This window comes from Streptomyces sp. NPDC048507 (assembly GCF_043199995.1).
Lineage (GTDB): Bacteria > Actinomycetota > Actinomycetes > Streptomycetales > Streptomycetaceae > Streptomyces.
This window is the reverse complement of sequence record NZ_JBICWZ010000006.1, coordinates 168,015-223,760: the sequence shown is the minus strand read 5'-3', so window position 1 is coordinate 223,760 and position 55,746 is coordinate 168,015. Positions and strand designations below refer to the sequence as shown.

The window sequence follows — 55,746 nt, the reverse complement described above, 5'->3', positions numbered from 1 at the left end:
TGGCTGCAGAGGTTGAGGCTCCTGGCCTGCGGGGAAGGGAGCGTTAGACCGGAGAGCCACCAGGTGAGCGGGAGGCATGCGCACATGGGCATGAGCGTGACCATTTCGGCGGCGGCCGCCGAAGACGCCGAGCAGATTTTCAAGCTGCAGTACCTGGCGTTCCAGCGGGAGGCGGAGCTGTACGGCAACTACCTCATCCAGCCGCTCACCCAGTCCCTGGACTCCCTCAAGGCGGAGCTGGCCTCGGACACCGTGCTGGTGGCCCGGCTGGGCGACGAGGTGGTCGGTGCGGTCCGCGGCGCCGCCGGCCAGGACGGCACGGCGAACATCGCCAAGCTGTGCGTGCACCCGCGCCTCCAGGGCCACGGACTGGGCGCCCGGCTGCTGCGCGCGGTCGAGGGAGCCCTCGCGGGCCACGCGGGCACGACCCGGTTCCGCCTGCACACCGGCGTCAAGAGCGAGTCGAACCTGCGCCTGTACCGCAAGGCCGGCTACGCGCAGGTCGGCAACCGCACCGCCTCCGACGGCGTGCACCTGGTGATCCTGGAGAAGGAGGCCGCGCGGCCGGCCGACTTCGCCGTCAGCGCCTGAGACCCCGGCCGCGTCACCACCGCCCACTGCGGCGGGGACGCGGCCGGTCGTCGTCCGTCCGCGTCCGTCCGCGCTAGCGCTTGCGGCGGAGCCAGAGCATGCCCGTCACCGGGAGGATCACCGGGATGAACAGGTAGCCCATCCCGAAGTCCGACCACACGGTCGCGTCGGGGAAGGAATCGGGCCGCACCAGCGTCCAGGTCCCGACGGCCAGCACCCCCGCCAGCTCGGCCGCGCAGCACACCAGCGCCGCCTTGCGGGCCCGCTCCCCGCCGCGCACCAGCGAGTACGTGATGAAGGCGTAGACCAGGGCCGCCGCTCCGGACAGCGCGTACGCCAGCGGGGCCCGGCCGAATTCGGTGGAGATCTGGTAGGCCGAACGCGATACGGCGCCGACCACCATCACCCCGTAGAGCCAGACCAGCAGCAGCCCCGGCCCGGAGACCAGCCGCCCCCGCCCGGCGGCGCCGGTCCCCGTCTCGGTATCGGTCGTCGTGTCAGGCACCGGTGGATCCCCAGATGTCGTAGAGCCGTACTTCGAGGACGGCGAGGACGACCGCGCCCGCGGCCACCGTCACCGAACCCCACTTGGTCCGTTCGCTGAGCGAGAGCATTCCGGCGGCCGGGACCGCCGCGAAGGCGCCCATCAGATAGGCCACGAAGAGCACCGTGCCCTGCTCCGGCTTCTCGCCCCGGGCCAGCTGCACCAGTCCGACCACCAGCTGGACCAGGACCAGTACGGTCACCACGGCCATGCCGATGAAGTGCCAGTCCTTGGTCGGCTGGTCCCGCCAGGCGGCGTGGCCGCACCAGACGGCGAGGGGGAGGGCGGCGGCACCGATGGCGACCGTCAGGGCGTCGAGCATGCAGCGAGGGTATTACGGGCCGAAAGACCCGATGCGCTCACCCCTCGCCCCGGGCTTTCCTGGAAGGTATGAAGCTGCACGCTGAAGCCCTGCTGTTCGACAACGACGGAACGCTCGTCTCCTCCATGGAATCGGTGCACCGCTGCTGGACCCGCTGGGCCCGGGAGCAAGGGATCTCCGACGAGGACTTCGCCCGGGTCGAGCTGCACGGCCGCCCCGCCGCCGAGATCATCGCCGAACTGCTCCCCGCCGGGCGGCGCCGGGAGGCCCTGGCCCGCATCCAGGAGCTGGAGGTCGAGGACGTGCCCGGCGGCGTCGTCCTGCTCCCCGGCACCAAGGAGCTGCTGAACGCGCTCCCGGCCGGCCGCTGGGCCGTGGTCACCTCCGCCACCCGCCCGCTGGCCGAGGCCAGGCTGCGGGAGGTGGGCATCGACTGCCCCGAGCTGGTGGCCGCCGACGACATCACCCGCGGCAAGCCCGACCCGGAGCCCTTCCTGCTCGCCGCCCGGCGCCTGGGCGTCGACCCGGCCCGCTGCGTGGTCTTCGAGGACGCCCCCGCGGGCCTGGCGGCGGGCCGGGCGGCCGGGATGGTGACCGTGGCCTTGACCACAACGCACCCGGCCGCCGAACTCGACGCCGACGTGGTGGTCAGGGACCTCTCGGCCGTGTCCGCACTGGCCGGGGAGGCCGGAGTGACGCTTGAGACGAACGGCTGACGCTGACCGTTGTTGTCCGTATTGCGGCCGGAATCCGTCCGCTATACGGACACCATGGATCGGTGAGTCATCAGGTCTGCTTTACTTGGGCCCATGACCACGACGAGCAGCCGCACCCTTGCGACCGAGGCGACGATGACGCCCGGTGCTCGTTGTATGTGTCGAATGCGCGCCTTCTGAGGGCCCCCCACCTGCAGTCTCGCGCCCCGAAGCGAGACCGGCCGAGCCGCTCCGCAGCAGCCGTCACCCGCTGACCGCCCTACGGACCGCTCCTGCCCCGCGCACGCGTCGACACCCTTCGCCTCCGGCGGTTCGGCCCGTATCGCGTCCCCAGATGTTTGCCCCGTGCACGGCACCCGCACGCCGTGCACTCGACAGCGACGGAATTCCTGTGATCACCACATCGGGCCTCACGAAGGTCTACCAGTCCCGTGGCCGTGAGGTCACCGCCCTGGACGGCGTCGACCTGCACGTCCGCGAGGGCGATGTCTACGGAGTCATCGGACAGAGCGGCGCCGGCAAGTCCTCCCTCATCCGCTGCGTGAACCTCCTGGAGCGCCCCACCACCGGCACGGTCACCGTCGACGGCGTCGACCTCACCGCGCTGGCCGGCCGCGGCCGCCGCGCCGGCAAGGACCTCCGCGAGGCCCGCAGCCGCATCGGCATGGTGTTCCAGCACTTCAACCTGCTGTCCTCGCGCACCGTCCAGGCCAACATCGAGCTGCCCCTGGAGATCCTCGGCGTCTCCGGCCGCGAGCGCTCCCGCAAGGCCCTGGAACTCCTCGACCTCGTCGGCCTCGCCGACAAGGCCAAGGCCTACCCCAGCCAGCTCTCCGGCGGCCAGAAGCAGCGCGTCGGCATCGCCCGCGCCCTGGCCGGCGACCCCAAGGTGCTCCTGTCCGACGAGGCCACCAGCGCCCTGGACCCCGAGACCACCCGCTCGATCCTCCAGCTGCTGCGCGACCTCAACCAGCAGCTCGGCCTGACCGTCCTGCTCATCACGCACGAGATGGACGTGGTCAAGGCCGTCTGCGACTCCGCCGCGCTGATGAAGCGGGGCAAGGTCATCGAGTCCGGCACCGTCGCCGAGCTGCTCGCCACACCCGGCTCCGAGCTCGCCGCCGAACTCTTCCCGGTCAGCGGCGCCCCCACCGGCCCCGACCGCACCGTCGTCGACGTCACCTTCCACGGCGAGGCCGCCACCCAGCCGGTCATCTCGCAGCTGTCGCGCACGTACAACATCGACATCTCGATCCTGGGCGCCGCGATGGACACCGTCGCCGGCCGCCAGATCGGCCGGATGCGCATCGAACTGCCCGGCCGCTACGAGGACAACGTGGTGCCCGTCGGCTTCCTGCGCGAGCAGGGCCTCCAGGTGGACGTCGTCGAGGAAGAGGACGCCGACGGCGCGATCGAGAACGAACTGGCCGCACTGGTCGAGGATGGTGCCAAGTGACCTGGTCCGAGATGCAGCCCCTGCTCACCCAGGGCACCTACGACACCCTCTACATGGTGCTCTGGTCCACCCTGGTCACCGTCCTCGGCGGGCTGCCCATCGGCATCCTGCTCGTCCTCACCGACAAGGGCGGCCTGCTCCAGAACCAGCCGGTCAACAAGGTCCTCGGCGTGATCGTGAACATCGGCCGCTCGCTGCCGTTCATCATCCTGCTGATCTTCCTGATCCCGGTCACCACCTCCGTCGTCGGCACCTTCATCGGCCCCACCGCCATGATCGTCCCGCTCGCGATCGGCGCCGTCCCCTTCTTCGCCCGGCTCGTCGAGACGGCCGTGCGCGAGGTCGACCACGGCCTGATCGAAGCCGTCGAGTCCATGGGCGGCGGCATCCCGACCCTCGTCGGCAAGGTCCTGCTCCCGCAGGCCCTGCCCTCCCTGGTCGCCGCCGTCACCACCACCGTGATCACCCTGGTCGGCTACTCCGCCATGGCCGGCGCGGTCGGCGGCGAAGGCCTCGGATCCAAGGCCATCACGTACGGCTTCCAGCGCTTCGAGACCGGCTTCATGGTCGCCACCGTCCTCGTGCTGGTCGCCCTCGTCACGGTGATCCAGCTCATCGGTGACGGCGTGGTACGCGTCCTCGCCCGCCGCGGCCGGACAGCCTGAACCTCCCCCACAGAAAAGCCCGCACTTGTCGTGCCTGGGCCTCCACCAGCGGGTCCCCCCGGACCCGTACCGCAAGAAAGGCACTCTTCGTGCGCAAGAACATCAAGCTCACCGCCTTCGCCGCCGCCTCCGCCGCGCTCGCCCTCGGCCTCACGGCCTGCGGCAGCTCCTCGGACCCGTCGACGGCCAAGGCCGACGGCGGCAAGACCGACGAGAGTAAGCCGCTGGTCATCGCGGCCTCGCCGACCCCGCACGCCGACATCCTGAAGTTCGTCAAGGACAACCTCGCCGCCAAGGCCGGCCTCAAGCTGGAGGTGAAGGAGTTCACGGACTACGTCCTGCCCAACACCGCCACCCAGCAGGGCCAGGTCGACGGCAACTACTTCCAGCACAAGCCCTACCTCGACGACTTCAACAAGAAGAACCACACCACGATCGTCCCCGTGGTGAACGTCCACCTGGAGCCCCTCGGCCTGTACTCCAAGAAGGTCAAGGCCCTCACGGACCTCAAGGCCGGCCAGACCGTCGCCGTCCCCAACGACACCACCAACGAGGGCCGCGCGCTCCAGCTGCTCGCCGCGAACAACCTGATCACCCTCAAGGACGGCGTCGGCACCAACGCCAAGCTCTCCGACATCACCGACAAGAAGGGCCTGGAGTTCAAGGAGCTGGAGGCCGCCACGGTCCCGCGCGCCCTGAACGACGTGGACGCCGCCGTCATCAACGGCAACTACGCCATCGAGGCCAACCTCACGCCGGCCAAGGACGCCCTGATCCTGGAGAAGGCCGAGGGCAACCCGTACGCCAACTTCCTCGCGGTCAAGGACGGCAACCAGAACGACCCGCGCATCCAGAAGCTTGCGGGGCTCCTGAACTCCGACGAGGTCAAGAAGTTCATCCAGGACAAGTACCAGGGCTCGGTCATCCCCGCCTTCGGCGCCCCGGCCGCCTCCTGACCCCCGCCCCGGCGACCTCCGCCGGCGCCCGCGCCCGACGGCCCTCCCCCTGACGGGAACCGCCCGGTGGACGCCGCGCTCCCGGCCCCGCACCGCCCCCGGGCGGTGCGGGGCCGCGGCCGCACGCCGCCCCGCCCGCCCGCGGGCGGCCCGGCCCTGCACATCCCCCGGCCGATGCTGCATGCTGTGGCCTACGACATGCTGTGGCCTACGACCCGCACGAATCGGTCCCGCCCCACGGTCGCCCCACGGTCCCAGGCATGGAGCTGCGCATGACTACCACCTTCCCGGACGTCACCATCAGCACGGACCGGCTGGTGCTGCGCGCCTTCGAGGAAGAGGACGTCACCGCCCTCGCCGAGATGATGAACGACGAACAGGTCACCGCCTGGACCTCGGCCCCCCACCCCTACACCCACACCGACGCCCACGCCTGGGCCACCCGCCAGTCCCACGCCGAACGCACCGGCGGCCGCGGCATCGTCTTCGCCGTCACCGAGTTCCTCACCCAGCGCCTCGTCGGCGTCGTCCACCTCCGCAACACCGACTGGCGCATCCGCGCCACCGAAGTCGGCTACGTCACCGCCCCCTGGGCCCGCGGCGAGGGCTACGCCAGCGAATCCGTCCTCGCCGTCGCCCAATGGCTCTTCCGCGACCGGGGCTTCGCCCGCTTCGAACTGCGCACCGCCGCCGACAACACCGCCTCCCAGCAGGTCGCGCAGAAGATCGGCTGCATCAGCGAAGGCGTCCTGCGCAACGCCGGGATAGTACGGACCCAGGCGGCGGACGGAAGCTGGACCGACACCCCCACCGACGTCATCGTCTGGGGCCTGGTCCCCGAGGACCTGGACGACGAGGACACCGACGACTACGGATACGACGGCCACAGCGGCTACGGCTACGGCCCCGGCCGCGGACTCCCGGGCCACGACGCCGGATACGCCTCCGCCCGCCAGGGCGACTCGACCGGCAGCGCCATCGGCGCCCACTGGAACTGACCTGCGACCCGGTAGTCTCACCGTGCCCGACCCCGACGAAGCTGCGCCCGCCCCCACCCCAGGAGACTGACGACGATGGCCGACCGGGTCACGGTGATCGGCTGGGACGGCTCTCCCCTCACGGCGGCCGCCCGGTCCGCGCTCGGCGCCGCCACCCTCGTGGCCGGCGCCGCCCACCACCTCGCGCTCCCCGAAATCCCGCCCGGCGCCGAACGCGTCCGCCTCGGCAGCCTCGGCCTCGCCGCCCGCCGCATCGCCGGCCACCGCGGCACCGCCGTCGTCCTCGCGGACGGCGACCCCGGCTTCTTCGGCGTCGTGCGCACCCTGCGCGCCCCGGAGCACGGCCTGGAGGTCGAGGTGGTCCCCGCCGTCTCCGCCGTGGCCGCCGCCTTCGCCCGCGCCGGGATGCCCTGGGACGACGCCCAGGTCGTCGTCGCCCACCCCCGCACCCTGCGCCGCGCAGTGAACGTCTGCCGCGCCCACAGCAAGGTCGCCGTCCTCACCTCGCCCGGCGCCGGCCCCGCCGAACTCGCCCTGCTGCTCGACGGAGTCCACCGCACCTTCGTCATCTGCGAGGAACTCGGCACCGACCGCGAACGCGTCACCGTCCTCACCTCCGACAAGGCCGCCGACCACAGCTGGCGCGATCCCAACGTGGTCATCGTCATCGGCGGCGGCGGCCAGGTCGAAGCCACCGCCGAACCGGGCTGGCTGCTCGGCCAGGGCCCGCTGCCCCCCGCCCCCCGCGGCTGGGCCCGGCCGCGCCCCGGCGCCGCCGGACCGGTGGGGGAGGGGGAGTCGGCGCCGCTGCGCGCCGCCCAGCTCGCCCGCCTCGGGCCCCGTACCGGCGACCTCGTCTGGGACATCGGCGCCGGCTCCGGAGCCCTCGCCGTGGACGCCGCGGCCTTCGGCGCCGCCGTCATCGCCGTGGACGCCGACCCCCGCGCCTGCGAAGACGTCGCGGCCGCCGCCCGGGGGCGCGGGCTCCAGCTCCAAGTCGTCCACGGACGCGCCCCGCACGTACTCGAGAACCTCCCCGAGCCCGACGTCGTACGCGTGGGCGGGGGCGGCGCCGAGGTCGTCGCCGCCGTCGCCGACCGGCGCCCCGAACGGATCGTCAGCCACGCCTCCACGCGCGACGAGGCCGAGGCCATCGGACGGACCCTCACCGAACACGGGTACGCCGTCGAATGCGCCCTGCTCCAGTCCGTGGGCCTCGACACCCGGACCTGGACCGAACAGGAGCGTTCCGTCGTGTTCCTCCTGGCAGCGCAACGCCCCGCGAGCCGCTAGCGCGGAGCCCGGGGTAGGCTGGCCGATCGTCGTACTGCCCGCAGGACGCGCGACGTGGCGCAGTCCACAGCGGACCGTACCGATTTCTGGCCGACACGACGGCCGACGAGCGCGACAATGCTCAGGAGTTGTTGTGCGGGCGCACGCCGGGCGTCGTGACCGCACGGCGGCCCCGCACGGCGAACTCCGCACGCAGGACCGCGGACGGCGGGCCTGCGGGCGACCGGGCGATCGAAGAGGCAACACCGATGGGCGAGGGGTACGCATGACTGACACCGGCCAGGTTCCGGGCGAGGGCCACCCGGACGAAGCGGGCATGGTGGATCAGCAGCAGGGCATCCCCGCTCCGGTCCAGCCCCTGCCGCCGCTGCCCCCCCAGCCGCCGACGGGCTACGCCTTCCAGGACCTCGTGGACGACCCCGCCGAGGCCGAGGACGAGGAACTGCTGCTGATGCCGAGCGGCCAGGGCTCCTGGAGCGACCCCCAGGTGGTCCCGCCCGTGCCGGCCTTCCCGTCCGACTTCCCCGCCGGCCCGGGCCCCGAAACCGGTTACCCGCACTACCCGCAGCCGCCCGCGGCCGGGTTCCCGGCCCCCGGGCACCCCGGCTTCCCGGAGCAGGGCTACGCGGAGGGCGGCTACCCCGCCCCCCAGCAGCCCGGCACGGCCGCCCAGCCCGGCTTCCCCGACCCGTCGTACCCGGACCCCTCGTACCCCGAGGCCGCCTACCCCGGCGCCGGCTACCCCGACGCCCAGGCCGAGCCCGCGGCGTACAGCGCCGGCGCGCACGAGACCGGCGGACGCGACAGCGGCGCCCTCGACCTCGGCGGCCTCGTGGTCCCGCCGGCCGCCGCGCAGGCACCGCCCGCGGCTCCCGTGACCCCCTCCCGGCGCCCGCTGCACATGGGCCCGCCCGTGCCCGAGGCCACTGGCGTCGTACGCTCCCTCGCGGACCGGGGCCCCGCCGCGGCGCCGGCCGCTCCCGCTCCCGTCGCCGTTCACGCGGCGCCCGTCGCGGCTCCGGCGCCCGAGCCGGTACCGGTGGTCACCGCCGAGCCGGTTGCCGAGCCGGTGACCGGCCCGGAGCCGCTGCCCGGCCCCGCCGCCGAGCCGGTGGCCGAGCCCGTCGCCGTCGCCGCGGTGCCCGTGGCGCAGGGGCAGACCCCGGTGCCGGTCCGCCACGCGGGCCCGCCGACCGTCGGTCCCGAGTACCTGGACGTCCCGCAGCCCGAAGCCCCCGCCGCGCTGTCCGCCGAGATCCCGCCGCAGCCGGGCACGCCGTGGGCCGCCGAGCCGGTCGCGGACGCCGCTGCCCCGGAGCCGGTGACCCCGGAGGCCGTCCGGGCCCCCGAGCCCGCCGCCGAGGCCGCTCCCGAGCCGGCCGGGTCCGGCCCCGCCGCGCAGCCGCAGGCCCCCGGGACCCCGGACGCCGTGGAGGCCCCGGCCGTGCCCGAGGCCCGGGAGGACGAAGCCCCCGCCGAGCCGGAGCCGGCCGCGGTGGAGCCGGCCGGGGCCGTGGAGCCCGTGGCCGCGGAGCCCGCCCTCGCGCAGGCCCCGGTCGCACCCGAGGAAACGATGGTGCGGTCCGCCGTCGAGCCCGCCGAGCCCGTCGCGGCGGAGCCCGTCGAGGTACCGGCCGAGGACGGCCCGGAGGCCGCCGCCGAGCCGCTCGCGGCCGTTCCGGCGGAGCCCGCCGAAGCCGCCGAAGCCGCCGAGCCCGTCGACCCGGCCGGGCCCGCGCGGTCCGCCGAAGCCCCCGTGGCCCAGGAGCTCCCGGAGGCCCCGGCCGCCCCGGAGCTCCCGGAGACCCCTGAGGCCCCCGACGCCCCGCAGGCCCCCGAGGACGCGGCCGCCGCCCAGGAGCCCGCACCGGGCGCCCCCGAGCCCGTCCCGGCCCCCGAGCCCGTCCCGGCCCCCGAGCCCGTCCCGGCCGGCGACCCCGCCCCCGCGTACGACGACGCCGAGCGCGAGGCCGTGCTGCGCGTCATGCGCGAGCGCCGCGACATCCGCAAGGGCTTCCGCACCGACCCCATCCCGCACGAGGTGCTGCTCCGCGTCCTGGAGGCCGCCCACACGGCGCCCAGCGTCGGCCACTCGCAGCCCTGGGACTTCGTCGTCATCCGCTCCGCCGAAACCCGCCGGACGATGCACGAGCTCGCCGAACACCAGCGCGAGGCCTACGCCAAGTCGCTGCCCAAGGGCCGGGCCAAGCAGTTCAAGGAACTCAAGATCGAGGCCATCCTCGACACCCCGGTGAACATCGTCGTCACCGCCGACCCCACCCGCGGCGGCCGCCACACCCTCGGCCGGCACACCCAGCCGCAGATGGCCCCGTACTCCTCCGCCCTCGCCGTCGAGAACCTCTGGCTCGCCGCGCGCGCCGAAGGACTCGGCGTCGGCTGGGTCAGCTTCTTCGACGAGCGCGAGATGGTCCGCGCCCTCGGCCTCCCGGAGCACCTGGAGGTCGTCGCGTACCTGTGCGTCGGCTACGTCGACGAGTTCCCCGAGGAGCCCGAGCTCGCGCAGGCCGGCTGGTCCCAGCGGCGCCCCCTGTCCTGGGTCGTGCACGAGGAGACGTACGGGCGCCGCGCGCTGCCGGGCGAGGAGCCGCACGACCTGCTCTCCGAGACGGTCGCCAGCATCCGCCCGCTCGACGCCAAGGCGCTCGGCGAGGCCTGGGAGCGGCAGAAGCGCATGACCAAGCCCGCCGGGGCCCTGGGCATGCTCGAAATCCTCTCGGCCCAGCTCAGCGGTCTCTCCCGGGTCTGCCCCCCGCCGATCCCGGAGCCGGCCGCCGTCGCGATCTTCGCCGGTGACCACGGCGTCCACGCCCAGGGCGTCACGCCGTGGCCGCAGGAGGTCACCCTGCAGATGGTGGCGAACTTCCTCGGCGGCGGCGCGGTCTGCAACGCCTTCGCCAACCAGGTCGGCGCCGAGGTCTGCGTCATCGACGTCGGCGTCGCGGGCGAGCTGCCCGCCACCCCGGGCCTGCTGCCCCGCAAGGTGCGTCCCGGCACCGCCGACCTCTCCGCCGGCCCGGCCATGACCCGCGAGGAAGCCGTCGCGGCCATCGAGGTCGGCATCGAGACCGCCCGCGACCTCGTCGCGGCGGGCAACAAGGCCCTGCTGACCGGCGAGATGGGCATCGCGAACACCACCGTGTCCGCCGCCCTCATCTCGGTGTTCACCGGGGTCGACCCGGCCGAGGTCACCGGCCGCGGCACCGGCATCAACGACGAGACCCACGCCCGCAAGGTCGAGGTCGTCCGGCGAGCCCTGGAGCTCCACCAGCCGGACCCGGCCGACCCGGTCGGCGTCCTGGCGGCCATCGGCGGCCTGGAGCACGCGGCGATCGTCGGCCTGCTGCTGGGCGCCGCCTCGCTCCGTACGCCGGTCATCCTGGACGGCGTCAGCGCCGGCGCGGCCGCCCTGGTGGCCCGCGCCATCGCCCCCGAGGCCCTGTCGGCCTGCATCGCCGGCCACCGCAGCGCGGAGCCGGGCCACGTCGCCGCCCTCAACAAGCTCGGCCTGCGCCCGCTGATCGACCTGGACCTGCGCCTCGGCGAGGGCACCGGCGCCCTGCTGGCCCTGCCCCTGGTCCAGAGCGCGGCCCGCGCCATGCACGAGGTCGCCACCTTCGACTCGGCGGGCGTGACGGAGAAGTAGCCCCGGACGACGGCGGGACCGGTGCCACCGGTCCCGCCGGGCGGTGCCCGCACCCCGGGCCCCGCCGGGAACGCAGCCCCAGCGGGTCGTATCGTGGACCCGGACAGCGGAAAACCGCACGTCACCCCAGCCGCTCCGACGTAGCAGCGGCCTCGTCGATCCCCGCCGCATCAGGAGCCGCAACCGCCATGGCAAACCCGGCACACCCCGCCTACCCCGTAGGACTCCGCCTGGCCGGGCGCCGCGTCGTCGTCATCGGCGGCGGCCAGGTCGCCCAGCGCCGCCTTCCCGCGCTCATCGCGGCCGGCGCCGACGTCCTGCTGATCTCCCCCTCCGCCACCCCCTCCGTGGACGCCATGGCCGAGACCGGCGAGATCCGCTGGGAACGCCGCCGCTACCAGGACGGCGACCTCGCCGGAGCCTGGTACGCCCTGATCGCCACCCAGAACCGCGAGGACAACGAGCGGATCTCCGCCGAGGCCGAGCGCGAGCGCGTCTGGTGCGTGCGCGCCGACGACGCCTCCGCCGCCACCGCCTGGACCCCGGCCACCGGCCGCGTCGAGGGCGTCACCGTCGCCGTGCTGACCGGCAACGACCCCCGCCGCTCGGCCGCCGTCCGCGACGCCGTCGTCGAGGGCCTGCGCGACGGCACCCTCACCGCCCCCGCCCACCGCCACAAGGGCGGCCCGGGCGTCGCCCTCGTCGGCGGCGGCCCCGGCGACCCCGACCTGATCACGGTCCGCGGCCGGCGCCTGCTCGCCGAGGCCGACGTCGTCATCGCCGACCGGCTCGGCCCCCGCGACCTCCTGGACGAGCTGCCGCCGCACGTCGAGGTCATCGACGCCGCGAAGATCCCGTACGGCCGGTTCATGGCCCAGGAGGCCATCAACAACGCGCTGATCGAGCACGCCAAGGCGGGCAAGGCCGTCGTCCGCCTCAAGGGCGGCGACCCGTACGTCTTCGGCCGCGGCATGGAGGAGCTCCAGGCCCTCGCCGAGGCCGGCATCCCGTGCACCGTCGTGCCCGGCATCTCCAGCTCCATCTCCGTGCCCGGCGCGGCCGGCATCCCCGTCACCCACCGCGGGGTGGCGCACGAGTTCACCGTGGTCAGCGGTCACGTCGGCCCCGACGACCCGCGCTCCCTCGTGGACTGGGCCTCCCTCGCCAAGCTCACCGGCACCCTGGTGGTCCTGATGGGCGTCGACAAGATCGGCCTGATCGCCGAGGCCCTGGTGCGCCACGGCCGCGCCGCCGACACGCCGGTGGCGGTCGTCCAGGAGGGCACCACCGCGGCCCAGCGCCGGGTGGACGCCACCTTGGCCACGGTCGGCGAGACCGTGCGCGCCGAAGGGGTCCGCCCGCCGGCGGTCATCGTCATCGGCGAGGTCGTCGGCGTGCACGCCCCGGGCACCGCGGGCACCCCGCCCACCACCAGCGCCTGACAGGCCGTTGGCACCGCACCCAGGACAAGGCAGTATCACCCTGTGGCTGATCTCATCACCATCGAAGACCCCGACGACCCGCGCCTCGGCGACTACACGGGCCTGACCGACGTCGAACTCCGGCGCCGTCGCGAGCCCGCCGAAGGCCTCTTCATCGCCGAGGGCGAGAAGGTCATCAGACGCGCCAAGGACGCCGGGTACGAGATGCGCTCGATGCTGCTCTCCGCCAAGTGGGTCGACGTCATGCGCGACGTCATCGACGAGCTCCCGGCGCCCGTCTACGCCGTCAGCCCGGACCTCGCCGAACGCGTCACCGGCTACCACGTGCACCGCGGCGCCCTCGCCTCGATGCAGCGCAAGCCCCTGCCGACGGCCCGCGAACTGCTGGCCTCGGCGCGCCGGGTGGCCGTCATGGAGGCGGTCAACGACCACACCAACATCGGCGCCATCTTCCGCAGCGCCGCCGCCCTCGGGATGGACGCCGTCCTGCTGTCGCCCGATTGCGCGGACCCGCTCTACCGCCGCTCGGTGAAGGTCTCCATGGGCGCGGTGTTCTCCGTCCCCTACGCCCGCCTCGACGCCTGGCCCAAGGGCCTGGACTCGGTACGGGAGGCGGGCTTCAAGCTGCTCGCCCTCACCCCGCACGAGAAGGCCACGCCCATCGAACGGGCCGTCGCGCAGACCCAGGACCGGGTCGCGCTGATGCTCGGGGCCGAGGGCGAGGGCCTGACGACCCAGGCCCTGGTCGCCGCCGACGAATGGGTGCGCATCCCCATGGCGCACGGCGTGGACTCGCTCAACGTGGGTGCGGCCGCCGCCGTCGCCTTCTACGCGGTGGCCGGCAGCCGCAGCTGACGGCCCCGGGCTCCGGCGGGCAGGGCTCCTAGAGCTTCTGCGCCAGGGCGATGCCCAGCGCCACCAGGAGCGTCACCACGACGAACACGATCAGCCGCTGGCGCAGCAGCTTCGGGTCCGGCCGCGAGGGCCGGCGCCCCGTCCCGGTCGTACGCGGTCCGGGGCGGCCGCCGCCGCCCGTACGGCCCGCCGTGGAGCCGGGATTGCGCGGGGACGAGGGCCGCGAGGACGGCCCCCCCTGCGCAGCCCGCTCCCGGGGCGCGGGAGCGGCGCCGCCCCCGGTACGGCGTTCCGCGCCGGGCTCGGTGTAGAGGGCGGTCTGGTCGGCGGGGCGTCCCACGGGGCGGTCGCCGCGGACCCGCTGCGCGGGCGGCCGGCCGTCGCCCAGCCCGTGCGCCTCCCGGGCGGCGATCTCCTTCAGCCGCATCGACAGCTGGAGGGTGGTGGGCCGCTCCTCGGGGTCCTTGGCCAGGCAGGCCCGCACCAGCGGCGCCAGCGCGTCGGGCACCCCCACCAGGTGGGGCTCCTCGTGCACCACGCGGTACAGCATGACCTCGGAACTGCCGTGCCCGAAGGGCGAATCGGCGGTCGCCGCGTAGGCCAGGGTCGCGCCGAGCGCGAAGACGTCGGTCGCGGGGGTGACGGTCGCGCCGCGCACCTGTTCGGGCGCGAGGAAGCCGGGGGAGCCGACGGCGGTGCCCACGTGGGTCAGGGTGCTCGCCCCGGTCGCCCAGGCGATGCCGAAGTCGATGATCCGCGGACCCTTGGGGGAGAGCAGGATGTTCGAGGGCTTCAGGTCCCGGTGGACCACCCCCGCCTCGTGCACCGCGACCAGCCCCTCGGACAGCGCGGCTCCGATCGCGGCGATCTGGGCGGCCGTCAGGGGGCCCTCCTCGGCCACCTTGTCGTGCAGGGAGGGCCCGGGCACGTACTGGGTGGCGAACCAGGGGCGCTCGGCCTCCAGGTCGGCGGCCACCAGCCGGGCGGTGCAGCCGCCGCGGATCCGCCGCGCGGCGGACACCTCGCGGGCGAAGCGGGAGCGGAACTCCTGGTCCTCGGCCAGGTCCGGCCGGATCACCTTCAGGGCGACGCGCTGGCCGCGGCGGTCCGAGCCCAGGTAGACCACGCCCATCCCGCCGGCGCCGAGCCGCCGGTGCAGTCTGAACGAGCCGACGACACGCGGGTCCTCGCGCCGGAGCCGCATCATCGCCATGTCCACCCCGCTGACCGGTCGTCCTGTTGACCTGGCACAGCTTACGGACCATCCGGCACGAGCGCTCAGAGGCCGCGCCCTCGCCGGGGGATTCGATCGTCAGTGCGGGGCAGGCCACTTGGGGGTGTGCGGACCGGATCCCCCGGCCACGTCCCACCGGCCGCCCCGAAGCCCAAACGGCTCTCGGGGCAAGGGGATTGGCGCCACAGCGGGCCCCGGACGCAGACGCGGGGGAGGCCCGGCGGCGGCTGTGACCACGGGAGCCCGCCCACACCCCGTACGAAGACACGCGTGTGCGGGGAGTGACGGAAGTGAGCGATGTCACTACCCTCCGGTCATCCCCTCCGGGAAGACCCCCAGGGCGGGGCGGCGATCTCCACCCAGGGGAGTACTCCGCGGAGCCCCCTCTCATCCTCCCGTAGGCCCGTCAAGGGGTACGAGGGCATGAGGCCAGGGGCCCTGCGGCGGCCTAGTGTTGAAGACAAGCGGCGGGTGGCGCACTCGTCCCCCGAGGTCACGAGCCCGCCGCTGCCAAACGACAGGGAGAGGACCATGGCGGACATCGCACGGCAGGGACGCAAGGCATTCGCGTTCCACAGCCATGAGTCCGGTACGCGCCACCCGCTGGTGGCCGCGGCCATGGTCCTGCCCCTGGCCGCCCTCCTGCTCTTCCTCTTCGGAGGCTTCGACCAGGTGGTGGCACAGGCGTCGTCCGTGGGTGTGGTGCTGGGGCGCTGAGCGGCGCCCCGGGCCCGGGAGAGCGGCCCGGGCCGGGACATCGGCCCGTCGGACCCCGTGGGGACGGGGGCTCGACGACGGACGGCAGGTGAAGGGTGCTGCCCGTACGACTGGGGAGTCGCACGGGCAGCACCCTTTTCTTTCGCCGGCCCGCCGGGCGTCGTAGCCTCGTCCCGGACGACGGGAGACCCCATGGCGCACGAGCACCCCCCTTCCACGGCCCCGCCCCGGCCGTCGCACGGCCCCACCGGCACCTCGCCGACGCACGCCCCGGCCCCCGCCCGCGGACCCGCGCCCGGGCCCGCGTTCACCCCCGCGGCGGTACCGGGCGCCGCGGCCCCGTGCGCATCCGTGGCCCCGGGCGCCGCGTGAGCGCCCTCCCGCTGCCCGCCCCGCTGCCCGCCGCCCTCGCCGCCTGGGCGCGCGACGGCGGCCCCGGGCGGTCGTACGAGCTGCTCGCGGACCGGCCCGACGGGACCGTCGTCCGCTGCGGGAACACCGTCGCCAAGGCGCACGCCCCCGGCAGCGACCCGGAGGCCCTCGCGGCCCGCATCCGCGTCGCCGGGTCCCGCGCGCTCGCCGGGGTGCTGCTGCCCCCGCTGCGCACCGGGGCCGTCCACGGCCGTCCCGTCTCCCTGTGGCCCTACGGCGCCCCCGTGGACCCCGAGCGCCCCCAGGAGGCCCCCTGGGGGGAGGCCGCCCGGCTGCTGGCGGCGCTGCACCGCACCCCGCCCGAGGTCCTCCCCGGCCCGGTCCCGCCCATGCGCGGCCCGGCCAAGGTGGCCCGCGCCCTGCGCCGCCTGGCCCGGGCCCCGCAGACGGGGCGGGAGGACGGCCGGGCCGTCCGCGCGGCCGCCGCCACCCTCCCGGCCTGGGCCCGCGGCGAGGGCGTCCCCCCGCCCGGTGCGGCGGCGCTCTGCCACGGCGACCTCCACCTGGGCCAGCTCGTGCGCCACCCGGCCCCCGACGGGCCCTGGCGGCTCATCGACGTGGACGACCTCGGCCTCGGCACCCCCGCCTGGGACCTCGCCCGCCCGGCCGCCTGGTACGCGGCCGGCATCCTCGCCCCCGACGCCTGGGCGCGCTTCCTCGACGCCTACCGCGCCGCGGGCGGTCCGGCCGCGGGGGCGCCCGGCACCGACCCCTGGCCGGAACTCGACCTCGCCGCGCGGGCGCTGACCGTGCAGACGGCGGCTCTCGCCGTGGCCAAGGCGGCCCCGGCCCGGCGCCCGCTGGACGAGGCGGAGCGGCTGATGCTGGATTCCTGTGTCCGAATGGCTACATTCCGGGCCGAGTTGGAGCCGTAGCTCCGTCGTAAGGTGAGCGGGAGGTGCCGGGCGGGCGTCCGGCACCGAAGCAGACGGCGAGGAGTTGAACCGGTCATGCAGTGTCCGAAGTGTCACGCGATCATGCACACCTACAACCGCAACGGCGTTCAGATCGAGCAGTGCAGCGGCTGCCGCGGCATCTTCCTCGACTACGGGGAGCTGGAGGCGCTGACCCGCCTGGAATCCCAGTACACGACGCAGCAGTACGGCCAGGTCCCGCCGCCCGCCGCCCCGCCGGCCCCGTACCCGGTCCAGCACGCGGCCCCGGCCTGGGGAGCCCCGCAGCACGGCGGCCACCACGGCCACGGCCACGGACACGGCCACCACAAGGGCGGGTTCGGCCGGATGCTCTTCTCCTCCTGAACCACGGAGCACGCGAAAGCCCCGGCCGTCGAAACGGCCGGGGCTTCCCGGTGGTGCGCGATACTGGGATTGAACCAGTGACCTCTTCCGTGTCAGGGAAGCGCTCTCCCGCTGAGCTAATCGCGCGGGACCACGGTCTGAACCGCAGGTGGTGCGTGTACTGCGTGCGCGATACTGGGATTGAACCAGTGACCTCTTCCGTGTCAGGGAAGCGCTCTCCCGCTGAGCTAATCGCGCGGGGATCCTTGCGGACCAGTGGACGATACTGGGATTGAACCAGTGACCTCTTCCGTGTCAGGGAAGCGCTCTCCCGCTGAGCTAATCGTCCTTGGAGGTGGAGACGGGATTTGAACCCGTGTAGACGGCTTTGCAGGCCGTTGCCTCGCCTCTCGGCCACTCCACCATGGAGCCGTAGGGGTTCTCGGGAAGAAATCCCCCACTTCGAGCGGACGACGAGACTCGAACTCGCGACATCCACCTTGGCAAGGTGGTGCTCTACCAACTGAGCTACGTCCGCAGGTCACCGTGTTCGCTCCGGGGTTTTCCCCCTTCGCTCCCTGGCGACGTGTTGAACTCTAGCGGATTCCCGGGCCAGCTCAAAAACGCGTTTCCGCAGCGTGCTGCCGCCCGATCACCACCGGTCACCCCGCGGTCACCTCACCGGCGCCGCCGCGTCACCGGTCATAGACTCGCAGCCGTGCACGACCTGCCTCCCCTGGCCCGCTTCGGCGGCCTCCTCGCGACCGACCTCCGTGACGTCACCGGTGACCCCTCGGCCCTCGACTCCACCGGGTTCTGGGCGGTGACCGCAGACTTCGAGGGCCGGCTGGTCTGCGCGCGCTTCGGGGACATACGCCCCGACCCCGTCCCCGCGCCGGTCCCCGGCGCCTGGCGGGGTCCCCGCGCCGGCCAGTGGTCCTCCTCCCTCGACCGCTCCGCGTACGTCGCGGGCGTGCGCCGGATCCGCGAGTACATCGCGGCCGGGGAGGTCTACCAGGCCAACCTCTGCCGCGTGATGTCCGCGCCGCTGCCCGACCCGGCCCGGGCCGATGTCGACGCCCTCACCGCCCTGCTCGCGCGCGGCAACCCCGCCCCGTACGCAGGAACGATTCGGCTCCCGGCCCACGGCGTGGAGATCGCCACCGCGTCCCCCGAGCTCTACCTCAGCCGCTCCGGCCGCCACCTGGAATCCGGGCCCATCAAGGGCACCGGCCGCACCGTCGCCGACCTGCTGCCCAAGGACCACGCCGAGAACGTCATGATCGTGGACCTCGTGCGCAACGACCTGGGACGGGTCTGCGCCACCGGCTCCGTCGCCGTCCCCGAGCTGTGCGCCGTCGAGGAGCACCCGGGCCTCGTCCACCTGGTCTCCACCGTCAGCGGGGAACTCGCCGACGGCGCCGGCTGGGCCGACCTGCTCGGCGCCACCTTCCCGCCCGGCTCCGTCACCGGCGCCCCCAAGTCCTCCGCCCTGCGGATCATCGAAGAGCTGGAGACAGCCCCCCGCGGCCCCTACTGCGGGGGCATCGGCTGGGTCGACGCCGACCGGGGGACCGCCGCCCTCGCCGTCGGCATCCGCACCTTCTGGATCGACCGCGAGGCCCCCGCCGGCCCCCGGCTGTGCTTCGGCACCGGCGCCGGGATCACCTGGGGCTCCGACCCCGACCGCGAATGGGCGGAGACCGAGCTGAAGGCCGCCCGGCTGGTGGCGCTGGCCTGCGGAACCGCGGAACAGGGCCCGCAGGGGGCCCGCGACCTGAGCGGAGGAAACGTACGGTGAGGATCTGGCTCGACGGAACGCTGCGGGACGCACGGGACGCCAGGGTGTCCGTACTGGACCACGGGCTCACCGTGGGCGACGGGGTCTTCGAGACGCTCAAGGCGAAGGACGGCACCCTCTTCGCGCTCACCCGCCACCTGGACCGGCTCACCCGCTCCGCCCGCGGCCTCGGCCTGCCCGACCCCGACCTCGACGAGGTGCGCCGCGCCTGCGCCGCCGTGCTCGAAGCCAACCCGGTGCCGCTGGGCCGGCTGCGGATCACCTACACCGCAGGCCCCTCCCCGCTCGGCTCGGACCGCGGCGACGCCGGACCCACCCTCGTCGTCGCCCTCGGCGAGAGCGCCCGCCGGCCCGACAGCACCGCGGTGATCACCGTCCCCTGGGTCCGCAACGAACGCTCCGCGCTCACCGGACTGAAGACCACCTCCTACGCCGAGAACGTGGTCGCCCTGGCCCGGGCGCACGCCGCCGGCGCCTCCGAGGCGCTGTTCGCCAACACCGCGGGCCGGCTCTGCGAGGGCACCGGCTCCAACGTCTTCGTGGTCCTCGACGGGGAACTGCACACCCCGCCCGTGGCCTCCGGCTGCCTCGCGGGCATCACCCGGGCGCTGACCGTCGCGTGGACCGGCGCCAAGGAGACCGACCTGCCCCTCGAAGCGCTGGAGCACGCCGAGGAGGTCTTCCTCACCTCCACCCTGCGCGACGTGCAGGCCGTCCACCGCGTCGACGGCCGCACCCCGTCCGCCGCCCCCGGCCCCGTCACCGCCGCGGCGATGCGCCTCTTCGAGGACCGCGCCGGAGCGGACCTCGACCCGTAGCCCCGTCCGCGCGCCCCCGGATCCGGCGCGCACCCCGTAGCCACGGCGCCGCGGGGCGGGTAGAAATCGGAGGATGACCACCACCCTGCGGCCCTGCGGACCGCTCCGGCACAGCGACGACGGCGCCCGCTCGCGCCCCTACGAGGTCCGCGTCAACAGCAGGCGGGTGGGGGCGCTGACGATCGCCTCCGACACCCCCTTCGGGCCGACGGTGGGGGAGATCCGCGACCTGGCCGTCGACGAGCGCGACCGCCGCCGCGGCCGCGCCACGGTCGCGGCGCTCGCCGCCGAGGAGGTGCTGCGCGGCTGGGGCTGCCGCCGGGTACGGGTCTCGGTCCCGGCGGACTCGGCAGGGGGACTGCGGCTCGCCGCCGCCCTCGGGTACACCGAGCACAGCCGCACCATGGCCAAGGACCTCCCCGCCGGGCCGCCCGCCCTCCCGCGGGGCGCCGTCGGCCGCCCCATGACGCCGGCCGAGTACGAGGTCTGGCTGGCCCGCGCCCGGGAGGGCTACGAGCGCAGCTGGACCGACCGCGGCATGTCGCCCGCGGCCGCGCGCGCGAAGTCCCGGGCCGACCACGCCAGGCAGCTCCCGCAGGGCCTGGACACCCCCGGGGTGTTCCTGCGCGTCCTGGAGGCGGACGGGGTCCCGGTCGGCCGGGTGTGGCTCGCCGCGCGGGATCCGCAGGAGGCGGGCGCCGCCTTCGTCTTCGACGTCGAGGTCGCCGGGGAGCACCGCGGCCGGGGCCACGGCCGCGCCCTCATGCTGCTCGCCGAGCGCACGGCCCTCGCCGCGGGACACCACCGCCTCGGCCTCCACGTCTTCGCCGACAACACCCCGGCCCGGCGCCTCTACGCGTCCCTGGGCTACCTCACGACCGAGGTGCACTGCGCCAAGGACCTGATCTAGGGCCGTCTCTTCCGGATCCGCGCCGGGTCAGGCGCCGAGCAGGCGGTCGGCGATCTCCTCGATGCGGGCGCGCAGGCCCGCCTGGCTCTTGCCGCCGTCCAGGCGCTCGCCGTCGATCACGTAGGTCGGGGTACCCGTCACACCGATGGCCTTGCCCTCGGCCTGGTCGGCGTCGACGATCAGGATGTGCCGGCCGTCGATCAGGGCGGTGTCGAACTCCTCGACGTCCAGCCCCAGTTCACGCGCCACGTCCAGCAGTACGGCCTCGCCGCGCTCGCCGAGTTCGGAGCTGCGGGCCAGGACGGCCTCCGTGTACGGCCAGGCCTGCCCCTGCTCGGCCGCCTCCTCGGCGGCCTGCGCGGCGGCGAACGCGTGCTTGTGCTTCTCCAGCGGGAAGTGCCGCAGCCGGATGTCCAGCCGGTCGCCGTAGCGGGCCCGCAGGGCGCGTACGTCGTCCAGGGCGCTGTGGCAGTCCGGGCACTGGAGTTCGCACCAGACGTCGAGGATCACGGAATCGGTCATGCGGACAGTCTCCCAGACCCCCCGGGGAGGAGACCGACCCCGAGATGTCCCGGAGATCGGCGCGGCCGGGGCCCCGGGCATGGCCCCGACGGCACCGGGCGGTGCAGGATGGAAGGGACAGATCGCCCATCCGTCCAGAGCCGGAGGACCGCATGCTTGCCGAGACCATATGTTCCGCGGTGTCCGCGGCGGGCCTGGGCATCGCCGCGCTGACCGCGTACCGCAGGCGATTCCTGGCCGCCACGCGGATCGCGGCCTACTCGCTGGTGCCGGTGGGGCTGGTGCTGACCGGCGTCGTGGAGTGGGTGTCCGGGATGGTCTTCAAGCCGTCCGTATGGATCGGCTTCGGCCTGCTCGGCCTGGCCTGGCTGCTCTTCATGACGACCCGGGCCGTGGAACGGCGCGCCCCGGGCAAGGAGGCGGAGCCCGCCCGGGCGGCCCGCGGCGGCCCGGCCCCCGGGGCCGTGGCCCCCGCCGCCTCCGCCCCCTCCCTCGGCACCCGGCCCGCCCGGGGCGCCGCCGCACCGGCCGCCTCCGCGCCCCCGGCCGAGGACTTCTCCGACATCGAGGCCATCCTCAAGAAGCACGGCATCTGAACGAAGCACGGCATCTGAACGAAGCGCGGCGGCCCGGTGTAGCGGACGGCGGTCCGCTCGCGGGGCCAAAGCCGCGGGGAACCACCTGAACTGACGAGAGCGGGCGAACTGCCGCGCCGTTCATGGCGTGTTGGGGGCCGCGCGGGCGGGCGCTGCGCGATCATCGGCCCGACATGCTCGACACATCGCAGGACGAGCCGCAGGCTCCCGCTCCCGCCGCCGAGGCACCGCCCGCCAGGGCACCGCTCGCCCCCGAGGGGCGCGGCTGTCTGTTCGCCCTCTCCCAGCCACCCCTGATGATCTTCCTGGGGGTGATCGGAACGCTACTGCTGCTCGCCGCCGTGCACGACCTCTACCTGCTCTGACGCCCGCTCCGGGGCATCGGCCTCCGCGCCGGCCTCCTTGCGCCGCGCCCGGTACGCGGCCACGTGCAGCCTGTTCCCGCAGGTCCGGCTGTCGCAGTAGCGCCGGGAGCGGTTGCGGGACAGGTCGACGAAGGCCCGCCGGCAGTCCGGGGCCTCGCAGCGGCGCAGCCGCTCCTGCTCGCCGGAGACCACGATGAAGGCCAGCGCCATGCCGCCGTCCGCCGCCAGGTGGTCGCCCACCGAGGCGCCGGGCGCGAAGTAGTGCACGTGCCAGTCGTAGCCGTCGTGGTCGGTGAGCTGCGGCGTCGTGCCCGCCGTGGCGACCAGCTCGTTGATCAGCACGGACGCCGCGCGGGAGTTCGGTGCCGCGAAGACCTGGGCGAACTTGCCGCGCACGGTCCGCACGCCCGCGAGGTCGCGGGCGCCGAGCTCGCCGACGTCGCTGATGGCGTGTTCCCGTACGAAGCCGCGCAGCGCCCCGATGTCGGACAGTCCGTCCGGCTGGTCCGGCTCGGCCGCGGTGTTCACCAGCGCGACGACGACGTCGAGCGCGCGACGGGTGTCGTGGGGGATCTGCACGGGGTCGCTCCCTGGAGGCCGGCCTTGCGGCGACGGGCCGCTGCCGCCGCTGGGGGCCGACTCTAGCGGTTGTGCCTCCGCGGGCACCCAAGCAGACCGGCGCCGTCCTCGCGGGTGGCTCCCGCGAGAACAGCGCCGGCAACGCATATGCGGTTGTCCGCCCCGCACCGTCGCCCCGAGTCGGACGGTGTCGGGCGGCTGTAGGCCTGGCTCAGCTTTCGGCCAGGATGTGGGAGAGCTCCTTGTCGAGGTCGAAGTGCCGGTGCTCGGTCCCGGGTGGGACCGCGGCGTCCGTCCGCTTGAGGAACGATTCGAGTGCTCGGGCGGGTGCTTCGAGCAGCGCTTCTCCCTCCGGTGAGCTCAGGGCGATGCACACGACGCCCTGACCGTGGCTGCGGGACGGCCAGACGCGGACGTCGCCGGTACCGGTGGGCCGGTGGAGGCCCTCAGCGAGGAGGTCGCGGGCGAATACCCATTCGACCGTCTCCTCGGCGCCGGTGTGGAAGGTGGCGTGCACGGCGTAGGGGTCGGCCGTGTCATACCGCAGGCCCGCGGGAACAGGCAGTGAGGACTCGCTCGACACAACGAGGCGCAGGTGCAGCTCGCAGCTGACCGTGGTGTTCATAAGCGCCAGGGCCTTTCGCTCAGTGTGCGCTCGGGGATTCGCACGTCGGCGAAATCGACATGCCACCTACGGTGCCGTTGTAAACCCCTCTGACCGTTTTGCGGACCTCTGGGTCCCTCGGACGGCGGATCCAAAGCGGCATTCACGTGTGCTTCCGGCTCCGGTAGATTCGAGCCCATGAATACGGGGAGTGACCGCGGAACCAATGAGTCCGCCACCAGTGAACCGGCCGCCGAGGAGAGCCCGCACGTCTCCAAGGCGCCCGCCTTCATCAAGGCGAACCGCAGCCTGCACCTGAGCTGGCAGGTCGGCGTCTTCATCGTCGGCCTTGCCGTCATCGCCGCCGGCATCGCCATGCTCGTCCTGCCCGGCCCCGGCTGGGTGGCGATCTTCGCGGGCCTGGCGATCTGGGCCACCGAGTTCGCCTGGGCCCACCTCGTCCTGCGCTGGACCAAGCGCAAGGTCACCGAAGCCGCCCAGAAGGCCCTCGACCCCAAGGTGCGCCGCCGCAACATCATCCTCACCAGCGTCGGCCTCGTCATCGCGGGCGCGCTGATCGGCTTCTACCTGTGGAAGTACGGCCTGACCCTGCCCTGGAACCTGAAGGACCAGTGACCCTCCGGGCATGGTCATGGAGCACCGCTGACATGCGGTAATGTTTGTGGTGCGTCCGGGCGATTAGCTCAGTGGGAGAGCACTTCGTTCACACCGAAGGGGTCACTGGTTCGAACCCAGTATCGCCCACCCGGAGCAGGGGCCCGGAGACTCGTCAAGAGTCTCCGGGCCTTTGTCGTACCCGCTTCCCAGCCCCCTGTGCACCCGGCACCTCAGCGCAGCCGGCCGAGGGCCTCCCGCAGCCGCCGGGCGTCGCGCAGCCGCTTCTCGTAGGTCGACCCCACCGCGAGCAGCAGCAGCCCCGCCACCGCCGGCGGCAGCCAGCGCGGCAGCACGCCGGCCACCTGCACCACGTACGGCGCCAGCTCGTGCAGGGCCACCGCCGCCAGGGTCGCGCCGCCCAGCAGCAGCGGCGCCCGCAGCCGGTGGCGCGCACCGGCCAGGGTGAGCGCCAGCGAGACCAGCCCCAGCAGCAGCGGGCGCGGCCAGCCGGAGTCCGCCCAGGCGGCGCCCAGGGCGGGCAGCAGGCCCGCCGCCAGCCCCGGACCGTACGCCGCCCAGGACGAGGCCCCCGGATCGCGGCGGCGCCGCAGCAGCCCCACCGCCAGCGCGAGCGCCGACACCGGCAGGGCGTACGCCTCCGGGGCCGTCACCCCCGACGCGCCCAGCCGGACCCACGCCGCCGCGACCGCCAGCGCCCCCGCGGCCCCGGCCGCCCTGCGCCGGTCCGCCCGCACCGCCGCCCCCGCGCAGCACACCCCGGCCAGCGCCAGGACCAGCGCCAGCACCGCCGGGTCACCGGCCGCCAGGGCTGCGGCGAGCAGCGCGCAGACGGCCGCCGCCGCTTCCGCGGGCACCCGTACCGGGTCCAGCCGCGGACCCAGCGCCGCCACGGCCGCCGGGACCGCCAGCACGGCCACCCCCTGCCAGGGCGGGGCCGCCCCGGCCAGCGCCGCCAGCGCCAGCGCCGTTGCCGCCGCGCAGCCGGTGGCGAGGACCGCCCCGCCACCCCGTACCGGCCGCCGGGCGCCCCCGTACGCCGCTCCCAGCGCGCTCCCGGCGCCCAGCACCCCGAGCACCGCGAAGGTGGCCAGGCGGCCGTCCAGGGCCGCCAGGGACACGTTCAGGGCCCCGGCCGCCGCCCCGCCCCCGGCGGCCAGGGCCACGGCGTGTGCCCGGGCCCGCAGCGCCACCGCCCCGGCCGCCGCCACCACCGCCAGCTGCGCCCCGAGCACCACCGCCACCGGCAGCCCCAGCAGGACCGGCGCCACGAACAGTCCGGCGCCCGCGCACACCCCCGCCGCGATCCGCGACCCCGCGCGCGGCAGTACCCCGGCCCCCGCCGCGAGCGCCCCCGCCGCCAGCAGCAGCGTCGCCGCCAGCGCCGGGCCCGGAAGGTATCCGGCCGGACGCGGGGCCGTCGCGGCCCACACCTCGCCCAGCACCCCGAGCCGGGACGCCAGCACCACGGCCACCGCCGCCAGGCCCGCCGCCGCCCCCAGTGCGGCCACCGCCACCCCGGCCCGGGCCAGCCCCCGGCGCACCGGCCCGGGCCCCGCCGCCCCGCGCCCCGCCACCAGCAGCAGCCCGAGCGCCGCGGCCACCCGCACCGCGACCCCCCACCCGGTGCCCGCCCCGGCCGGCACCAGCGCCCCGGCCGCCGAGACCCCGGCCAGGCCCCCCGCCAGGGCCGCCGTCGACGCCCGCGGCTCGCGCCGGGCCACCGCCACGCCCAGCAGGGCACCCGCCGCCAGCAGCCCGGCCGCCCCGGCGCTCCCGGGCGCCTCCAGGGACCGGACCAGCCCCACCGCCATCGCGCAGCCGGCCAGCACGCCCGCCGCCGCCCACGCCGGCACCCGTACCGCCCCCCGCCGCACCAGGGCCGCCAGTACGCAGTCCAGCGCGGCCGTCGCCAGCAGCGCCCCGCCGCACCCCAGCGGACCCGCCCCCGTCACCAGCGCCGCCAGCGGCAACGGCAGCTGCGCCGCCGCCACGGCCAGGGCGGCCGGCAGCCGCAGCCGGCCCAGCGCCGTCCCGTAGGCCGCCCACAGCGCCGCCAGCGCCGCCGCCGCCCACGCCGCGTACGCCCCGCCGTCGGCGGCGGGCAGGGCCACCGCGCGCAGGGCGTGGGCGTCGAGCACCGTCAGGAGCAGCCCGAGCCCCGCGACCGCCTCGGCCGTCGCCCGCAGTCCGCGCCGCAACAGCACCGCGGGCACGGCCAGGGCGGCCGCCGTCAGCGCGGCCAGCACCGCCGAGCGGCCGCCGATGCCCAGGGAGCCCCAGCTCACCAGGGTGAAGGCGAGCGCGGCCACCGCGAGCAGCACCGCGCCCAGCGTCAGCAGGACGTGCTGTGCGCCCGGCGCCGGTCCGGCCGCCGGGCCCGCGGCGCCGCGCCCCGCCGGTGCGGGTGCCCCGGCGGCAGCCCCGGCCGACGCCCCGCCCTGCCACAGCAGCGCCACCAGCCATGCCCGACGGGTGAGCAAGTACGCCCGCCGGGAGTCCAGTTGCAGCAGCTCGCAGTCGATGAGCGCCAGCTCTTCGGCGGGCGGGAGAGGGGAGTCCATGGCCGGAGTGTGTCCCCCGTCACCCCCTCAGGACATGGGCGTGGGTACTCAGATCGGCGCTGAGTACCCCCGGGCACCGGTTTCCCGGACCGCCGGACGCGGCCCCTGCTGCCGCGCCAGACTGGGGACATGCCGCGCTGGACGCACTACCGCTTCCGCAGCGTGTGGGACTTCGACGCCCCGCCCGCCCTCGTCTACGCCCGGCTGGAGGACCCCGGCCACTACCCCGACTGGTGGCCGCAGATCCGCCGCGTCGAAGCCGTCGACGCGCACACCGGCGCCGTCCTCATCCGCTCCGCCCTGCCGTACGGGATCCGCGTCACCCTCACCGATCTGCTCCGCGACCCGGGACGCGGCGTCCTGGAAGTGGCGCTGCGCGGCGATCTGGAGGGCTGGGCGCGCTGGACCGTACGGGCGCGGGGGGCCCGGCGGCCCGGCGCCCGGCGGCCCGGTGCGCGGGCCGTCTACGAACAGGAGGTCGAGGTACGGGCGCCCCTGCTGCGGTGGTCGGGGCTCGCCGGCCGGCCGGTCCTGCGGCTCAACCACGCCCTGATGATGCGCTCCGGACACCACGGCCTCGCGGCCCGGCTGGCGGCCGGACGGGAAGCGGTTTGAACAGACCCGGAGGCTCTTGTATTGTTCAGTCCGTTCCCGGGCGATTAGCTCAGCGGGAGAGCACTTCGTTCACACCGAAGGGGTCACTGGTTCGATCCCAGTATCGCCCACCGGGACAGGCCGGTCCGTCTGATGACGGACCGGCCTTCCGCATGTAACGGGACGTACGGACTCCCCCCGGACCCCCGCGCCCCACCCCGGTCGCGGCCCCGCCCGCTACGCGGCCTGCGACACCTCCGGGCGCAGCGGCCAGTGCGGATCCACCGGCTCCGGAGTGCCCTGCCGCGTGAACCACGCCTGGAGCCCCCGCGCCTGGGCCGCGTGCCACACGGCCTGGAGCGCGTGCAGCTCCGCCGGGGTCAGCCGCTCCAGCCGCGCCGCGAACCTGCGCCCGACCGCCCGGACCAGCTCCAGCGAGGCCATCGCGTCCGCCGTGGCCTCGTGCGCCCCCTCCAGCTCTATGCCGTAGTGCGCGCACAGGTCCGTCAGCGTCCGGCGCCCCTTGCGGTAGCGGTCCAGGTGCTTGTCCAGCACCCGCGGATCCAGCACCGTCAGCGGCCGGTCGTCCAGGTACCGCGCCAGCGTCGACGCCCGGTGCCGGCGCAACTCCCGGTCCAGCAGCGTCAGGTCGAACGGCGCGTTCATCACCACCACCGGCCGGCCCGCCACCTGCTGCTCACCGAGCGCGCGGGCTATCTCCTCCACCACCGGCGCCGGCCAGCGGCCGTGGCGCTGGAGGTGGTCGTCGGTCAGACCGTGCACCTCGGTGGCCCCCGGGGGCACCGGGATGCCGGGATTGACCAGCCAGCGGGTGGAGCGGACCCGGCCGCCCGCACACTCCTGCACGACGAGCGCGGCGGACACGATCCGGTCCTGCTCGACGTCCACCCCGGTGGTCTCCGTGTCGAATGCGGCCAGCGGGCCCTCGTACCAGCGTGTCATGGCGAACTCCTCGTCCCCGATCGGCAGATGGAGCGCATCCCGGGCGTTACTGCCACGGCGCGCGCCACCTTGCCGAATCGGTGATACCCGGGCCGTTTGCCCCGTACGCCGTTTGCGGGCGGCCGGGTGCGGAGACAACTCCTGCGGGGGACCGCGCGCATGACCGGCCGTCACCCCGCATCCGCTCACGGCGCAGCCCGGAAGGCATGGGGAGCCGGCCATGGCGCTCACACAGCCCGAACCGGGCGGGTTGCTGCAAGGACCGCCCGCTCCACGGACCGGCCCCCTGCGCGGCACACTCGCCACCACCGCCTGCATGGAGACCCTCCAGGTGGGATACCTGCACGCCGTCGCCGCCGCGGCCGGCTGCTCGCTCTCCCAGCCCTTCCCGGACAACGGCATCGACTGGCACGTCAGCCACGGCGCCCCGGAACACGTCGTCGACGACGAGGTGACCGTCAAGGTGCAGCTGAAGGCGACCTACCAGGTGCCGCCCCGGCCGCCCGGGGCCACCTTCGGCTTCACCCTCGACAACGAGCACCTCGTGAAGCTGGCCCGCACCCCGGTCGCCGTCCACAAGATCCTCGTCGTGATGCTCGTCCCGCGGGAGCGCGAGGAGTGGCTGAGCGCCGGGCACGACCGGCTCGACCTGCGGCACTGCTGCTACTGGACCAACCTCGCCGGACACCCCGTGACCGGCCGGCGCCGGACCACCGTACGGATACCGACGTCGCGGATCTTCGACGACCGGGCGCTGTGCGAGATCATGACCCGGGTCGGGTCGGGAGGGACACCCTGATGAACCGGAACTCACCGCACCTCGAACCGCTGCCGTCCCCGGAGTTCGTCCCGGGCGCACCCGATCCCGCCGAGGTCGATCCGCAGGTGCTCGGCGCCCTGCTGCACCGGCACGGATGGCAGCGGCGCGGCGGCGCGGCCGGCCGGTACGGGCGCTGGACCCCGCCGGGCCGGGCGGGCACCAGCCTGCTCGTCCCCGAGAGCCGCGCCTTCCCCGACTGCGCGGACCTGCTGGAGGAGGCGGTGACGGCCCTCGCGCACAGCGGACTGCCCTCCGCGCGGGAGGTGCTGTTCGGGCTGAGCGTCCCCGCCGACGAGGTCCGCTGGGAGCGGGAGATCCCCGAGGGCCCGTACGGGTACCGGGGCGAGGCCGCCTGGACCGTGCAGGAACAGCTGCGCTCGGCGGCCCGCCGCATGCTGCTCGCCGGGGCCCTCGCCGACCGGGCCCGCGCCGGGTACTACGGGGCCCGCCACCGCGCCCAGGCCGAACGCGCCCTGGACGGGGTGCTGGTCGGCCCCTCCCCGGGCGGACGCCGGCTCACCGCCTACGTCCCCGTCGACGGCGGCCGGGGCACCGTCGCCCGGCTGCACCACGCCCTGCACGCGGCCCGGGAGGCGGTGGACTACCGGCGCGCCACCGGTGGGATGGAGGCCTTCGACGCCGCCGTCGCCGCCGGGGTCAGCCGGGAGCTCGCCGACGCGCTGATCGCCCTCGTACGGGGTTCCGAGGGCGCCCGGATCGTGCTGGCCTGGGCCCCGGCGGCCGGGGTGCCGGCCGGCTGCGCGGCGCGGCCCGAGCCGGTGGAGTTCTCACCCGGCGACCTGCCCGTGCTGCGCGAGGCCGCCGCCCGCTACACCCGGGAGGAGCCCGCCGTCCCCGTCCGGCTCGCCGGGGCCGTGGTGCGGATGCGGCGGGCGGCGGCCGGCGGCGGGGGAACCGTCCGGCTGCGGGTGCTGGCGGGCGCGGAGGTCGCGTACGTGCGGGCCGCGCTCGACGAGGAGGCCTACCGCATCGCCGGCCACGCCCACCTGGTCGGACTGCCCGTGCGGCTCAGCGGGCGGCTCCAGCGCCGGGGCGGCTTCCGCCGGCTCGCCGACGCGGGCGACGTGGTCCCCGTACCGCTGGACGAGGTGGAACGGGACCGGCTGATGAAGTCCCTCGACGCGGCCTTCGACCCCGCCGAGGCGCTGCCGGACGACGAGGAGGCGTAGCCGCGGGCGTGGGCGGGCGTCACCCGCGACGGGTGAAGGAGGCCATGGTCAGGCCCGGGGCGGGGGAGAAGTCGGCGCCGCGTTCGAAGCCGAGGCGGCTGTACAGGGTCACCGCCGGGGCGTTGGCCGCGCCCGTGGTGACCTCCACGACGCGCCCCGCGAAGGGCCCGGTCAGCGCGTGGCGCAGCAGCAGGGAGGCGACGCCGCGCCGGAACCGGCCCGGATCCACGCACAGCCGGTCCAGCCGGACCGGGTCCCCGGGCGCGGCCTCCTCCCAGGCCAGGAACCCGGCGACGGCACCCCCGGCGTCCACGGCCCCCAGCCAGCACAGCGGGCGCGCCCGCAGCTGCGCCAGGCTCTCGGCGAGCGCGGGGATGCCGTCGAAGCCGATGAGCCCGGCCTCCACCGCGTAGGCGGCGCGGCCGATGCGGTGCACGGCCTCGGCGGTGCGGTCGTCGGTCAGGTCGAGCGGGCGGACGAGCGGGCGGTCGAGCGGGCTCGGCACGGTGCGGGTTCCCTTCGCGGGCGGGGCGGAAGGCCCACGGTAGCCAGCGCGGGCGGGGCGGCCGTAACCGTTTGGCGGCGCGGCCTCCCGGCTCGGTACGATTCAGGCGCGCAGTGTTCGCTCGCGCACCCCCTGAGTCAGGAGAGACCGGTGTCAGACGTCCGTGTGATCATCCAACGCGATTCCGAGCGGGACGAGCGCGTGGTGGCCACGGGCACTACGGCGGCGGAGCTCTTCGCCGGCGAGCGCACCATCGTCGCCGCCCGGATCGCCGGTGAGCTGAAGGACCTCGCGTACGAGGTGCGGGACGGCGAGACCGTCGAGCCGGTGGAGATCTCCTCCGAGGACGGCCTGAACATCCTGCGCCACTCGACCGCGCACGTCATGGCCCAGGCCGTGCAGGAGCTGTTCCCCGAGGCCAAGCTGGGCATCGGCCCGCCGGTCCGCGACGGCTTCTACTACGACTTCGACGTCGCCAAGCCCTTCACTCCCGAGGACCTCAAGGCCGTCGAGAAGAAGATGCAGGAGATCCAGAAGCGCGGGCAGAAGTTCTCCCGCCGCGTGGTCTCCGACGAGGCGGCCCGTGAGGAGCTCGCCGACGAGCCCTACAAGCTGGAGCTCATCGGCATCAAGGGGTCGGCCTCGACCGACGACGGCGCGAACGTCGAGGTGGGCGGCGGCGAGCTGACCATCTACGACAACCTCGACGCCAAGACCGGCGAGCTGTGCTGGAAGGACCTCTGCCGCGGTCCCCACCTGCCCACCACCCGCAACATCCCGGCCTTCAAGCTGATGCGCAACGCTGCCGCCTACTGGCGCGGCAGCGAGAAGAACCCGATGCTCCAGCGCATCTACGGCACCGCCTGGCCGTCGAAGGACGAGCTGAAGGCGCACCTCGACTTCCTCGCCGAGGCCGAGAAGCGCGACCACCGGCGCCTGGGCACCGAGCTCGACCTGTTCTCCGTACAGGACGAGATCGGCTCCGGCCTGGCCGTCTTCCACCCGCGCGGCGGCGTCATCCGCCGCACCATGGAGGACTACTCGCGCAAGCGGCACGAGGAAGAGGGCTACGAGTTCGTCTACACCCCGCACGCCACCAAGGGCACCCTCTTCGAGAAGAGCGGCCACCTGGACTGGTACGCGGACGGCATGTACCCGCCCATGCAGCTCGACGGTGGTACCGACTACTACCTCAAGCCCATGAACTGCCCGATGCACAACCTGATCTTCGACGCGCGCGGCCGCTCCTACCGCGAACTGCCGCTGCGCCTCTTCGAGTTCGGCACCGTGTACCGGTACGAGAAGTCCGGCGTGGTGCACGGCCTGACCCGCTCGCGCGGCTTCACCCAGGACGACGCGCACATCTACTGCACCAAGGAGCAGATGGCGGAGGAGCTCGACCGCACGCTGACCTTCGTGCTGAACCTGCTCCGCGACTACGGCCTGACCGACTTCTACCTGGAGCTGTCGACCAAGGACCCGGAGAAGTTCGTCGGCTCGGACGAGGTCTGGGAGGAGGCCACCGCGGTCCTCCAGTCGGTCGCCGAGAAGCAGGGCCTGCCCCTGGTCCCGGACCCGGGCGGCGCCGCGTTCTACGGTCCGAAGATCTCCGTCCAGTGCCGTGACGCGATCGGCCGCACCTGGCAGATGTCGACCGTGCAGCTCGACTTCAACCTGCCGGAGCGCTTCAACCTGGAGTACACCGGCCCCGACGGCTCCCGCCAGCGCCCGGTCATGATCCACCGCGCGCTGTTCGGTTCCATCGAGCGGTTCTTCGCGGTGCTGCTGGAGCACTACGCGGGCGCCATGCCGCCGTGGCTGGCCCCGGTCCAGGCGGTCGGCATCCCGATCGGCGACGGGCACGTGGAGTACCTTCAGGAGTTCGCCGCCGCGGCGAAGAAGCAGGGCCTGCGGGTCGAGGTGGACGCCTCCTCCGACCGCATGCAGAAGAAGATCCGCAACCACCAGAAGCTCAAGGTCCCGTTCATGATCATCGTCGGTGACGAGGACATGGCCGCGGGCACCGTCTCCTTCCGCTACCGCGACGGTTCGCAGGAGAACGGCATCGCCAAGGACGAGGCCCTGGCCAAGCTGGCGAAGGTCGTCGCCGACCGCGTCCAGGTCTGATCCACGGCCCCGGAGCACGGGCGGGCCCCCGGAAAGTGATCACTTTCCGGGGGCCTTCCTCGTTCGCACGAACGAGGTCATATGCTGCGTCCTATGACGATTGAGCCGGAGCAGCAGATCGGTGTGGGCACGCAGGACGCGTTCCAGCGTCTGTGGACGCCCCACCGGATGGCCTACATCCAGGGGGAGAACAAGCCGACCGGCCCGGAGGCCGGGGACGGCTGTCCCTTCTGCGGGATTCCGGAGCTGTCCGACCAGGACGGCCTGGTCGTGGCGCGCGGCGAGCACGTCTACGCGGTGCTCAACCTCTACCCGTACAACGGCGGCCACCTGATGGTCGTCCCGTACCGGCACGTCGCCGACTACACCGAGCTCGACGGCCCGGAGACGGCCGAGCTCGCGGACCTCACGAAGCGGGCCATGGCCGCGCTGCGCAAGGCGTCCGGGGCGCACGGGTTCAACATCGGCATGAACCAGGGCGCGGCCGCCGGTGCGGGCATCGCCGCGCACCTGCACCAGCACATCGTGCCCCGCTGGGGCGGGGACACGAACTTCATGCCGGTCGTCGGCCACACCAAGGTGCTGCCGCAACTGCTCGCGGACACCCGCCAGATGCTCGCCGACGCCTGGCCCGTGGACTAGCGGTCCCCGTCGGGCCCGTTACTCCCGGGCGATCCGCTGCGCGAGGGCCGCGCGCCATTCGGCGACGACGGCCTCGACGTCGAACTCGGTCAGGAGCAGGGGCGGGCCCTGCGGGGGCCGGCGCAGGGCGGTGCGGATCTTCTCGTTGACCTCGGTCAGGACGGCCCGTACCTGGCGTTCGGTACGGGCCCCCCGGGCCGCCGCCAGGGCGTCCTCGGCCTCCTTGCGCAGGGCGAGGGAGGGCGGCAGCGGGGAGAAGCCCTCGCGGTGCAGCTTCTGCTTGACCCACCACAGCTCGTCGTAGGGCGCGTCGATCGCGGCCAGCGGCTTCCCCCAGCCGGGCAGTCCGTCGAAGTCGCCGCGGTCGGCGGCCTCGCGGATCTGCCGGTCGACGAAGGTCTCGAAGCTGACGCCCGGCGGTTTGCGTTCGGTCACGGTCGGTGCCTCCTCGGCTCGCGGCGCACGGCGCTCGTCCTCCACCCTACCCAGGCCGTCTACGCGTCGTAGACGTCCGCCCTGCGCGGGGCCGGTTCCTGGACCATGCCGCTCATGATCGAGGAGCGGGTGGTGAAGCGCTCGGTGTCCACGCCGTTCTCCTCCAGCACCTTGAACGCCGCGGTGTGCACGGAGCGCAGCACGGGGGCCACCGTGCGCAGGGCATCGTCCGCCATGAAGCGGTGGCGCCACATGGAGCCCGCCCACACGTGCCGCAGGCCGAAGGGTTCGGGCAGCACGAGCTTGCCGCCGAAGTACTCCAGCAGCGGCGGGTACCAGGTCAGCGGGGCGCGCACGGCCAGACGTACGACCTCGCTCGCGTCGACGAGCGGCAGCGGGCGCTCCACCGTCTCCCAGAAGCGGATCGACTTGGGCACCTCGACCGCCGGCGTCTTGGACTTCGTGGTGAACAGTCCGTGGACCGGGCCCAGGGCGTGGGCGGTGACGTCGACGCGCAGGGTCTTGTAGAGCACGGTCACGGTGACCAGCATGGTGATCACGAGCTGGCCGTCCCAGAGCGGGTACTGGATGCCGAGGTAGTGCCGGTTTCCGGCGCTGAACTGCTGCTCGTTGCAGATGCGGGTGATCTCGTGCGGCTTCACCAGGAAGGTGTCGACGTCCTCGCCGCTGGGCCGGGCCACCTCGCCGGCGCCCTCGCCCACGGGCGTGACGATCCAGTGCTGGAGCGCGGCGGGCGGGAAGCCGCCGGTGTGCAGCGGGCCGCGTTCCAGCTTGCGCAGCTGGGTGTCGATCGCGCGTATGACGTCCCAGCTGCGGAAGGGGTGGATCTCCGCGACGTCGGCCTTCGGGGTCAGTTCCTCGGCCATCTGCCAGCTGCCCCAGCGGGTGCCCATGCCGAGGATGCCCTTGGGGCCGGCGTAGAAGACGGAGTTGCTGCGGTTCTCGGCGGTCAGCTTGGCCAGCTGGTGGCGCAGGTCCTCGCGGGCCTTCTCGTCCGGGTTGCCGGGGACCGCGTCGGGGATCTTGACGGCGACGCCGCCGCCGCCGAGCAGGCCGTCCCAGCGGGAGCGCAGGTCGGCGGCGGTCCGCTCGCAGATGCGGCGGGCCAGGTACCAGCCGAGGGCGGGGGCGATCAGCGAGCCGAAGAGGTACAGCTCCAGGATCCCGCTGCCGGGTGCCCGGTAGACCACGCGGTAGAGCAGGACCGCCGCGGCGAGGACGACGACGACGAGCAGGGCCGTGCCGATCCAGCTGCTCTTCCTGCCCCCGCCCTTGGCCAGGGTCTTGCGGAGCTGGAACAGGCCCAGCCACAGCAGCGTTCCGGGCAGGAACACGACTCCGCAGACCAGCGTGATCAGGCGGAGCCTGCGGTCGCGGTCCTTGCGGATGTGGGTGGCGGCCAGGCAGTGCTCGACGACGGTCTGCGGGTCGGCGCCGAAGGACTGGATGAGAGGTTTGCGGCCGGGGGAGAGGGTGCGGGCCTCGACGGCCCGGCAGAAGGCCTCGCCGAGGCTGGGTTCGAAGAGGGAGATCCTGGGGGCCTTGACCGAGGCCGGGTGGTTCTCGCTGTTGGCCCCGAGGATCGAGGACAGTGCGGTGTCCTTGCCGCCGTCGCGGTACGCGGCGGAGGCGAGCGCGTTCGTCGCGGCGGTCTGTCCGCCGCCCCCCTGGAGGGGGATCTGTGCCCCGGGCCTGAAGTCGAAACCGTCGTCCGCCACCGTTGCCCCCATCGCCGTGCCACTGTGCTCTTCGCCGTGCCGTCGTGCCGTCGTGCCGTCGTGCGTAGGTGTTCTGCCCACTCGTGCCGTCCGCCGCGCCGAAAAGCCTATCGGCGGACGCCGCCCCATGGTCATGGGACAGGGAAATGCCGCCCACCGCAAGAAGGTTGGGTGGGCGGCAGTGGTGCCGTTATGTCAACTGGCTTCCCTTCTCTGTCTGTTCGCGCATCTTGTCGGCGAGGTGTGCGGGCATCGGTTCGTGGCGGGCGTAGGAGCGGCTGAACCGGCCCGTGCCGTGCGAAACGGAGCGCAGGTCGACGGCGTACCGGCCGATCTCGATCTCGGGGATCTCGGCGCGCACCCGGCTGCGCCCGGAGCCGGCCTGTTCGGTGCCGACCACGCGGCCCCGGCGGCCCGCGAGGTCGCTCATGACCGGGCCCACGTAGGCGTCGGGCACCAGGACGTCGAGCTCCGCGACGGGTTCGAGGAGGTGGATCGGGGCGTCCGCGGCGGCCTCGCGCAGGGCGAGGGCGCCGGCGGTCTGGAAGGCGGCGTCGGAGGAGTCCACCGAGTGCGCCTTGCCGTCGCGCAGGGTGATCCGTACGTCGACCAGCGGGTGTCCGGCCGCCAGGCCCCGGGCGGCCTGGGCCCGTACGCCCTTCTCGACGGAGGGGATGAACTGGCGGGGCACGGCGCCGCCGACGACCTTGTCGACGAACTCGATGCCGCTGCCGGGCGGGAGCGGTTCGACCTCGATCTCGCAGATGGCGAACTGGCCGTGGCCGCCGGACTGTTTGACGTGGCGGCCGCGTCCGGTGGCCCTGGCGCCGAAGGTCTCGCGCAGGCTGACCCGGTGCGGGACGGGGTCGACCTGGACTCCGTAGCGGGTCCGCAGCCGCTCCAGGGCGACGTCCTGGTGGGCCTCGCCCAGTGACCACAGGACCAGCTGGTGGGTGTGCGGGTTCTGTTCCAGCCGCATGGTCGGGTCCTCGGCGACGAGCCGGGCCAGGCCCTGGGAGAGCTTGTCCTCGTCGGCCTTGCTGTGGGCCTCGATGGCGAGGGGGAGCAGCGGCTCGGGCATCGGCCAGGGTTCCATCAGGAGGGGGGAGCCCTTGGCGGAGAGGGTGTCGCCGGTTTCGGCGCGGGTGAGCTTGGCCACGCAGGCGAGGTCGCCTGCGATGCAGGTGGCGAGGGTGCGCTGCTGCTTGCCGAAGGGGGAGGTCAGGGCGCCGACGCGTTCGTCGACGTCGTGGTCCTCGTGTCCGCGGTCGGCCAGTCCGTGGCCGCTGACGTGGACGGTCTCCTCGGGGCGCAGGGTGCCGGAGAACACGCGGACCAGGGAGACGCGGCCGACGTAGGGGTCGGAGGAGGTCTTGACGACCTCGGCGACGAGGGGGCCCGCGGGGTCGCAGGTGACGGCGGGGCGGGGGGAGCCGTCGGGTGCGGTGACGGTGACGGGCGCGCGTTCCGCGGGGGTGGGGAAGCCGCCGGTGATCAGTTCGAGGAGTTCGACGGTGCCCAGGCCCTGGCGGGCGCCCTCGGCGGCGGGGGAGGCCATCAGGACGGGGTGGAAGGTGCCCCGGGCGACGGCCCGCTCCAGGTCGTCGACCAGGGTCTTGACGTCGATGTCCGCACCGCCGAGGTAGCGGTCCATGAGGCTCTCGTCCTCGCTCTCGGCGATGATCCCCTCGATCAGCCGGGAGCGGGCGCCGTCGATCAGGGCCAGCTCGGCGGGGCCGGGGTCGCGCTCGGCGCGGGTGCCCGAGGAGTAGTCGTACACGCGGCGGGACAGCAGGCCGACGAGGCCGGTGACGGGGGCGTGGCCGTCGGGGCCGGGAGCCGCGTGCAGCGGCAGGTACAGGGGGACGACGGCGTCCGGGTTCTCGGCCCCGAAGGCCTCGCCGCAGACGGCCGTCATCTCGGCGTAGTCGGCCCGGGCCGCCTCCACGTGGGTGACGACGATGGCCCGGGGCATGCCGACGGCCTCGCACTCCTCCCAGACCATGCGGGTGGCGCCGTCGATCCCGTCGGCGGCGGAGACCACGAAGAGCGCCGCGTCGGCCGCGCGCAGACCGGCCCGGAGCTCGCCGACGAAATCGGCGTATCCGGGGGTGTCCAGGATGTTGATCTTGATCCCGGCCCATTCGACGGGGACCAGGGAGAGCTGGACGGAGCGCTGGCGGCGGTGCTCGATCTCGTCGTAGTCCGAGACGGTGGCCCCGTCCTCGACCCGGCCGGCCCGGTTCAGGGCTCCGGCGGTCAGCGCGAGGGCCTCGACGAGGGTGGTCTTGCCGGAGCCGCTGTGGCCGACCAGCACGACGTTCCGTACGGAAGAGGGGCGGTCGGCCGTCAGTGCCCTGCCGGCGGCTCCGGATTGGTGTGATGTGGCTCCCATGGTGCTCGTGCCTCCTGGTGTCGCGGTGAGGAGGGAGATCGGGGTTCTTCGAGCTTTGCACCGGTGTCACACTGCGTCCATACGTCGTACCCGCGGCTGTCCGGAGCACGACGGTGGCGGGACGAGCGGATTGCGCGGCGCGAACCGGTGGGTGCGCGGCGTGACGGGCCCGGGGCGCTGGCTACGATGGGCCAGCCGGTGGCCGTGGTGGCCGTGCGGCCCAGCGACCCTCCGGGAAGGCCATGCTGAACAAGTACGCGCGTGCATTCTTCACGCGTGTTCTCACGCCGTTCGCCGCGTTTCTCCTCCGTCGGGGGGTGAGCCCGGACGCCGTCACCCTCATCGGCACCGCCGGGGTGATGGCCGGAGCGCTGGTCTTCTTCCCCCGGGGCGAGTTCTTCTGGGGCACGATCACGATCACCCTCTTCGTCTTCTCCGACCTGGTGGACGGCAACATGGCCCGCCAGGCCGGGGTCTCCAGCCGGTGGGGCGCGTTCCTCGACTCGACCCTCGACCGGGTGGCCGACGCGGCGATCTTCGGCGGCCTCGCGCTCTGGTACGCGGGCAACGGACACGACAACGTGCTGTGCGCGGTGGCGATCTTCTGCCTGGCCAGCGGCCAGGTGGTCTCGTACACCAAGGCACGCGGCGAGTCGATCGGGCTGCCGGTCGCCGTCAACGGGCTCATCGAGCGCGCCGAGCGGCTGGTGATCTCGCTGGTCGCGGCCGGCCTGTCCGGGCTGCAGACCTTCGGCGTCCCGTCGTGGATCGGCGTGCTGCTGCCCGTCGCGCTGTGGGTCGTGGCGGCGGGCTCGCTCGTCACCCTGATCCAGCGGGTGGTCACCGTACGCCGCGAGGCGGCCGAGGCCGACGCCGCTGCCGCCGCCTCCGAGGGCGGGGCCGGCTGATGGGCTCGGCGCGGGACAAGCTGGTCGACGGCCTCTACGGGCTCGGCTGGGCGGGCGTGAAGAAGCTCCCCGAGCCGGCGGCCGTGGCCCTCGGCCGCAAGATCGCCGACGTGGTCTGGAAGCGGCGCGGCAAGAGCGTGCTGCGGCTGGAGTCGAACCTGGCGCGGGTGGTGCCGGACGCCACCCCCGAGCGGCTGCGGGAGCTGTCGCACGCGGGCATGCGCTCGTACATGCGCTACTGGATGGAGTCCTTCCGGCTGCCCACGATGGACCCGGGGCGGTTCTCCGTGGACGTCGAGTTCCAGGACGAGCACCTGCTGCGCGAGGCCCTCGCCACCGGGCGCGGGGTCGTCGTCGCCCTGCCGCACCTGGCCAACTGGGACCTCGCCGGGGCCTGGGCCATCGGCCACATAGGGGTTCCCTTCACCACGGTCGCGGAGCGGCTCAAGCCCGAGACGCTCTACGACCGCTTCGTCGCCTACCGCGAGAGCCTCGGCATGGAGGTGCTGCCCCACAACGGCGGCGCCGCCTTCGGCACCCTCGCCCGCCGGCTGCGCTCCGGCGGCCTGGTCTGCCTCGTCGCGGACCGGGACCTGTCCGCCTCGGGGGTCGAGGTGGACTTCTTCGAGGCCGCCGCCCGCATGCCCGCCGGGCCCGCCCTGCTGGCCCAGCAGACGGGCGCGGTGCTGCTCCCGGCGACCCTGCACTACGGGGACGCGCCGAAGATGTACGGCCGGATCCACCCCGAGGTGGCGGTGCCCGCGGCCGGGACGCGGGCCGAGAAGACCGCCGCCATGACCCAGGCCGTGGCGGACGCCTTCGCCTGGGGGATCGCCGAGCACCCGCAGGACTGGCACATGCTGCAGCGGCTGTGGCTGGACGACTTGGAGGAGCGCCCGTAGTGAAGATCGGCATCGTGTGCCCGTACTCGTGGGACGTGCCGGGCGGCGTCCAGTTCCACATCCGTGACCTGGCGGAACACCTGATCCGCCTGGGCCACGAGGTGTCGGTGCTCGCCCCGGCCGACGACGAGACCCCGCTGCCGCCCTACGTGGTCTCGGCGGGACGGGCGGTGCCGGTGCCGTACAACGGGTCGGTCGCCCGGCTGAACTTCGGCTTCCTCTCGGCGGCCCGCGTCCGGCGCTGGCTGCACGACGGGGTCTTCGACGTGATCCACATCCACGAGCCGGCCTCGCCCTCCCTGGGGCTGCTGTCCTGCTGGGCGGCGCAGGGCCCGATCGTGGCCACGTTCCACACCTCGAACCCCCGTTCGCGGGCGATGATCGCCGCGTACCCGATCCTCCAGCCGGCGCTGGAGAAGATCAGCGCGCGGATCGCGGTGAGCGAGTACGCCCGGCGCACGCTGGTGGAACACCTCGGCGGAGACGCCGTGGTCATCCCCAACGGCGTCGACGTCGACTTCTTCGCGAAGGCCGACCCGAATCCCGACTGGTCCGGACAGACCCTCGGCTTCATCGGCCGCATCGACGAACCCCGCAAGGGCCTGCCGGTGCTGATGGCCGCCTTCCCGGGCATCGTGGAGCAGTGCCCGGACGTCCGGCTGCTCGTCGCGGGCCGCGGCGACGAGGAGGAGGCGGTCGCCTCCCTGCCCGCGGAGCTGCGCTCCCGGGTGGAGTTCCTCGGCATGGTCTCCGACGAGGACAAGGCGCGCCTGCTGCGCAGCGTGGACGTCTACGTCGCCCCCAACACCGGCGGCGAGAGCTTCGGGATCATCCTGGTCGAGGCGCTGTCCGCCGGGGCGGCCGTACTGGCCTCGGACCTCGACGCCTTCGCCCAGGTCCTGGACCAGGGCACGGCGGGGGAACTGTTCGCCAACGAGGACGCGGCCTCCCTGACGACGGCCGCCGTGGCCCTGCTGCGCGACCCGCAGCGGCGGGCGGCACTGAGCGCCCGCGGCTCGGCGCACGTACGCCGCTTCGACTGGTCGACGGTCGGCGCGGACATCCTGGCCGTCTACGAGACGGTCACCGACGGCGCGGCCGCGGTGGCCACCGACGAACGCGTCCCCCTCCGCACCCGCCTCGGCTTCTCCCGGGACGGCTGAGCGCACCGCCCGCCGTAGCGGGTAGTGTCGCGGCCCGTGATCGAAAATCTTGTCTGGATCGCGGTGGCGCTCGGTGTCGTCGGGGTCTATCTCAGCTGGACCGCCGGGCGGCTGGACCGGTTGCACGCGCGGATGGACGCCGCCCGGGCCGCCCTCGACGCGCAGCTCGTGCGGCGGGCCTCCGTGGTGGTGGAGGTGGCCGCCTCCGGGGCGCTCGACCCCGCCTCCTCGCTCGTGCTCTACGAGGCCGCCCACGCGGCCCGGCAGGCCGAGGAGGAGCACCGGGAGGTCGCCGAGAGCGAGCTCAGCCAGGCCCTGCGCGCGGTGTTCGCCGACGCCGACCAGGTCGAGGTGCTGAAGGCGGCCCCCGGTGGCGAGGCGGCCGCCGAGGAGCTGGCGGCCGCGGTGCGCCGGGTGCCGATGGCGCGGCGCTTCCTCAACGACGCGGTACGGGCGGCCCGCGCGCTGCGCCGCCACCGCAAGGTGCGCTGGTTCCGGCTGGCCGGGCACGCCCCCTTCCCCCTCGCCTTCGAAATGGACGATGAGCCTCCGGTGGACCTGGCCGACCGCCCCGCATAGGCGCCCACGGGTCCGCCAAGGGCCGCCGGGGACAAGTCGAGGGGCCACCGGCTCCACATTGGCCCTTGCAGTGGACTGGTCGGTGGGGTTTTCTCAGTTCCGTAGGACCCCGTCTTCCGTTCGAGTTCCCTTCGAGTGAGGTCAACCCGTGAGCACGCTTCCCACCTCTTCCCAGTCCGCTGAGTCGGCCATCGGCACCTCCCGCGTCAAGCGCGGCATGGCCGAGCAGCTCAAGGGCGGCGTGATCATGGACGTGGTCAACGCCGAGCAGGCGAAGATCGCCGAGGACGCCGGCGCCGTGGCCGTCATGGCCCTGGAGCGGGTCCCCGCGGACATCCGCAAGGACGGCGGCGTGGCCCGCATGTCCGACCCCAACATGATCGAAGAGATCATCGAGGCCGTCTCCATCCCGGTCATGGCCAAGTCCCGCATCGGCCACTTCGTCGAGGCGCAGGTCCTGCAGTCCCTCGGCGTCGACTACATCGACGAGTCCGAGGTCCTGACCCCGGCCGACGAGGTCAACCACTCCGACAAGTGGGCGTTCACCACCCCCTTCGTCTGTGGCGCCACCAACCTGGGCGAGGCCCTGCGCCGCATCGCCGAGGGCGCGGCCATGATCCGCTCCAAGGGCGAGGCCGGCACCGGCAACGTCGTCGAGGCCGTCCGCCACCTGCGCCAGATCAAGAACGAGATCGCCCGCCTGCGCGGCTACGACAACAACGAGCTGTTCGCCGCCGCCAAGGAGCTGCGCGCCCCGTACGAGCTGGTCAAGGAGGTCGCCGAGCTCGGCAAGCTCCCGGTCGTGCTGTTCTCCGCCGGTGGTGTGGCCACCCCCGCCGACGCCGCGCTCATGCGCCAGCTCGGCGCCGAGGGCGTCTTCGTCGGCTCCGGCATCTTCAAGTCCGGCGACCCGGCCAAGCGCGCCGCCGCGATCGTGAAGGCCACCACCTTCTACGACGACCCGAAGATCATCGCGGACGCCTCCCGCAACCTGGGCGAGGCCATGGTCGGCATCAACTGCGACACGCTGCCCGAGGCCGAGCGCTACGCCAACCGCGGCTGGTAGTCACCACATGACCACCCCCGTGAACCCCGTCATCGGGGTACTCGCCCTCCAGGGCGACGTACGGGAGCACCTGATCGCCCTGGCCGCGGCGGACGCCGTGGCCAGGCCGGTCCGGCGCCCCGATGAGCTCGCCGAGGTCGACGCCCTCGTGATCCCCGGCGGCGAGTCCACGACCATGTCGAAGCTCGCCGTCCTGTTCGGCATGCTGGAGCCACTGCGCGAGCGCGTGCGGGCCGGCATGCCCGTGTACGGCACCTGCGCCGGCATGATCATGCTCGCCGACAAGCTGCTCGACGGCCGCGAGGACCAGGAGACGCTGGGCGGCATCGACATGATCGTGCGCCGCAACGCCTTCGGCCGTCAGAACGAGTCCTTCGAGGCGAAGGTCGACTTCGCCGGCATCGCGGACGGCCCCGTCGAGGGCGTCTTCATCCGCGCCCCGTGGGTCGAGTCGGTCGGCGCCGCGGCCCAGGTGCTGGCCACGTACGACGGCCACACCGTCGCCGTGCGCCAGGGGAACGTCCTCGCCACCTCGTTCCACCCCGAACTGACCGGTGACGATCGCGTCCACGCGTACTTCGTCGACATGGTGCGCGCAGGGCTGTAAGGGCGTCCCGGTAGGATCTGAGGCGAACATTGTTGGTGACGCGAAGGAGACAGGCAGATGTCCGGCCACTCTAAATGGGCTACGACGAAGCACAAGAAGGCCGTGGTTGACGCCAAGCGCGGCAAGCTCTTCGCGAAGCTGATCAAGAACATCGAGGTCGCGGCCCGGATGGGCGGCGCCGACATCGATGGCAACCCGACCCTCTTCGACGCCATCCAGAAGGCCAAGAAGAGCTCGGTCCCGAACAAGAACATCGACTCCGCGGTCAAGCGCGGCGGCGGCCTCGAGGCCGGCGGCGCCGACTACGAGACGATCATGTACGAGGGCTACGGTCCCAACGGCGTCGCGGTGCTCATCGAGTGCCTCACCGACAACCGCAACCGTGCCGCCTCCGACGTGCGCGTCGCCATGACCCGCAACGGCGGCTCGATGGCCGACCCGGGCTCGGTCTCGTACCTGTTCAACCGCAAGGGCGTCGTCCTGCTGCCCAAGGGCGAGCTGTCCGAGGACGACGTGCTGGAGACGGTCCTCGACGCGGGCGCCGAAGAGGTCAACGACCTCGGCGAGAGCTTCGAGATCATCAGCGAGGCCACGGACATGGTCGCGGTCCGCACCGCGCTCCAGAGCGCCGGCATCGACTACGACTCGGCCGACTCGAACTTCCTGCCGACCATGCAGGTCGAGCTGGACGAGGACGGCGCGCGCAAGATCTTCAAGCTGATCGACGCGCTGGAGGACAGCGACGACGTGCAGAACGTCTTCGCCAACTTCGACGTCTCGGACGAGGTCATGGAGAAGGTCGACGCCTGAGCGTCACACGAGGGCGACGGGCCGGCGGGGGACACACCCCGTCGGCCCGTCGCTCTGTCAGTGCCACCCGATAACCTGCACGGACAGGTGTCGAGGGATGGGGGGCGGGTGCGCGTACTCGGTGTGGACCCGGGGCTGACGCGGTGCGGCGTCGGCGTGGTCGAGGGCGTCGCGGGGCGGCCGCTGACCATGATCGGCGTGGGCGTCGTAAGGACCCCCGCGGACGCGGAGCTCGGGCACCGGCTCGTCGCCATCGAGCGGGGGATCGAGGAATGGCTCGACGCCCACCGGCCCGAAGTCGTCGCCGTGGAGCGGGTCTTCAGCCAGCACAACGTCAGCACCGTCATGGGCACCGCCCAGGCCAGCGCCGTCGCCATGCTGTGCGCCGCGCGCCGCGGGATCCCGGTCGCCCTGCACACCCCCAGTGAGGTCAAGGCCGCCGTCACCGGCACCGGCCGCGCCGACAAGGCCCAGGTCGGCGCCATGGTCACCCGGCTGCTGAGACTGGCGGAGCCGCCCAGGCCGGCCGATGCCGCCGACGCCCTCGCCCTCGCCATCTGCCACATCTGGCGGGCCCCCGCCCAGAGCCGCCTCCAGCAGGCGGTCGCCCAGCACGCCTCGAAAGGCCGTACCCGATGATCGCCTTCGTCAGCGGACAGGTCGCCGCGCTCGCCCCCACCACGGCCGTCATCGAGGTCGGGGGAGTGGGCATGGCCGTGCAGTGCACGCCGAACACCCTCGCGCACCTGAAGATCGGCCAGGACGCGAAACTCGCCACCTCCCTGGTCGTGCGCGAGGACTCGCTGACGCTCTACGGATTCGCCGACGACGACGAGCGCCAGGTCTTCGAGCTGCTCCAGACCGCCAGCGGCGTCGGCCCCCGGCTCGCCCAGGCGATGCTCGGCGCCCACAGCCCCGACGGACTGCGGCTCGCGGTCTCCACGGGCGACGAGAAGGCCCTGACGGCGGTGCCCGGCATCGGGAAGAAGGGCGCCCAGAAGCTCCTCCTGGAGCTGAAGGGCAAGCTCGGCACCCCGCTCGGCACGAGCGGCCTCGTCGGCGCCCAGCGGGCCGTCGCCACCGGCCCCGCGCCCTGGAGCGAGCAGCTCCAGGCCGCGCTGATCGGCCTCGGGTACGCGCCCCGCGACGCGGAGGAGGCCGTCGCGGCCGTCACCCCGCAGGCCGAGGCGGCCCTCGCCGAAAGCGGCTCCGCCCCCGTCCCGCAGCTGCTCCGCGCGGCCCTGCAGAGCCTCAACCGCGCCCGCTGACCCGTCGGCGGCCGGGAGCGGGGCGGCGAGCGCCCGCGGCCGGCCGCGGGCGGCCCGTGAGCGACCACATCCGTACACAGAAGGCAGACTGACACCGTGAACTGGGACGACGAGACCGACACCGCCGAGCCGGACCGGCTCGTCGCGCCCGCCGCCGACGGCGAGGACACCGCCGTCGAGGCCGCCCTGCGCCCCAAGGACCTCGGGGAGTTCGTCGGCCAGGAGAAGGTCCGCCAGCAGCTCGACCTCGTCCTCAAGGCGGCGAAGCAGCGCGGAGCCACCGCCGACCACGTCCTGCTCTCCGGTGCGCCCGGCCTCGGCAAGACCACCCTCTCCATGATCATCGCCGCGGAGATGGGCGCTCCCATCCGGATCACCTCCGGCCCCGCCATCCAGCACGCCGGGGACCTGGCCGCGATCCTCTCCTCCCTCCAGGAGGGCGAGGTCCTCTTCCTGGACGAGATCCACCGCATGTCCCGGCCCGCCGAGGAGATGCTGTACATGGCGATGGAGGACTTCCGCGTCGACGTGATCGTCGGCAAGGGCCCCGGCGCCACCGCCATCCCGCTGGAACTGCCGCCCTTCACCCTCGTCGGTGCCACCACCCGGGCCGGCCTGCTGCCGCCGCCCCTGCGCGACCGCTTCGGTTTCACCGGGCACATGGAGTTCTACGCCCCCGAGGAGCTGGAACGCGTCATCCACCGCTCCGCCAGGCTCCTCGACGTGGAGATCGACACCGCCGGAGCCGCCGAGATCGCCGGCCGCTCCCGCGGCACCCCGCGCATCGCCAACCGCCTCCTGCGCCGCGTCCGCGACTACGCCCAGGTCAGGGCCGACGGGGTGATCACCCGCGAGGTCGCCGCGACCGCCCTCCAGGTCTACGAGGTGGACGCCCGCGGCCTCGACCGGCTGGACCGGGGCGTCCTGGAGGCCCTGCTCAAGCTGTTCGGCGGCGGTCCCGTCGGGCTGTCCACGCTGGCCGTGGCCGTCGGCGAGGAGCGCGAGACCGTCGAGGAGGTGGCCGAGCCCTTCCTCGTCCGGGAGGGCCTGCTGGCCCGCACCCCGCGCGGGCGCGTGGCCACCCCCGCCGCATGGGCCCACCTGGGGCTCGTCCCCCCGCGGCAGGCCGCGGGCGGATCAAGCGGACAACAGGGCTTGTTCGGGGCCTGACGGCGCGGAGGTTCGACCGGCCAGGAACTGCGGTGCCATGCTGGGCGTTGTTCCATCGGTGCTGACTCGCCTAGACTCCGCCGATGCCGACCCTTCGGGTCGGCGTGCCCACCCCCGTAGAAAATGGCCGTCTCCCGTGCGGTCGTGCGAAGGATCTCCGTCCCGTGAATCTCGTGACACTCCTCCCGTTCATCGTGCTCATCGGGGCGATGTTCCTGATGACCCGCTCCGCCAAGAAGAAGCAGCAGGCGGCCGCGCAGATGCGCAACGAAATGTCGCCCGGCACCGGCGTCCGCACCATCGGCGGCATGTACGCCACGGTGAAGGAGATCGGTGAGGACACCGTCACCCTCGAGGTGGCTCCCGGCGTCCACGCGATCTACGCCAAGAACTCCATCGGCGCGGTCCTCGACGACGAGGAGTACAACCGCATCGTCCACGGCACCGGCGAAGACCTGTCGCTCGACACTCCGGTCGTCCCGGACGACGCCTCCTCGCTGACCGCCACCGACGCCCCGAAGACGGACCTGACGAAGGACGCCGACGCGGACGAGACCCCCAAGCTCGACCTGGGCAAGGCTGACGAGCCCAAGGGCGACGAGCCGAAGGACGGCAAGACCGACGGCGAGGCCGGCGCCAAGTAGCGTCCGGCCGGGACCGCGGTGGCGCCTGACCGGCGGCCGTCGCGGTCCCCGCAGTCCACTTCTGCGGGGGGCAGGGGTCCCCACCACACATTTCGTGGCCGTCCGCGCGCTGACCCGGCGCGGGACGGTTGGACAGGGAGAAACGACAAGGTGGCAGCACCGAAGAAGGGCCGGCGGCCCACGGGGGCTCAGGGGAGGCCGGGGCGCGCCCTGGCCGTCATCCTGATCGCGATGGTGGCGCTCACCGCGGGGATGTTCCTCACGAAGCAGACGACCCCCCGCCTGGGCATCGACCTCGCGGGCGGTACGAGCATCACGCTCAAGGCCAAGAGCGAACCGGGCAAGCCCGACGCGGTCAACGAGACCAACATGAACACGGCGGTCGGCATCATCGAACGCCGCGTCAACGGTCTCGGCGTCTCGGAGGCCGAGGTCCAGACCCAGGGCCGCGACCACATCATCGTGAACATCCCCAAGGGGACGAACGAGCAGCAGGCGCGCGAGCAGGTCGGTACCACCGCCCAGCTGTACTTCCGCCCCGTGCTGGCCTTCGCCGACGGCGCTCCGGTGGCCCCCGAGCCGAACCCGAGCACGTCCCCGACCCCCTCCGCGAGCGGTTCCGGCGCCCCGAAGGCCGAGGGCAGCCAGAAGCCCTCCGCAGGCGCCACCCCGTCGTCCAGCGCCACTTCCCAGGGCCGTGTGCTCAGCGAGGCCCTCAAGGCCCCGGGCACCCCCACTCCCTCGCCCTCGGCGAGCGAGTCGAAGAAGGCAGACGACAAGGCCACCCCCTCGGCGCCGCCCGCCCCGAGCACGCCGCCGGTGGACCCCGCCGTCGCCGACCTGCAGGCGAAGTTCGCCGCGCTGGACTGCTCCAAGGAGGACCAGCGCGCCGCCGCCTCGAAGGGCGCCAAGCCCGAGGACCCGATGCTCGCCTGCGGCAAGCGCGGCGACCAGTGGGGCAAGTGGGTGCTGGGTCCGGCCCAGGTCAACGGCCAGGACGTGAAGGACGCCAAGGGCGTCATCGACCAGCAGCGCGGTCAGTGGATCGTCACCATGCAGTTCACCGACAAGGGCGCCGACAAGTTCGCCAAGATCACCGGGGAGCTGGCCACCAAGCAGTCCCCGCAGAACCAGTTCGCGATCGTGCTCGACGGCGAGGTCATTTCCGACCCCTCCGTCAGCCAGGCGCTGACCGGCGGCAACGCCGAGATCTCCGGCGGCTTCACCCAGCAGTCCGCGCAGGACCTGGGCAACATGCTCTCGTACGGCGCCCTGCCGCTGTCCTTCCAGGAGGACAGCGTCACCACCGTCACCGCCGCGCTCGGCGGCGAGCAGCTGAAGGCCGGCCTGATCGCCGGTGCCATCGGCCTCGCCCTCGTGGTGATCTACCTGCTGGTGTACTACCGGGGCCTCGCCTTCATCGCCATCGTCAGCCTGATGGCGTCGGCGGTCCTGACCTACACGATCATGGCGCTGCTCGGGAAGGGCATCGGCTTCGCGCTGAACCTGCCCGCCGTCTGCGGCGCGATCGTCGCGATCGGCATCACGGCGGACTCGTTCATCGTGTACTTCGAGCGCATCCGGGACGAGATCCGCGAGGGCCGCACGCTGCGTCCGGCCGTCGAGCGCGCCTGGCCGCGGGCCCGGCGCACGATCCTGGTCTCCGACTTCGTGTCCTTCCTCGCCGCCGCGGTGCTCTTCATCGTCACCGTCGGCAAGGTCCAGGGCTTCGCGTTCACGCTGGGTCTGACCACCCTGCTCGACGTGGTCGTGGTGTTCCTCTTCACCAAGCCCGTCATGACGCTGCTCGCCCGCACGAAGTTCTTCTCCAGCGGTCACCCGTGGTCCGGACTGGACCCCAAGCGGCTCGGCGCCAAGCCGCCGCTGCGCCGGTCCCGCCGCAGCGGTCCCGTCCCCGCCCCCGTCGACGCAAAGGAGGCGTGAGAGATGTCGAAGCTGGGAGATCTCGGCGCCAAGCTGTACCGCGGTGAGGTCGGCTACGACTTCGTCGGCAAGCGCTTTCTCTGGTACGGCGTTTCCATCCTGATCACCATCACGGCGATCGTGGCCCTGGCCGTTCAGGGCCTCAACATGGGCATCGAGTTCAAGGGCGGTGCCGTCTTCACCACCCCGAAGACGTCCGTCTCCGTCGCGAAGGTGACGGAGGACGCGGAGAAGGCCTCCGGCCACGACGCGATCGTCCAGCAGCTCGGCACCGGCGGCATGCGCGTCCAGATCTCCGGGCTGGACACCGACTCCGCCGCTCCCGTGAAGAAGCAGCTGGCCGCCGACCTCAAGGTCGCCGAGAAGGAGATCAACACCGACCTGGTCGGCCCGAGCTGGGGCGAGCAGATCGCGAACAAGGCCTGGACGGGCCTGGCGATCTTCATGGTCCTCGTCGTGATCTACCTGGCCATCGCCTTCGAGTGGCGGATGGCGGTCGCGGCGCTGATCGCGCTGATCCACGACCTCACCATCACGGTCGGCGTCTACGCGCTGGTCGGCTTCGAGGTCACCCCGGGCACCGTGATCGGTCTGCTCACGATCCTCGGTTACTCCCTCTACGACACCGTCGTCGTCTTCGACGGTCTCAAGGAGGGGTCGAAGGACATCACCAAGCAGACCCGCTACACCTTCAGCGAGGTCGCCAACCGCAGCATCAACGGCACCCTGGTCCGCTCGATCAACACCACGGTCGTGGCGCTGCTCCCGGTCGGCGCCCTGCTGTTCATCGGCGGCGGCTTCCTGGGCGCGGGCATGCTCAACGACATCTCGCTGTCGCTGTTCGTCGGCCTCGCGGCCGGTGCCTACTCCTCGATCTTCATCGCGACCCCGCTGGTCGTGGACCTGAAGGAGCGCGAGCCGGCGATGAAGGCCCTCACCAAGCGGGTCCTCGCCAAGCGCGCGGCGGCCACCGCCAAGGGGGAGCCGGCCGACGGTGAGCGCGAGGCCGGCGAGGACGGCGCGCAGGTCGTGTCCCAGGGCGGTCAGGGGAGGCGGCGCCGTTGAGCACCGCCTGTTCGCCCGAGGTCCGCGAGCTGCTGCTCTCCCGGATCAGGGACGTCCCGGACTACCCGAAGCCGGGCGTGACGTTCAAGGACATCACCCCGCTGCTGGCCGACCCGAAGGCCTTCGCGGCGCTGACGGACGCGCTGGTGGAGCTGGCCGCCCGGTACGGCGCCACGAAGATCGTCGGCCTGGAGGCGCGGGGGTTCATCCTCGCGGCCCCGGTCGCGGTCCAGGCGGGCATCGGGTTCATCCCCGTACGCAAGGCGGGCAAGCTGCCGGGTGCCACGCTGGCGCAGTCCTACGACCTGGAGTACGGGTCCGCGGAGATCGAGGTCCACGCGGAGGACCTGGCGGCCGGTGACAAGGTCATGGTGATCGACGACGTCCTGGCGACCGGGGGCACCGCCGAGGCGTCGCTGGAGCTGATCCGGCGGGCCGGGGCCGAGGTCGCCGGAGTGGCGGTCCTCATGGAGCTGTCCTTCCTGCCGGGCCGGGCCAAGGTGGCCCCCGCGCTCGACGGCGCTCCGCTGGACGCGCTGATCGTGGTCTGACGGCCTTCACCGCGAGCGGCGGGTCCCGGGGAACGCCCGGGGCCCGCCGCTTTCGCGTGCGGGTCCGCCCGGGGGCCCGCGGTGGCTGGAAAACGCCTCGGGGGCGCGTCTCGGCGGGCGACCGCGGAGAACGGGCCGGCGCAACCCTCGCTACCATGGGTTGTCCGGACCTGACCGGGGCCCCGGACCCTCCCCCCGACCGTCCGGGGGGACCCCCGTGAGGAGCGCTCTTGCCAGACGAGGTCCAGCCACTCTCCGCCGCGCAGCCCGACCCGCAGCCCGACCCGGCCGCGGCGGCCGCGGCCACGCCCCCGCCCGCCCCGCCGGTCAAGCCCGCTCCGGCGAAGCAGGCCGGGTCCTCCAACCGGGTGCGCGCCCGGCTGGCACGTCTCGGCGTCCAGCGTTCCAACCCGTACAACCCGGTACTGGAACCCCTGCTCCGCATAGTCCGCAGCAACGACCCGAAGATCGAGACGGCGACGCTGCGCCAGATCGAGCAGGCCTACCAGGTCGCCGAGCGCTGGCACCGGGGTCAGAAGCGCAAGAGCGGCGACCCGTACATCACCCACCCGCTCGCGGTGACCACCATCCTCGCCGAGCTGGGGATGGACCCGGCCACCCTGATGGCGGGCCTCCTGCACGACACGGTCGAGGACACCGAGTACGGCCTGGAGCAGCTCCGGCGCGACTTCGGCGACGCGGTGGCCCTCCTCGTCGACGGCGTGACCAAGCTCGACCGGGTCAAGTTCGGCGAGGCCGCGCAGGCCGAGACCGTGCGCAAGATGGTCGTCGCCATGGCGAAGGACCCGCGCGTCCTGGTCATCAAGCTCGCGGACCGGCTGCACAACATGCGCACGATGCGCTACCTCAAGCGGGAGAAGCAGGAGAAGAAGGCCCGCGAGACCCTCGAGATCTACGCGCCGCTGGCCCACCGCCTCGGCATGAACACCATCAAGTGGGAACTGGAGGACCTCGCCTTCGCGATCCTCTACCCCAAGATGTACGACGAGATCGTGCGCCTCGTCGCCGAGCGGGCCCCCAAGCGGGACGAGTACCTGGCCGTCGTCACCGACGAGGTGCAGACGGACCTGCGGGCCGCCCGGATCAAGGCCACGGTCACCGGCCGCCCGAAGCACTACTACAGCGTCTACCAGAAGATGATCGTCCGCGGCCGTGACTTCGCGGAGATCTACGACCTGGTGGGCATCCGCGTCCTCGTGGACACGGTCCGGGACTGCTACGCGGCCCTCGGCACCGTGCACGCGCGCTGGAACCCGGTCCCCGGCCGGTTCAAGGACTACATCGCGATGCCCAAGTTCAACATGTACCAGTCGCTGCACACGACGGTCATCGGTCCCAGCGGCAAGCCGGTCGAGCTCCAGATCCGCACCTTCGACATGCACCGCCGCGCCGAGTACGGCATCGCCGCGCACTGGAAGTACAAGCAGCAGACCGTGGCGGGCACCTCCAAGGTGCGCACCGACGTTCCGCAGGCCGCCAAGGGCAGCGCCGGCCAGGACACCGTCAACGACATGGCCTGGCTGCGCCAGCTCCTGGACTGGCAGAAGGAGACGGAGGATCCGGGCGAGTTCCTCGACTCGCTGCGCTTCGACCTCTCCCGCAACGAGGTCTTCGTCTTCACCCCCAAGGGCGACGTCATCGCGCTGCCCGCGGGCGCGACCTCCGTGGACTTCGCGTACGCGGTCCACACCGAGGTCGGTCACCGCACGATAGGGGCGCGGGTCAACGGGCGGCTCGTACCGCTCGAATCGACCCTCGACAACGGGGACCTGGTCGAGGTCTTCACCTCCAAGGCCGAGGGCGCGGGCCCGTCCCGCGACTGGCTCGGCTTCGTGAAGTCCCCGCGGGCCCGCAACAAGATCCGGGCCTGGTTCTCCAAGGAGCGCCGCGACGAGGCCATCGAGCACGGCAAGGACGCCATCGCCCGGGCCATGCGCAAGCAGAACCTGCCGATCCAGCGGATCCTGACCGGCGACTCCCTCGTCACCCTGGCGCACGAGATGCGCTATCCCGACATCTCCTCCCTGTACGCGGCGATCGGCGAGGGCCACGTGGCCGCGCAGGGCGTCGTGCAGAAGCTGGTGCAGGCCCTCGGCGGCGAGGAGGCCGCGGGCGAGGACATCGAGGAGAGCATTCCGTCGGCGCGCGGGCGCAGCAAGCGGCGCAGCAACGCCGATCCGGGCGTGGTGGTCAAGGGCGTGGACGACGTCTGGGTCAAGCTGGCCCGCTGCTGCACCCCGGTGCCGGGCGACCCCATCATCGGTTTCGTGACGCGCGGCAGTGGCGTATCGGTTCACCGGGCCGACTGCGTCAACGTGGACTCGCTCTCGCAGCAGCCCGAACGGATGCTGGAGGTCGAGTGGGCGCCCACCCAGTCCTCCGTCTTCCTCGTCGCCATCCAGGTGGAGGCGCTGGACCGGTCCCGGCTGCTGTCGGACGTCACCCGGGTCCTGTCGGACCAGCACGTGAACATCCTCTCGGCGGCCGTCCAGACCTCCCGGGACCGGGTGGCCACCTCCCGGTTCACCTTCGAGATGGGCGACCCGAAGCACCTGGGACACGTCCTGAAGGCGGTACGGGGCGTCGAGGGCGTCTACGACGTCTACCGCGTGACCTCGGCCCGCAGGCCGTAGGAACGCGGCGCGGCAACGCGGACCGTACGACGGACGGGCGCCACCCCATCGGGGTGGCGCCCGTCGTCACGTGGTGCGGGGCCGGCGGCCGGGCCGGATCAGGGGCAGCCCCACCAGACGAAGTTGAGGTTGCCGCCGAAGAGGGCGGAGACGACCGTGGCCGACCCGATGATCCACATCACCGTGCTCCGGCGGGCCCTGGCGAGGGCCAGCGCGAAGGGGAACAGCAGCGGGAACGCGGGCATGATGAAGCGCATCTTCGAGAAGTAGAAGCCCGCGCCGCCCAGCGCCATCAGCATGATCATGGCGGCGAAGATCCACACGACCATCGGGGGCCGGCGTCTGCGCGTCATGAGGACGAACAGCACCACGGCCACCACGACGGTCAGCGAGACCACCACGTGGTTGAGGGTGGTGTGCACCTCGGTGAAGGTCTTCTTCAGCTCGTTGACCGTGTCGAAGCCGCCGTCGTAGACCGAACCCCAGCGGCGCTGGAGCTCGAAGTAGCCGTCCCAGCGCCCGAAGTGCCAGCCGACGTAGCCCACGTACCCGAACCACCCCAGCGGGGCGATCAGCGAGGCCGTGACGATCCGGCCCACGGCCGGCCGCTGCGAGCGGCGCCCGCGGCGCCACTGGACGTACTCCCAGACCCCCGCCAGGACGACGGCGGCCACGATCGCCGAACCGGAGGGCCGGGTCGCGCCGGCGAAGAACGCCAGTACGCCCGCCGTGAGCCAGGACTTGGTCATCACCGCGTACATCGCCCACACCGACAGGGCGAGGAACAGCGGCTCGGTGTACGCCATCGACTGGACGAGCGCGGCCGGCACGATCGCGAACAGGGCGCAGGTGAAGAGCGCGACGCGGCGGCCGTAGATCTTGTCCGTGACCGCGAAGATGCCCCATGCCGCGATGACCGAGGCGAACAGGGCCAGGCCCATCGCCACCCAGTTCATGGGCAGGTGCGTGACGTACGAGGTCCAGCGGATCATCATCGGGTAGACGGGGAAGAACGCCATCTGGCAGCTCGGCCCCGCGAACGCGCACGGGGACGGAGTGGCCAGCGGGGTCGTCAGACCGTTCTCGGCGATGTGCAGGTAGTAGACGGCGTCCCAGCGGCCGCCCAGGATCTCCAGCGGCTGCACACCCTTGCGCTCGGCCCACACCGCCATGACGACGAGACCGGTCATGCGCAGCCCGATGTGGATCAGGAGCGCCTTCCGCGCACGCTGGAGGTTGGAGAGTACGCGCCGTCCGGCACCACGGAGTCCGGAGTCCTTCTTGCCGGCCAGCGGCTCGGCAACGAGCAGTGAATCTGGGACATCAGCGCGTATCTGGGTATGCGTCACATTCAATCCTGGTCGTCGCCCGGCAGAAGGCCGCCGAAGCGGCACCGTACAACGGTACACAGGTGTCGGGTGCTACCAGCGCGCACCCTGTGTTGAAACCACGTAACGAATGGGACGCACATACGGCGGACGGGCACCGCCGGAGCGATCCGGCGGTGCCCGTCCGAGGTGTCGGGGGCGGTCAGCCGCCGAACTCCTCCAGGCCCTTCAGCGCCTGGTCGAGCAGGGCCTGGCGGCCCTCCAGTTCCCGCGCCAGCTTGTCGGCCTTCGCGTTGTTGCCCGCGGCGCGCGCGGCGTCGACCTGCCCGCGCAGCTTGTCGACGGCCGCCTGGAGCTGACCCGTCAGACCGGCCGCACGGGCCCGCGCCTCCGGGTTCGTCCGGCGCCACTCGCCCTCCTCGGCCTCCTGGATGGCCCGCTCCACGGCGTGCATCCGGCCCTCGACCTTGGGACGGGCGTCCCGCGGTACGTGACCGATGGCCTCCCAGCGCTCGTTGAGGGAACGGAAGCCGGCGCGCGCCGCCTTCAGGTCCCGCACCGGGACGAGCTTCTCCGCCTCGACGGCCAGCTCCTCCTTCAGCTTCAGGTTCTCGACCTGCTCCGCGTCCCGCTCGGCGAAGACCTCGCCGCGGGCCGCGAAGAAGACGTCCTGCGCACCGCGGAAACGGTTCCACAGGTCGTCCTCGGACTCGCGCTGCGCGCGTCCCGCGGCCTTCCAGCTGTCCATCAGCTCGCGGTAGCGGGCGGCCGTCGGACCCCAGTCGGTCGACTTCGACAGCGACTCGGCCTCGGCGACCAGCTTCTCCTTGGCCTTGCGGGCGTCCTCGCGCTGGGCGTCCAGCGCGGCGAAGTGCGCCTTGCGGCGCTTGGAGAACGCGGAACGGGCGTGCGAGAAGCGGTGCCACAGTTCGTCGTCCGACTTGCGGTCCAGCCGGGGCAGGCCCTTCCAGATGTCCACCAGGGCCCGCAGCCGCTCGCCGGCGCTGCGCCACTGGTCGCTCTGCGCCAGCTGCTCGGCCTCGGCCACCAGCTCGTCCTTGGCCGCACGGGCCTCGTCCGTCTGCTTGGCCTTCTGGACCTTGCGCTCCTCGCGCCGCGAGTCCACGGTCGACACCAGCTTGTCGAGCCGCACGCGCAG

General features: G+C 73.3%; 54 protein-coding genes and 7 tRNA genes (2 of these 61 running past the window's edge). 42 read left to right on the top strand and 19 right to left on the bottom strand.

Translation table 11 applies throughout. From position 1 onward, the window contains the following. Together ACGFXC_RS19035 and ACGFXC_RS19030 are read left to right on the top strand one after the other, a co-directional pair. A protein-coding gene (locus ACGFXC_RS19035; RefSeq protein WP_393714174.1) for a sigma-70 family RNA polymerase sigma factor crosses the window boundary here: on the top strand, window positions 1-47 show its end. Its footprint begins 484 nt before the window's first position; only the last 47 of its 531 coding nucleotides appear in the window; the start codon falls outside the window, past its left edge; the stop codon is at window positions 45-47. Window positions 48-84: 37 nt separating this feature from the next. Then, complete coding sequence (locus ACGFXC_RS19030) at window positions 85-591, top strand: GNAT family N-acetyltransferase (protein ID WP_393714172.1); 507 nt, start codon at window positions 85-87, stop codon at window positions 589-591. A gap of 73 nt (window positions 592-664) precedes the next feature. On the opposite strand, the gene ACGFXC_RS19025 is transcribed toward ACGFXC_RS19030, so the two are convergent. Further along, on the bottom strand, window positions 665-1,096 hold the full coding sequence (locus tag ACGFXC_RS19025; RefSeq protein WP_393714170.1) for a hypothetical protein: 432 nt from the start codon (window positions 1,094-1,096) through the stop codon (window positions 665-667). Continuing rightward, window positions 1,089-1,457, bottom strand: coding sequence for a hypothetical protein (locus ACGFXC_RS19020; protein WP_393714168.1), 369 nt, complete (start codon window positions 1,455-1,457; stop codon window positions 1,089-1,091). Before ACGFXC_RS19020 ends, ACGFXC_RS19025 begins: the two co-directional genes overlap by 8 nt. A gap of 68 nt (window positions 1,458-1,525) precedes the next feature. Here ACGFXC_RS19020 and ACGFXC_RS19015 point away from each other — a divergent pair, with 68 nt between their 5' ends. The 9 genes from ACGFXC_RS19015 to ACGFXC_RS18975 all read left to right on the top strand — a co-directional run bounded on the left by ACGFXC_RS19015 (window position 1,526) and on the right by ACGFXC_RS18975 (window position 13,502). Then, window positions 1,526-2,173 carry an HAD-IA family hydrolase gene (locus tag ACGFXC_RS19015; protein WP_393714166.1) on the top strand — a complete coding sequence of 216 codons (648 nt, stop codon included), beginning with the start codon at window positions 1,526-1,528 and terminating at the stop codon, window positions 2,171-2,173. Between the two features lie 391 nt (window positions 2,174-2,564). Then, on the top strand, window positions 2,565-3,629 hold the full coding sequence (locus ACGFXC_RS19010; protein WP_393714164.1) for a methionine ABC transporter ATP-binding protein: 1,065 nt from the start codon (window positions 2,565-2,567) through the stop codon (window positions 3,627-3,629). Beyond that, a complete protein-coding gene (locus tag ACGFXC_RS19005) occupies window positions 3,626-4,294 on the top strand; it encodes a methionine ABC transporter permease (protein ID WP_393714162.1) in 669 nt (222 codons plus the stop codon). The genes ACGFXC_RS19010 and ACGFXC_RS19005 overlap by 4 nt, the downstream gene beginning before the upstream one ends. An 89-nt stretch (window positions 4,295-4,383) precedes the next feature. Continuing rightward, window positions 4,384-5,250, top strand: coding sequence for a MetQ/NlpA family ABC transporter substrate-binding protein (locus ACGFXC_RS19000; protein WP_393714160.1), 867 nt, complete (start codon window positions 4,384-4,386; stop codon window positions 5,248-5,250). Between the two features lie 272 nt (window positions 5,251-5,522). After that, window positions 5,523-6,248: a GNAT family N-acetyltransferase gene (locus ACGFXC_RS18995; protein WP_393714158.1), complete on the top strand. Its 726-nt coding sequence runs from the start codon at window positions 5,523-5,525 to the stop codon at window positions 6,246-6,248. Window positions 6,249-6,323: 75 nt separating this feature from the next. After that, window positions 6,324-7,541, top strand: a complete 1,218-nt coding sequence (cbiE, locus tag ACGFXC_RS18990) for a precorrin-6y C5,15-methyltransferase (decarboxylating) subunit CbiE (protein ID WP_393714156.1) — start codon at window positions 6,324-6,326, stop codon at window positions 7,539-7,541. 265 nt (window positions 7,542-7,806) lie between these two features. After that, the gene (gene cobT / locus ACGFXC_RS18985) at window positions 7,807-11,205 is read left to right on the top strand and encodes a nicotinate-nucleotide--dimethylbenzimidazole phosphoribosyltransferase (protein WP_393714154.1); all 3,399 of its coding nucleotides are present in this window, start codon (window positions 7,807-7,809) and stop codon (window positions 11,203-11,205) included. A gap of 188 nt (window positions 11,206-11,393) precedes the next feature. Further along, entirely contained in the window at window positions 11,394-12,647 is a 1,254-nt protein-coding gene (gene cobA, locus ACGFXC_RS18980) for a uroporphyrinogen-III C-methyltransferase (protein ID WP_393714152.1), read from the top strand. A gap of 42 nt (window positions 12,648-12,689) precedes the next feature. Next, complete coding sequence (locus ACGFXC_RS18975; RefSeq protein ID WP_393714150.1) at window positions 12,690-13,502, top strand: TrmH family RNA methyltransferase; 813 nt, start codon at window positions 12,690-12,692, stop codon at window positions 13,500-13,502. Window positions 13,503-13,530: 28 nt separating this feature from the next. On the opposite strand, the gene ACGFXC_RS18970 is transcribed toward ACGFXC_RS18975, so the two are convergent. Then, window positions 13,531-14,721, bottom strand: coding sequence for a serine/threonine-protein kinase (locus ACGFXC_RS18970; RefSeq protein ID WP_393714149.1), 1,191 nt, complete (start codon window positions 14,719-14,721; stop codon window positions 13,531-13,533). 546 nt (window positions 14,722-15,267) lie between these two features. Between ACGFXC_RS18970 and ACGFXC_RS18965 the strand changes: the two genes are divergently transcribed. The 3 genes from ACGFXC_RS18965 (at window position 15,268) to ACGFXC_RS18955 (ending at window position 17,144) form a co-directional block, all read left to right on the top strand. Further along, entirely contained in the window at window positions 15,268-15,453 is a 186-nt protein-coding gene (locus ACGFXC_RS18965; protein ID WP_393714147.1) for a hypothetical protein, read from the top strand. A 368-nt stretch (window positions 15,454-15,821) separates the two neighbouring features. After that, window positions 15,822-16,760 (top strand): phosphotransferase family protein, encoded by a 939-nt coding sequence (locus ACGFXC_RS18960; protein WP_393714145.1) that lies wholly within the window; start codon window positions 15,822-15,824, stop codon window positions 16,758-16,760. A gap of 75 nt (window positions 16,761-16,835) precedes the next feature. Further along, complete coding sequence (locus ACGFXC_RS18955; RefSeq protein WP_393714143.1) at window positions 16,836-17,144, top strand: zf-TFIIB domain-containing protein; 309 nt, start codon at window positions 16,836-16,838, stop codon at window positions 17,142-17,144. 51 nt (window positions 17,145-17,195) lie between these two features. Here the strand turns inward: ACGFXC_RS18955 and ACGFXC_RS18950 are convergent. The 5 genes from ACGFXC_RS18950 to ACGFXC_RS18930 all read right to left on the bottom strand — a co-directional run bounded on the left by ACGFXC_RS18950 (window position 17,196) and on the right by ACGFXC_RS18930 (window position 17,661). Then, window positions 17,196-17,270, bottom strand: a tRNA-Val gene (locus ACGFXC_RS18950). A gap of 39 nt (window positions 17,271-17,309) precedes the next feature. Then, a tRNA-Val gene (locus tag ACGFXC_RS18945) sits at window positions 17,310-17,381 on the bottom strand. A gap of 19 nt (window positions 17,382-17,400) precedes the next feature. After that, window positions 17,401-17,472, bottom strand: a tRNA-Val gene (locus ACGFXC_RS18940). 1 nt (window position 17,473) lies between these two features. Continuing rightward, a tRNA-Cys gene (locus ACGFXC_RS18935) sits at window positions 17,474-17,547 on the bottom strand. A 41-nt stretch (window positions 17,548-17,588) separates the two neighbouring features. Further along, window positions 17,589-17,661: transfer RNA gene (locus ACGFXC_RS18930), tRNA-Gly, on the bottom strand. A 180-nt stretch (window positions 17,662-17,841) separates the two neighbouring features. Between ACGFXC_RS18930 and ACGFXC_RS18925 the strand changes: the two genes are divergently transcribed. The 3 genes from ACGFXC_RS18925 (at window position 17,842) to ACGFXC_RS18915 (ending at window position 20,652) form a co-directional block, all read left to right on the top strand. After that, the gene (locus ACGFXC_RS18925; protein ID WP_393714142.1) at window positions 17,842-18,924 is read left to right on the top strand and encodes a chorismate-binding protein; all 1,083 of its coding nucleotides are present in this window, start codon (window positions 17,842-17,844) and stop codon (window positions 18,922-18,924) included. Then, a complete protein-coding gene (locus ACGFXC_RS18920) occupies window positions 18,921-19,742 on the top strand; it encodes an aminotransferase class IV (protein WP_393714140.1) in 822 nt (273 codons plus the stop codon). Before ACGFXC_RS18925 ends, ACGFXC_RS18920 begins: the two co-directional genes overlap by 4 nt. A gap of 73 nt (window positions 19,743-19,815) precedes the next feature. After that, entirely contained in the window at window positions 19,816-20,652 is an 837-nt protein-coding gene (locus ACGFXC_RS18915; protein WP_393714138.1) for a GNAT family N-acetyltransferase, read from the top strand. 27 nt (window positions 20,653-20,679) lie between these two features. Here the strand turns inward: ACGFXC_RS18915 and ACGFXC_RS18910 are convergent, their stop codons facing one another. Further along, on the bottom strand, window positions 20,680-21,174 hold the full coding sequence (locus tag ACGFXC_RS18910) for a DsbA family protein (protein ID WP_393714136.1): 495 nt from the start codon (window positions 21,172-21,174) through the stop codon (window positions 20,680-20,682). A gap of 152 nt (window positions 21,175-21,326) precedes the next feature. Here ACGFXC_RS18910 and ACGFXC_RS18905 point away from each other — a divergent pair, with 152 nt between their 5' ends. Then, a complete protein-coding gene (locus tag ACGFXC_RS18905; RefSeq protein ID WP_393714134.1) occupies window positions 21,327-21,770 on the top strand; it encodes a hypothetical protein in 444 nt (147 codons plus the stop codon). A gap of 173 nt (window positions 21,771-21,943) precedes the next feature. Further along, on the top strand, window positions 21,944-22,135 hold the full coding sequence (locus tag ACGFXC_RS18900) for a hypothetical protein (RefSeq protein ID WP_393714132.1): 192 nt from the start codon (window positions 21,944-21,946) through the stop codon (window positions 22,133-22,135). On the opposite strand, the gene ACGFXC_RS18895 is transcribed toward ACGFXC_RS18900, so the two are convergent. Then, window positions 22,094-22,714, bottom strand: a complete 621-nt coding sequence (locus ACGFXC_RS18895) for a CGNR zinc finger domain-containing protein (RefSeq protein ID WP_393714130.1) — start codon at window positions 22,712-22,714, stop codon at window positions 22,094-22,096. The genes ACGFXC_RS18900 and ACGFXC_RS18895 overlap by 42 nt on opposite strands. 211 nt (window positions 22,715-22,925) lie before the next feature. After that, the gene (locus ACGFXC_RS18890; RefSeq protein WP_030011909.1) at window positions 22,926-23,339 is read right to left on the bottom strand and encodes an SsgA family sporulation/cell division regulator; all 414 of its coding nucleotides are present in this window, start codon (window positions 23,337-23,339) and stop codon (window positions 22,926-22,928) included. Between the two features lie 177 nt (window positions 23,340-23,516). Between ACGFXC_RS18890 and ACGFXC_RS18885 the strand changes: the two genes are divergently transcribed. Then, window positions 23,517-23,954 (top strand): TIGR02611 family protein, encoded by a 438-nt coding sequence (locus tag ACGFXC_RS18885; RefSeq protein WP_393714128.1) that lies wholly within the window; start codon window positions 23,517-23,519, stop codon window positions 23,952-23,954. A 57-nt stretch (window positions 23,955-24,011) separates the two neighbouring features. Continuing rightward, a tRNA-Val gene (locus ACGFXC_RS18880) sits at window positions 24,012-24,083 on the top strand. Between the two features lie 83 nt (window positions 24,084-24,166). Here ACGFXC_RS18880 and ACGFXC_RS18875 read toward each other — a convergent pair. Continuing rightward, window positions 24,167-26,518 carry an SCO7613 C-terminal domain-containing membrane protein gene (locus ACGFXC_RS18875; RefSeq protein ID WP_393714126.1) on the bottom strand — a complete coding sequence of 784 codons (2,352 nt, stop codon included), beginning with the start codon at window positions 26,516-26,518 and terminating at the stop codon, window positions 24,167-24,169. 129 nt (window positions 26,519-26,647) lie between these two features. Between ACGFXC_RS18875 and ACGFXC_RS18870 the strand changes: the two genes are divergently transcribed. Both ACGFXC_RS18870 and ACGFXC_RS18865 read left to right on the top strand, forming a co-directional pair. Continuing rightward, window positions 26,648-27,133: an SRPBCC family protein gene (locus ACGFXC_RS18870; protein ID WP_393714124.1), complete on the top strand. Its 486-nt coding sequence runs from the start codon at window positions 26,648-26,650 to the stop codon at window positions 27,131-27,133. 38 nt (window positions 27,134-27,171) lie between these two features. Then, window positions 27,172-27,243, top strand: a tRNA-Val gene (locus ACGFXC_RS18865). Window positions 27,244-27,349: 106 nt separating this feature from the next. On the opposite strand, the gene ACGFXC_RS18860 is transcribed toward ACGFXC_RS18865, so the two are convergent. Beyond that, on the bottom strand, window positions 27,350-28,075 hold the full coding sequence (locus tag ACGFXC_RS18860) for a 3'-5' exonuclease (RefSeq protein WP_393714123.1): 726 nt from the start codon (window positions 28,073-28,075) through the stop codon (window positions 27,350-27,352). Window positions 28,076-28,295: 220 nt separating this feature from the next. On the opposite strand from ACGFXC_RS18860, the gene ACGFXC_RS18855 reads away from it, so the two are divergent. Next, entirely contained in the window at window positions 28,296-28,874 is a 579-nt protein-coding gene (locus tag ACGFXC_RS18855) for a DUF4365 domain-containing protein (RefSeq protein ID WP_393714121.1), read from the top strand. After that, complete coding sequence (locus ACGFXC_RS18850; protein WP_393714119.1) at window positions 28,874-30,085, top strand: hypothetical protein; 1,212 nt, start codon at window positions 28,874-28,876, stop codon at window positions 30,083-30,085. Before ACGFXC_RS18855 ends, ACGFXC_RS18850 begins: the two co-directional genes overlap by 1 nt. A gap of 19 nt (window positions 30,086-30,104) precedes the next feature. Here ACGFXC_RS18850 and ACGFXC_RS18845 read toward each other — a convergent pair whose 3' ends face one another. After that, complete coding sequence (locus tag ACGFXC_RS18845; protein ID WP_393714117.1) at window positions 30,105-30,590, bottom strand: GNAT family N-acetyltransferase; 486 nt, start codon at window positions 30,588-30,590, stop codon at window positions 30,105-30,107. Between the two features lie 150 nt (window positions 30,591-30,740). Between ACGFXC_RS18845 and thrS the strand changes: the two genes are divergently transcribed. Both thrS and ACGFXC_RS18835 read left to right on the top strand, forming a co-directional pair. Next, window positions 30,741-32,717, top strand: coding sequence for a threonine--tRNA ligase (gene thrS, locus ACGFXC_RS18840; protein WP_393714115.1), 1,977 nt, complete (start codon window positions 30,741-30,743; stop codon window positions 32,715-32,717). 81 nt (window positions 32,718-32,798) lie between these two features. Next, the gene (locus ACGFXC_RS18835; RefSeq protein ID WP_393714113.1) at window positions 32,799-33,359 is read left to right on the top strand and encodes an HIT family protein; all 561 of its coding nucleotides are present in this window, start codon (window positions 32,799-32,801) and stop codon (window positions 33,357-33,359) included. A gap of 18 nt (window positions 33,360-33,377) precedes the next feature. Here the strand turns inward: ACGFXC_RS18835 and ACGFXC_RS18830 are convergent, their stop codons facing one another. The 3 genes from ACGFXC_RS18830 to ACGFXC_RS18820 form a co-directional block, all read right to left on the bottom strand. After that, window positions 33,378-33,794 (bottom strand): DUF1992 domain-containing protein, encoded by a 417-nt coding sequence (locus tag ACGFXC_RS18830; RefSeq protein ID WP_393714111.1) that lies wholly within the window; start codon window positions 33,792-33,794, stop codon window positions 33,378-33,380. A 59-nt stretch (window positions 33,795-33,853) separates the two neighbouring features. After that, the gene (locus ACGFXC_RS18825) at window positions 33,854-35,545 is read right to left on the bottom strand and encodes a hypothetical protein (protein ID WP_393714109.1); all 1,692 of its coding nucleotides are present in this window, start codon (window positions 35,543-35,545) and stop codon (window positions 33,854-33,856) included. A 178-nt stretch (window positions 35,546-35,723) separates the two neighbouring features. Further along, window positions 35,724-37,928, bottom strand: coding sequence for an elongation factor G-like protein EF-G2 (locus ACGFXC_RS18820; protein ID WP_393714107.1), 2,205 nt, complete (start codon window positions 37,926-37,928; stop codon window positions 35,724-35,726). Window positions 37,929-38,170: 242 nt separating this feature from the next. On the opposite strand from ACGFXC_RS18820, the gene pgsA reads away from it, so the two are divergent. From pgsA to ACGFXC_RS18745, 15 genes are all read left to right on the top strand, one after another. Beyond that, a complete protein-coding gene (pgsA, locus tag ACGFXC_RS18815) occupies window positions 38,171-38,836 on the top strand; it encodes a phosphatidylinositol phosphate synthase (protein WP_393714105.1) in 666 nt (221 codons plus the stop codon). Then, window positions 38,836-39,738: a phosphatidylinositol mannoside acyltransferase gene (locus tag ACGFXC_RS18810; RefSeq protein WP_393714103.1), complete on the top strand. Its 903-nt coding sequence runs from the start codon at window positions 38,836-38,838 to the stop codon at window positions 39,736-39,738. The genes pgsA and ACGFXC_RS18810 overlap by 1 nt, the downstream gene beginning before the upstream one ends. Continuing rightward, on the top strand, window positions 39,738-40,901 hold the full coding sequence (locus ACGFXC_RS18805; protein ID WP_393714101.1) for a glycosyltransferase family 4 protein: 1,164 nt from the start codon (window positions 39,738-39,740) through the stop codon (window positions 40,899-40,901). The genes ACGFXC_RS18810 and ACGFXC_RS18805 overlap by 1 nt, the downstream gene beginning before the upstream one ends. Before the next feature lie 36 nt (window positions 40,902-40,937). Further along, window positions 40,938-41,480 carry a hypothetical protein gene (locus ACGFXC_RS18800; RefSeq protein WP_351821106.1) on the top strand — a complete coding sequence of 181 codons (543 nt, stop codon included), beginning with the start codon at window positions 40,938-40,940 and terminating at the stop codon, window positions 41,478-41,480. A 148-nt stretch (window positions 41,481-41,628) separates the two neighbouring features. Then, entirely contained in the window at window positions 41,629-42,546 is a 918-nt protein-coding gene (gene pdxS, locus ACGFXC_RS18795; RefSeq protein ID WP_266837977.1) for a pyridoxal 5'-phosphate synthase lyase subunit PdxS, read from the top strand. Between the two features lie 7 nt (window positions 42,547-42,553). Further along, on the top strand, window positions 42,554-43,153 hold the full coding sequence (gene pdxT / locus ACGFXC_RS18790) for a pyridoxal 5'-phosphate synthase glutaminase subunit PdxT (protein WP_393714099.1): 600 nt from the start codon (window positions 42,554-42,556) through the stop codon (window positions 43,151-43,153). Between the two features lie 57 nt (window positions 43,154-43,210). Then, complete coding sequence (locus ACGFXC_RS18785) at window positions 43,211-43,963, top strand: YebC/PmpR family DNA-binding transcriptional regulator (RefSeq protein ID WP_393714097.1); 753 nt, start codon at window positions 43,211-43,213, stop codon at window positions 43,961-43,963. Between the two features lie 108 nt (window positions 43,964-44,071). Beyond that, the gene (gene ruvC, locus ACGFXC_RS18780; RefSeq protein WP_393714095.1) at window positions 44,072-44,602 is read left to right on the top strand and encodes a crossover junction endodeoxyribonuclease RuvC; all 531 of its coding nucleotides are present in this window, start codon (window positions 44,072-44,074) and stop codon (window positions 44,600-44,602) included. Then, window positions 44,599-45,231 (top strand): Holliday junction branch migration protein RuvA, encoded by a 633-nt coding sequence (gene ruvA / locus ACGFXC_RS18775; RefSeq protein WP_393714093.1) that lies wholly within the window; start codon window positions 44,599-44,601, stop codon window positions 45,229-45,231. The genes ruvC and ruvA overlap by 4 nt, the downstream gene beginning before the upstream one ends. 96 nt (window positions 45,232-45,327) lie before the next feature. Beyond that, window positions 45,328-46,401, top strand: a complete 1,074-nt coding sequence (ruvB, locus tag ACGFXC_RS18770; RefSeq protein WP_393714092.1) for a Holliday junction branch migration DNA helicase RuvB — start codon at window positions 45,328-45,330, stop codon at window positions 46,399-46,401. 164 nt (window positions 46,402-46,565) lie between these two features. Continuing rightward, window positions 46,566-47,045: a preprotein translocase subunit YajC gene (yajC, locus tag ACGFXC_RS18765; protein ID WP_393714090.1), complete on the top strand. Its 480-nt coding sequence runs from the start codon at window positions 46,566-46,568 to the stop codon at window positions 47,043-47,045. A gap of 150 nt (window positions 47,046-47,195) precedes the next feature. Next, the gene (secD, locus tag ACGFXC_RS18760) at window positions 47,196-48,989 is read left to right on the top strand and encodes a protein translocase subunit SecD (protein WP_393714088.1); all 1,794 of its coding nucleotides are present in this window, start codon (window positions 47,196-47,198) and stop codon (window positions 48,987-48,989) included. Window positions 48,990-48,992: 3 nt separating this feature from the next. Further along, on the top strand, window positions 48,993-50,054 hold the full coding sequence (secF, locus tag ACGFXC_RS18755) for a protein translocase subunit SecF (protein WP_393714086.1): 1,062 nt from the start codon (window positions 48,993-48,995) through the stop codon (window positions 50,052-50,054). Next, complete coding sequence (locus ACGFXC_RS18750; protein ID WP_393714084.1) at window positions 50,051-50,605, top strand: adenine phosphoribosyltransferase; 555 nt, start codon at window positions 50,051-50,053, stop codon at window positions 50,603-50,605. The genes secF and ACGFXC_RS18750 overlap by 4 nt, the downstream gene beginning before the upstream one ends. A gap of 230 nt (window positions 50,606-50,835) precedes the next feature. Continuing rightward, complete coding sequence (locus ACGFXC_RS18745) at window positions 50,836-53,259, top strand: RelA/SpoT family protein (protein WP_393714082.1); 2,424 nt, start codon at window positions 50,836-50,838, stop codon at window positions 53,257-53,259. A gap of 98 nt (window positions 53,260-53,357) precedes the next feature. Here ACGFXC_RS18745 and ACGFXC_RS18740 read toward each other — a convergent pair whose 3' ends face one another. Continuing rightward, window positions 53,358-54,608: a hypothetical protein gene (locus ACGFXC_RS18740; protein WP_393714081.1), complete on the bottom strand. Its 1,251-nt coding sequence runs from the start codon at window positions 54,606-54,608 to the stop codon at window positions 53,358-53,360. 181 nt (window positions 54,609-54,789) lie between these two features. Then, a protein-coding gene (locus ACGFXC_RS18735) for a DUF349 domain-containing protein (RefSeq protein ID WP_393714079.1) crosses the window boundary here: on the bottom strand, window positions 54,790-55,746 show its 3' portion. It continues 273 nt past the right edge of the window; 957 of the gene's 1,230 nt are visible here — the last part of the coding sequence; the start codon falls outside the window, past its right edge — the gene reads right to left on this strand; the stop codon is at window positions 54,790-54,792.

Bases quoted from the DNA above. Each gene is read 5' to 3' on its own strand.
- ACGFXC_RS19030 (WP_393714172.1), top strand. From the start codon at position 85: ATGGGCATGAGCGTGACCATTTCGGCGGCGGCCGCCGAAGACGCCGAG.
- ACGFXC_RS19020 (WP_393714168.1), bottom strand. From the start codon at position 1,457: ATGCTCGACGCCCTGACGGTCGCCATCGGTGCCGCCGCCCTCCCCCTC.
- ACGFXC_RS19015 (WP_393714166.1), top strand. From the start codon at position 1,526: ATGAAGCTGCACGCTGAAGCCCTGCTGTTCGACAACGACGGAACGCTC.
- ACGFXC_RS18995 (WP_393714158.1), top strand. From the start codon at position 5,523: ATGACTACCACCTTCCCGGACGTCACCATCAGCACGGACCGGCTGGTG.
- cbiE (WP_393714156.1), top strand. From the start codon at position 6,324: ATGGCCGACCGGGTCACGGTGATCGGCTGGGACGGCTCTCCCCTCACG.
- cobT (WP_393714154.1), top strand. From the start codon at position 7,807: ATGACTGACACCGGCCAGGTTCCGGGCGAGGGCCACCCGGACGAAGCG.
- cobA (WP_393714152.1), top strand. From the start codon at position 11,394: ATGGCAAACCCGGCACACCCCGCCTACCCCGTAGGACTCCGCCTGGCC.
- ACGFXC_RS18965 (WP_393714147.1), top strand. From the start codon at position 15,268: ATGGCGGACATCGCACGGCAGGGACGCAAGGCATTCGCGTTCCACAGC.
- ACGFXC_RS18955 (WP_393714143.1), top strand. From the start codon at position 16,836: ATGCAGTGTCCGAAGTGTCACGCGATCATGCACACCTACAACCGCAAC.
- ACGFXC_RS18915 (WP_393714138.1), top strand. From the start codon at position 19,816: ATGACCACCACCCTGCGGCCCTGCGGACCGCTCCGGCACAGCGACGAC.
- ACGFXC_RS18910 (WP_393714136.1), bottom strand. From the start codon at position 21,174: ATGACCGATTCCGTGATCCTCGACGTCTGGTGCGAACTCCAGTGCCCG.
- ACGFXC_RS18905 (WP_393714134.1), top strand. From the start codon at position 21,327: ATGCTTGCCGAGACCATATGTTCCGCGGTGTCCGCGGCGGGCCTGGGC.
- ACGFXC_RS18900 (WP_393714132.1), top strand. From the start codon at position 21,944: ATGCTCGACACATCGCAGGACGAGCCGCAGGCTCCCGCTCCCGCCGCC.
- ACGFXC_RS18890 (WP_030011909.1), bottom strand. From the start codon at position 23,339: ATGAACACCACGGTCAGCTGCGAGCTGCACCTGCGCCTCGTTGTGTCG.
- ACGFXC_RS18885 (WP_393714128.1), top strand. From the start codon at position 23,517: ATGAATACGGGGAGTGACCGCGGAACCAATGAGTCCGCCACCAGTGAA.
- ACGFXC_RS18875 (WP_393714126.1), bottom strand. From the start codon at position 26,518: ATGGACTCCCCTCTCCCGCCCGCCGAAGAGCTGGCGCTCATCGACTGC.
- ACGFXC_RS18870 (WP_393714124.1), top strand. From the start codon at position 26,648: ATGCCGCGCTGGACGCACTACCGCTTCCGCAGCGTGTGGGACTTCGAC.
- ACGFXC_RS18860 (WP_393714123.1), bottom strand. From the start codon at position 28,075: ATGACACGCTGGTACGAGGGCCCGCTGGCCGCATTCGACACGGAGACC.
- ACGFXC_RS18855 (WP_393714121.1), top strand. From the start codon at position 28,296: ATGGCGCTCACACAGCCCGAACCGGGCGGGTTGCTGCAAGGACCGCCC.
- ACGFXC_RS18850 (WP_393714119.1), top strand. From the start codon at position 28,874: ATGAACCGGAACTCACCGCACCTCGAACCGCTGCCGTCCCCGGAGTTC.
- ACGFXC_RS18835 (WP_393714113.1), top strand. From the start codon at position 32,799: ATGCTGCGTCCTATGACGATTGAGCCGGAGCAGCAGATCGGTGTGGGC.
- ACGFXC_RS18825 (WP_393714109.1), bottom strand. From the start codon at position 35,545: ATGGGGGCAACGGTGGCGGACGACGGTTTCGACTTCAGGCCCGGGGCA.
- ACGFXC_RS18820 (WP_393714107.1), bottom strand. From the start codon at position 37,928: ATGGGAGCCACATCACACCAATCCGGAGCCGCCGGCAGGGCACTGACG.
- pgsA (WP_393714105.1), top strand. From the start codon at position 38,171: ATGCTGAACAAGTACGCGCGTGCATTCTTCACGCGTGTTCTCACGCCG.
- ACGFXC_RS18810 (WP_393714103.1), top strand. From the start codon at position 38,836: ATGGGCTCGGCGCGGGACAAGCTGGTCGACGGCCTCTACGGGCTCGGC.
- pdxT (WP_393714099.1), top strand. From the start codon at position 42,554: ATGACCACCCCCGTGAACCCCGTCATCGGGGTACTCGCCCTCCAGGGC.
- ACGFXC_RS18785 (WP_393714097.1), top strand. From the start codon at position 43,211: ATGTCCGGCCACTCTAAATGGGCTACGACGAAGCACAAGAAGGCCGTG.
- ruvA (WP_393714093.1), top strand. From the start codon at position 44,599: ATGATCGCCTTCGTCAGCGGACAGGTCGCCGCGCTCGCCCCCACCACG.
- secF (WP_393714086.1), top strand. From the start codon at position 48,993: ATGTCGAAGCTGGGAGATCTCGGCGCCAAGCTGTACCGCGGTGAGGTC.